The sequence below is a fragment of the Flagellimonas pelagia genome, from assembly GCF_003584135.1.
Classification (GTDB): Bacteria; Bacteroidota; Bacteroidia; order Flavobacteriales; family Flavobacteriaceae; genus Flagellimonas; species Flagellimonas pelagia.
The window spans coordinates 173,015-230,685 of record NZ_QXFI01000033.1; the positions used below are offsets into that span (position 1 = coordinate 173,015).

Annotated in this window: 52 protein-coding genes (1 of these 52 cut by a window edge); 29 read left to right on the forward strand and 23 right to left on the reverse strand. The window is 43.8% G+C overall.

What is annotated here, in order from left to right; translation table 11 throughout:
- Positions 1 to 321: 321 nt before the first annotated feature.
- Together D2V05_RS14890 and D2V05_RS14895 are read left to right on the forward strand one after the other, a co-directional pair.
- Positions 322 to 3,447 (forward strand): SusC/RagA family TonB-linked outer membrane protein, encoded by a 3,126-nt coding sequence (locus D2V05_RS14890; protein WP_119648391.1) that lies wholly within the window; start codon positions 322 to 324, stop codon positions 3,445 to 3,447.
- Between the two features lie 26 nt (positions 3,448 to 3,473).
- The gene (locus tag D2V05_RS14895) at positions 3,474 to 4,928 is read left to right on the forward strand and encodes a SusD/RagB family nutrient-binding outer membrane lipoprotein (protein WP_183114850.1); all 1,455 of its coding nucleotides are present in this window, start codon (positions 3,474 to 3,476) and stop codon (positions 4,926 to 4,928) included.
- A gap of 128 nt (positions 4,929 to 5,056) precedes the next feature.
- Here the strand turns inward: D2V05_RS14895 and D2V05_RS14900 are convergent, their stop codons facing one another.
- The 4 genes from D2V05_RS14900 to D2V05_RS14915 form a co-directional block, all read right to left on the reverse strand.
- Positions 5,057 to 7,453 carry a sodium-translocating pyrophosphatase gene (locus tag D2V05_RS14900; RefSeq protein ID WP_119648393.1) on the reverse strand — a complete coding sequence of 799 codons (2,397 nt, stop codon included), beginning with the start codon at positions 7,451 to 7,453 and terminating at the stop codon, positions 5,057 to 5,059.
- A gap of 111 nt (positions 7,454 to 7,564) precedes the next feature.
- Entirely contained in the window at positions 7,565 to 8,092 is a 528-nt protein-coding gene (locus D2V05_RS14905) for an inorganic diphosphatase (protein ID WP_119648394.1), read from the reverse strand.
- A 74-nt stretch (positions 8,093 to 8,166) separates the two neighbouring features.
- A complete protein-coding gene (locus D2V05_RS14910; protein WP_119648395.1) occupies positions 8,167 to 10,662 on the reverse strand; it encodes a DUF5686 family protein in 2,496 nt (831 codons plus the stop codon).
- A 156-nt stretch (positions 10,663 to 10,818) separates the two neighbouring features.
- Entirely contained in the window at positions 10,819 to 11,799 is a 981-nt protein-coding gene (locus D2V05_RS14915) for a pyruvate dehydrogenase complex E1 component subunit beta (RefSeq protein WP_119638685.1), read from the reverse strand.
- Positions 11,800 to 11,970: 171 nt separating this feature from the next.
- Between D2V05_RS14915 and D2V05_RS14920 the strand changes: the two genes are divergently transcribed.
- The 12 genes from D2V05_RS14920 (at position 11,971) to D2V05_RS14975 (ending at position 20,652) form a co-directional block, all read left to right on the forward strand.
- Positions 11,971 to 12,717 carry an electron transfer flavoprotein subunit beta/FixA family protein gene (locus tag D2V05_RS14920; RefSeq protein WP_119638684.1) on the forward strand — a complete coding sequence of 249 codons (747 nt, stop codon included), beginning with the start codon at positions 11,971 to 11,973 and terminating at the stop codon, positions 12,715 to 12,717.
- Between the two features lie 94 nt (positions 12,718 to 12,811).
- Entirely contained in the window at positions 12,812 to 13,780 is a 969-nt protein-coding gene (locus tag D2V05_RS14925; protein ID WP_119648396.1) for an electron transfer flavoprotein subunit alpha/FixB family protein, read from the forward strand.
- Between the two features lie 89 nt (positions 13,781 to 13,869).
- Positions 13,870 to 14,499 (forward strand): bifunctional nuclease family protein, encoded by a 630-nt coding sequence (locus D2V05_RS14930; RefSeq protein WP_119638682.1) that lies wholly within the window; start codon positions 13,870 to 13,872, stop codon positions 14,497 to 14,499.
- A 6-nt stretch (positions 14,500 to 14,505) separates the two neighbouring features.
- On the forward strand, positions 14,506 to 15,954 hold the full coding sequence (locus D2V05_RS14935; protein WP_119648397.1) for a NupC/NupG family nucleoside CNT transporter: 1,449 nt from the start codon (positions 14,506 to 14,508) through the stop codon (positions 15,952 to 15,954).
- Between the two features lie 101 nt (positions 15,955 to 16,055).
- The gene (locus D2V05_RS14940; RefSeq protein WP_119648398.1) at positions 16,056 to 16,418 is read left to right on the forward strand and encodes a four helix bundle protein; all 363 of its coding nucleotides are present in this window, start codon (positions 16,056 to 16,058) and stop codon (positions 16,416 to 16,418) included.
- Between the two features lie 144 nt (positions 16,419 to 16,562).
- Positions 16,563 to 17,387 (forward strand): thymidylate synthase, encoded by an 825-nt coding sequence (locus D2V05_RS14945; RefSeq protein WP_119648399.1) that lies wholly within the window; start codon positions 16,563 to 16,565, stop codon positions 17,385 to 17,387.
- A 61-nt stretch (positions 17,388 to 17,448) separates the two neighbouring features.
- A complete protein-coding gene (locus tag D2V05_RS14950) occupies positions 17,449 to 18,039 on the forward strand; it encodes a hypothetical protein (RefSeq protein ID WP_119648400.1) in 591 nt (196 codons plus the stop codon).
- The gene (locus D2V05_RS14955) at positions 18,039 to 18,533 is read left to right on the forward strand and encodes a DinB family protein (protein WP_119648401.1); all 495 of its coding nucleotides are present in this window, start codon (positions 18,039 to 18,041) and stop codon (positions 18,531 to 18,533) included. The genes D2V05_RS14950 and D2V05_RS14955 overlap by 1 nt, the downstream gene beginning before the upstream one ends.
- A 75-nt stretch (positions 18,534 to 18,608) precedes the next feature.
- Positions 18,609 to 19,007, forward strand: a complete 399-nt coding sequence (locus tag D2V05_RS14960; RefSeq protein ID WP_147378292.1) for a hypothetical protein — start codon at positions 18,609 to 18,611, stop codon at positions 19,005 to 19,007.
- Between the two features lie 101 nt (positions 19,008 to 19,108).
- On the forward strand, positions 19,109 to 19,459 hold the full coding sequence (locus D2V05_RS14965; RefSeq protein ID WP_119638674.1) for a DUF2200 domain-containing protein: 351 nt from the start codon (positions 19,109 to 19,111) through the stop codon (positions 19,457 to 19,459).
- Between the two features lie 130 nt (positions 19,460 to 19,589).
- Entirely contained in the window at positions 19,590 to 19,805 is a 216-nt protein-coding gene (locus D2V05_RS14970) for a putative signal transducing protein (RefSeq protein WP_119648403.1), read from the forward strand.
- Between the two features lie 13 nt (positions 19,806 to 19,818).
- Positions 19,819 to 20,652 carry an alpha/beta hydrolase gene (locus D2V05_RS14975; RefSeq protein WP_235855470.1) on the forward strand — a complete coding sequence of 278 codons (834 nt, stop codon included), beginning with the start codon at positions 19,819 to 19,821 and terminating at the stop codon, positions 20,650 to 20,652.
- A 127-nt stretch (positions 20,653 to 20,779) separates the two neighbouring features.
- Here D2V05_RS14975 and D2V05_RS14980 read toward each other — a convergent pair whose 3' ends face one another.
- A complete protein-coding gene (locus D2V05_RS14980; RefSeq protein WP_119638672.1) occupies positions 20,780 to 21,076 on the reverse strand; it encodes an isoamylase early set domain-containing protein in 297 nt (98 codons plus the stop codon).
- A gap of 144 nt (positions 21,077 to 21,220) precedes the next feature.
- Positions 21,221 to 22,312: an aminotransferase class V-fold PLP-dependent enzyme gene (locus D2V05_RS14985; protein ID WP_119648405.1), complete on the reverse strand. Its 1,092-nt coding sequence runs from the start codon at positions 22,310 to 22,312 to the stop codon at positions 21,221 to 21,223.
- A gap of 54 nt (positions 22,313 to 22,366) precedes the next feature.
- On the opposite strand from D2V05_RS14985, the gene D2V05_RS14990 reads away from it, so the two are divergent.
- Together D2V05_RS14990 and D2V05_RS14995 are read left to right on the forward strand one after the other, a co-directional pair.
- Positions 22,367 to 22,759 carry a 2TM domain-containing protein gene (locus D2V05_RS14990; protein WP_119638670.1) on the forward strand — a complete coding sequence of 131 codons (393 nt, stop codon included), beginning with the start codon at positions 22,367 to 22,369 and terminating at the stop codon, positions 22,757 to 22,759.
- Positions 22,756 to 23,247, forward strand: a complete 492-nt coding sequence (locus tag D2V05_RS14995; protein WP_119648406.1) for a dihydrofolate reductase — start codon at positions 22,756 to 22,758, stop codon at positions 23,245 to 23,247. The genes D2V05_RS14990 and D2V05_RS14995 overlap by 4 nt, the downstream gene beginning before the upstream one ends.
- A gap of 3 nt (positions 23,248 to 23,250) precedes the next feature.
- Here the strand turns inward: D2V05_RS14995 and murI are convergent, their stop codons facing one another.
- From murI to D2V05_RS15035, 8 genes are all read right to left on the reverse strand, one after another.
- Positions 23,251 to 24,030, reverse strand: coding sequence for a glutamate racemase (gene murI / locus D2V05_RS15000; protein WP_119648407.1), 780 nt, complete (start codon positions 24,028 to 24,030; stop codon positions 23,251 to 23,253).
- Positions 24,031 to 24,121: 91 nt separating this feature from the next.
- A complete protein-coding gene (locus tag D2V05_RS15005; protein WP_119648408.1) occupies positions 24,122 to 24,631 on the reverse strand; it encodes an OmpH/Skp family outer membrane protein in 510 nt (169 codons plus the stop codon).
- A 47-nt stretch (positions 24,632 to 24,678) separates the two neighbouring features.
- A complete protein-coding gene (locus D2V05_RS15010; RefSeq protein WP_119648409.1) occupies positions 24,679 to 25,521 on the reverse strand; it encodes an OmpH/Skp family outer membrane protein in 843 nt (280 codons plus the stop codon).
- A 98-nt stretch (positions 25,522 to 25,619) separates the two neighbouring features.
- Entirely contained in the window at positions 25,620 to 28,298 is a 2,679-nt protein-coding gene (locus D2V05_RS15015; RefSeq protein ID WP_119648410.1) for a BamA/OMP85 family outer membrane protein, read from the reverse strand.
- Positions 28,270 to 29,010, reverse strand: coding sequence for an isoprenyl transferase (locus D2V05_RS15020; protein ID WP_119648411.1), 741 nt, complete (start codon positions 29,008 to 29,010; stop codon positions 28,270 to 28,272). The genes D2V05_RS15015 and D2V05_RS15020 overlap by 29 nt, the downstream gene beginning before the upstream one ends.
- Before the next feature lie 3 nt (positions 29,011 to 29,013).
- A complete protein-coding gene (gene porG, locus D2V05_RS15025; protein ID WP_119648412.1) occupies positions 29,014 to 29,697 on the reverse strand; it encodes a type IX secretion system protein PorG in 684 nt (227 codons plus the stop codon).
- Positions 29,698 to 29,808: 111 nt separating this feature from the next.
- Positions 29,809 to 30,690 (reverse strand): NAD kinase, encoded by an 882-nt coding sequence (locus D2V05_RS15030; RefSeq protein ID WP_119648413.1) that lies wholly within the window; start codon positions 30,688 to 30,690, stop codon positions 29,809 to 29,811.
- A 1-nt stretch (position 30,691) separates the two neighbouring features.
- Positions 30,692 to 31,348: a CBS domain-containing protein gene (locus tag D2V05_RS15035; protein WP_119648414.1), complete on the reverse strand. Its 657-nt coding sequence runs from the start codon at positions 31,346 to 31,348 to the stop codon at positions 30,692 to 30,694.
- An 86-nt stretch (positions 31,349 to 31,434) separates the two neighbouring features.
- Between D2V05_RS15035 and D2V05_RS15040 the strand changes: the two genes are divergently transcribed.
- The 7 genes from D2V05_RS15040 (at position 31,435) to clpX (ending at position 38,491) form a co-directional block, all read left to right on the forward strand.
- Positions 31,435 to 32,151: a pyridoxine 5'-phosphate synthase gene (locus D2V05_RS15040; protein WP_119648415.1), complete on the forward strand. Its 717-nt coding sequence runs from the start codon at positions 31,435 to 31,437 to the stop codon at positions 32,149 to 32,151.
- On the forward strand, positions 32,151 to 32,921 hold the full coding sequence (locus D2V05_RS15045) for an alpha/beta fold hydrolase (RefSeq protein WP_119648416.1): 771 nt from the start codon (positions 32,151 to 32,153) through the stop codon (positions 32,919 to 32,921). Before D2V05_RS15040 ends, D2V05_RS15045 begins: the two co-directional genes overlap by 1 nt.
- Before the next feature lie 135 nt (positions 32,922 to 33,056).
- Positions 33,057 to 34,556, forward strand: a complete 1,500-nt coding sequence (locus tag D2V05_RS15050; protein WP_119648417.1) for an SGNH/GDSL hydrolase family protein — start codon at positions 33,057 to 33,059, stop codon at positions 34,554 to 34,556.
- Between the two features lie 78 nt (positions 34,557 to 34,634).
- Entirely contained in the window at positions 34,635 to 34,979 is a 345-nt protein-coding gene (locus D2V05_RS15055; protein WP_119648418.1) for a phage holin family protein, read from the forward strand.
- Positions 34,980 to 35,078: 99 nt separating this feature from the next.
- Positions 35,079 to 36,401 (forward strand): trigger factor, encoded by a 1,323-nt coding sequence (gene tig / locus D2V05_RS15060; protein ID WP_119648419.1) that lies wholly within the window; start codon positions 35,079 to 35,081, stop codon positions 36,399 to 36,401.
- 87 nt (positions 36,402 to 36,488) lie between these two features.
- Positions 36,489 to 37,169, forward strand: a complete 681-nt coding sequence (gene clpP, locus D2V05_RS15065; protein WP_119648420.1) for an ATP-dependent Clp endopeptidase proteolytic subunit ClpP — start codon at positions 36,489 to 36,491, stop codon at positions 37,167 to 37,169.
- Between the two features lie 86 nt (positions 37,170 to 37,255).
- Positions 37,256 to 38,491: an ATP-dependent Clp protease ATP-binding subunit ClpX gene (gene clpX / locus D2V05_RS15070; RefSeq protein WP_119638654.1), complete on the forward strand. Its 1,236-nt coding sequence runs from the start codon at positions 37,256 to 37,258 to the stop codon at positions 38,489 to 38,491.
- Here clpX and D2V05_RS15075 read toward each other — a convergent pair whose 3' ends face one another.
- The 4 genes from D2V05_RS15075 to D2V05_RS15090 all read right to left on the reverse strand — a co-directional run bounded on the left by D2V05_RS15075 (position 38,492) and on the right by D2V05_RS15090 (position 42,427).
- A complete protein-coding gene (locus D2V05_RS15075; protein ID WP_119648421.1) occupies positions 38,492 to 39,031 on the reverse strand; it encodes a hypothetical protein in 540 nt (179 codons plus the stop codon).
- 196 nt (positions 39,032 to 39,227) lie between these two features.
- Positions 39,228 to 39,680: a hypothetical protein gene (locus D2V05_RS15080; RefSeq protein WP_119648422.1), complete on the reverse strand. Its 453-nt coding sequence runs from the start codon at positions 39,678 to 39,680 to the stop codon at positions 39,228 to 39,230.
- A gap of 91 nt (positions 39,681 to 39,771) precedes the next feature.
- The gene (locus tag D2V05_RS15085; RefSeq protein ID WP_183114851.1) at positions 39,772 to 40,716 is read right to left on the reverse strand and encodes a helix-turn-helix domain-containing protein; all 945 of its coding nucleotides are present in this window, start codon (positions 40,714 to 40,716) and stop codon (positions 39,772 to 39,774) included.
- 202 nt (positions 40,717 to 40,918) lie between these two features.
- Positions 40,919 to 42,427 (reverse strand): GH3 auxin-responsive promoter family protein, encoded by a 1,509-nt coding sequence (locus tag D2V05_RS15090; RefSeq protein ID WP_119648424.1) that lies wholly within the window; start codon positions 42,425 to 42,427, stop codon positions 40,919 to 40,921.
- A 97-nt stretch (positions 42,428 to 42,524) separates the two neighbouring features.
- Between D2V05_RS15090 and D2V05_RS15095 the strand changes: the two genes are divergently transcribed.
- The 4 genes from D2V05_RS15095 (at position 42,525) to D2V05_RS15110 (ending at position 46,884) form a co-directional block, all read left to right on the forward strand.
- Positions 42,525 to 43,319 carry a DUF2797 domain-containing protein gene (locus D2V05_RS15095; protein WP_119648617.1) on the forward strand — a complete coding sequence of 265 codons (795 nt, stop codon included), beginning with the start codon at positions 42,525 to 42,527 and terminating at the stop codon, positions 43,317 to 43,319.
- Between the two features lie 27 nt (positions 43,320 to 43,346).
- On the forward strand, positions 43,347 to 44,627 hold the full coding sequence (locus tag D2V05_RS15100; RefSeq protein WP_119648425.1) for an APC family permease: 1,281 nt from the start codon (positions 43,347 to 43,349) through the stop codon (positions 44,625 to 44,627).
- Positions 44,628 to 44,749: 122 nt separating this feature from the next.
- A complete protein-coding gene (locus D2V05_RS15105; RefSeq protein WP_119648426.1) occupies positions 44,750 to 46,084 on the forward strand; it encodes a YfcC family protein in 1,335 nt (444 codons plus the stop codon).
- A gap of 32 nt (positions 46,085 to 46,116) precedes the next feature.
- On the forward strand, positions 46,117 to 46,884 hold the full coding sequence (locus D2V05_RS15110; protein WP_119638648.1) for a DUF6090 family protein: 768 nt from the start codon (positions 46,117 to 46,119) through the stop codon (positions 46,882 to 46,884).
- A 30-nt stretch (positions 46,885 to 46,914) separates the two neighbouring features.
- Here the strand turns inward: D2V05_RS15110 and D2V05_RS15115 are convergent, their stop codons facing one another.
- From D2V05_RS15115 to sppA, 3 genes are read right to left on the reverse strand one after another with little or no spacing between them, the layout of a single operon-like run.
- Positions 46,915 to 49,608, reverse strand: a complete 2,694-nt coding sequence (locus D2V05_RS15115) for an AsmA-like C-terminal region-containing protein (RefSeq protein WP_119648427.1) — start codon at positions 49,606 to 49,608, stop codon at positions 46,915 to 46,917.
- A 36-nt stretch (positions 49,609 to 49,644) separates the two neighbouring features.
- On the reverse strand, positions 49,645 to 50,352 hold the full coding sequence (locus D2V05_RS15120) for a queuosine precursor transporter (RefSeq protein ID WP_119648428.1): 708 nt from the start codon (positions 50,350 to 50,352) through the stop codon (positions 49,645 to 49,647).
- Between the two features lie 5 nt (positions 50,353 to 50,357).
- Entirely contained in the window at positions 50,358 to 52,118 is a 1,761-nt protein-coding gene (sppA, locus tag D2V05_RS15125; protein ID WP_119648429.1) for a signal peptide peptidase SppA, read from the reverse strand.
- Positions 52,119 to 52,187: 69 nt separating this feature from the next.
- On the opposite strand from sppA, the gene folK reads away from it, so the two are divergent.
- Positions 52,188 to 53,333 (forward strand): 2-amino-4-hydroxy-6-hydroxymethyldihydropteridine diphosphokinase, encoded by a 1,146-nt coding sequence (gene folK, locus D2V05_RS15130; RefSeq protein ID WP_119648430.1) that lies wholly within the window; start codon positions 52,188 to 52,190, stop codon positions 53,331 to 53,333.
- 115 nt (positions 53,334 to 53,448) lie between these two features.
- Here folK and D2V05_RS15135 read toward each other — a convergent pair whose 3' ends face one another.
- Positions 53,449 to 53,988, reverse strand: a complete 540-nt coding sequence (locus D2V05_RS15135) for an RNA methyltransferase (protein WP_119648431.1) — start codon at positions 53,986 to 53,988, stop codon at positions 53,449 to 53,451.
- A gap of 300 nt (positions 53,989 to 54,288) precedes the next feature.
- Between D2V05_RS15135 and mutS the strand changes: the two genes are divergently transcribed.
- Positions 54,289 to 56,871: a DNA mismatch repair protein MutS gene (gene mutS, locus D2V05_RS15140; protein ID WP_119648618.1), complete on the forward strand. Its 2,583-nt coding sequence runs from the start codon at positions 54,289 to 54,291 to the stop codon at positions 56,869 to 56,871.
- Here the strand turns inward: mutS and D2V05_RS15145 are convergent.
- On the reverse strand, positions 56,868 to 57,671 hold the 3' portion of the coding sequence (locus tag D2V05_RS15145; RefSeq protein ID WP_119648432.1) for an outer membrane beta-barrel family protein. Its footprint extends 1,653 nt past the window's final position; only the last 804 of its 2,457 coding nucleotides appear in the window; its start codon lies off the right edge, out of view; the stop codon is at positions 56,868 to 56,870. The genes mutS and D2V05_RS15145 overlap by 4 nt on opposite strands.

The window sequence follows — 57,671 nt, forward strand, 5'->3', positions numbered from 1 at the left end:
AACCAGTTTCAATTAAAAAATAATCAATTTAATACATGAAACAAGCATTTTTAAAATCATATATGTTGTTTTTATTTAAATTTTCATGATTTTATGTGTTAAATTTAACATTTTTAACATATTTTATTCAAAAATAACTCTCAACAGACCATTGGAGTCCATAAAAAAGTGACCTCAGAAACATCAAATTCCAAAAAAAATATACCTGAAATCCCCTATTTCACATTAAATCGGCAAATGCCAAAGTTTTCTTAAAACCAGCTTGTAACCCTTGTGATTATTGATGAGCTTTAAGACAGTAACTAGCTCAATTAAAGTCATATGAAAACAAAATTAAAAGGAATCTTAGCATTTCTTATGCTACTCGTCGTGCACTTGACCAGTGCGCAAGAAAAAACAATCACAGGTACGGTCACCGACCATACTGGAATCCCCCTGCCTGGAGTAAACATTTTAGTCGAAGGGACCGCAACGGGTACCCAAACCGATTTTGACGGTATCTACACCATCAGTGCAGCACCGGGACAAACCCTACTTTTTACCTATATAGGACAAAAGCCAACCTCTGTTATCGTAGGCGGAAGCAGCACCATCGACGTTCAAATGGAAGAAGATGCCCAAGCATTGGACGAAGTGGTGGTGACCGCGCTCGGTATCAAACGGGAAAAAAAGAGTCTGGGGTATGCCCAACAATCCATTGAAGGGGAATCGGTGGTCCTGGCCAAGGATACCGACATCAGTGATGGTCTTGCCGGGAAAATTTCCGGGGTGCAGTTGGTGGGATCCCCAAGTTCTACCTACGAATCCTCTAACATTAGGTTAAGGGGGAACGTAGGCGTACTTTACGTTGTGGATGGAATCAAGATCAATTCCCCTGGGGACATCAACATGCAGGATGTGGAGGATATCTCCGTTCTAAAAGGCTTGGCCGCTACAGCCCTGTACGGTACGGAAGCCAGGAACGGAGCTGTGATCATCACTACCAAGACCGCCAAGGATGGGGAAACCAAAGTCACTGTGGATATTGCTTCTTCCATATCTTCCCTTTACCTCTTACCCAAATATCAAAATGAATATGGTGGGGGTTATTCCCAAACATTTGCCCAAGTCGATGGACAGAATATCCCAAACTTTTCAGCCGATGAATCCTGGGGACCACGTCTGGACGGCACCTTGGTACGACAGTGGGACAGTTGGATCGTTGGCGACCCTGGGTACGGTGAACTACGCCCTTGGGTTCCTACTCCACACGGAATTGAAGATTTTTATGAGACAGGAGCCACTTCCAACATAACTGTTGGATTTTTGCAAGGAGGAGAAAAATATAACATCAAGACCACTGTGAACCATGTGGGCACTACACTGATCAACCCGAACAGTGACAGAAAGCAAACCACCATATCCTTTAAGGGGACCTATAATGTTTCCGAAAAACTGAAGTTCAATGGTGTTTTCAACTACCAGTACCGCTACACCTTCAATAACCCACAAGATCGTGGGTACGCGGGCAATTTCAACGAATGGTGGCAAAGACAGTTGGACATGACCCGATTGAGAAATTATAAAAGAAACGGGCAGATCGTTTCTTGGAACATGCGGGCCTATGACAACCCCACTCCATTGTATTGGGATTCTCCCTATTTTGAAGTTTATGAAAACCTGAACCACGAAACCAAAAATGCCATTTATGGAAGCTTAGGCCTGGAATATGAAATACTTCCGGAACTTGTGGCTACCGTTGACCTAAGAAGGACATTTGACCTTTATAATTTTGATGACCGCAACGCTTGGGGTGGTTTGGCTACACCAAGATACTTAGAGAAAACCACCCAAAATGAGTTTACCGAGGCCTACACACAATTAAGCTACAACAAAAAAATTGGCGATTTTGATTTGGTAGCGAGCGCCGGCGCACAGTTCAACCAAAGAAAATACAAATTGATTCAGGCACAAACTGTTGGTGGTCTCCAGATTCCCAACTATTACAGCATTGATACCTCCGTGGACAAACCCAATTATGTTAGGGATAGCAGACATCAAAAATTGAATTCGACCTTTGCAACCGCCTCTGTAGGATATAAAAATTTTCTTTATCTCGATGGTTCCTACAGGATAGACTGGGGTTCCACCGCGGCAAGCGACAATAACTCGGTGGACACTTATGGGGTATCTGCCAGTTTTATCTTTTCTGAGTTCATCAACGATGGCAGCTTTTTGAGTTTTGGAAAGATCAGGGCCGGCTTTGCACAAGCCCCCTCCTTTCCGGATGTATACCGTTTGCAGAGCACTTACGACATCCAAAACCCCTATGGCTCCAACGTGGCCCTCTCCGTACCTGACATCCTGAACAATCCTGGACTTATAGGAGGTGTAAGGGAAGAAATTGAGATAGGAACCGAGCTATCCTTCCTGAACAACAGGCTTGGATTGGATTTTACCTATTTTGACCGTACGGACAAAGAACTTCCCACTGAGTTGAGTCTAACCGGTGCAACGGGATATGAAAGCACCTATGGCAATGGATCTATTATAGATACCAAGGGTTGGGAAGTAGCCCTAACTGCAACCCCCTTTAGAAACGAAAACTTCTCATGGGATGTCAATTTCAACATTTCGGGGTACAACAAAAAAGTAGTAAAGATCAACGATTTGGTTACCTATGATGAAGTGGAAACCGGACGTACGGCCAGCTTGGCACATACTGCAGGAGATGATTGGGGCAACATTTATGGATACGATGTTGTCCGTAACGATGACGGCGTACCAGTGATCAACAGCAACGGATTGCGTGTTTACACCAATAACTATGTGAAAGTGGCCAATGTTCAGCCCGATTTTAATGGTGGTTTCATAAACACCTTCCGCTACAAGAATTTTGACCTAGGGTTCTCCGTGGATTTTCAGGGAGGTGGAAACTTTTTCTCTGTTACCCGATCATTGCTGGCCTATTCTGGTCTAGGAGATTTTACCGTTGGGGACAACGAATTGGGCAATCCTAAAAGGGACCCTGTCTTGGATAGTTCCGGGAACGAGGTAAATACCGTATTGGCCCAAAATGTAGGGGCAAATTCTGGTGGTGTGCTTGTGGAAGGTGTCAGTGAGGAAACAGGGGAGCCTATTGCATACTACACCAGTGCCTATAGCTATTACAAGAGCATGAACCGAAAGGTTGGTGAATGGATCTATGATGCCAGCTATGTAAAACTGCGCCAATTGAAAATAGGCTACCACATTCCCAGATCCATTTTGGGCAACCTCCCCGTGGACGATGTTTCTGTTAGCCTATATGCCAACAACCTTTGGTTGATCTATTCTTCCATTGATGGCATTGACCCTTCAGAAATAGAAGCATATAACAGTACCGATCCCGATGATATCCGTTGGACCGAAGCCGCTCAAGATCCAAACCAGAGAACCTTTGGACTTAACTTAAAATTCTCCTTCTAATGATACCACAAAAAGAAAAAAGCATCATGAAACGATATACAAAAATATACTGTTCACTCCTCCTGATAGGGCTTATTGGATGTGACAATGTTGATTTTGGGGAAACCAATGTGGATCCAGATGCCCCAACCACTGTGGTAAGCAGTGGCCTATTGACCAATGCGGAGAAAACCATATCAAGCTTGGTCACCGATGAAATAGGAGATCTTTATACCCAGCACATCTCCCAGATCACCTATACTGACGGCTCCCGTTATGTAACCCAAAACTGGGACTCGGATTATCTGTACAAGGGCGCCTTGACCGATCTTCAGACCATCATTAATGTGAATTCGGACGAGAACATGGCAGTTGGCCAAACCGTGTATGGATCCAATGCTAACCAGATAGCGGTGGCAAGGCTTATCAAAGCCTACATTTTTCAATACATGACCGACACTTGGGGGATGATGCCCTATAGTGAGGCGTTGCAGGGATTGGACAATCCTTATCCCGTTTTCGATACCCAAGAGGCCATCTACGACTCTCTCTTCACTGAAATCGATGAGGCCATTGCCCAAATGGACGGTGGAACCGGACCCGTTGGCGACCAATTGTTCGGCGGTGATATGGAGCGTTGGAAGCAATTTGGCAACACCATGAAATTGATCATGGCATTAAGGCTCTCCAACGTTTATCCTTCTCCCACCGGCTATGCCGCCACCAAATTCAAGGAAGCCATGTCGGGAGCCATTACATCGAGTGATGAAAACATCCTGTATCCCTTTCTTGCGGACGACAACAACGACAACCCATGGCAGGATAACTTCCAGACCAGGGAAGATTATGCGGTCAGCGATGTGTTGATTGATAGACTGATTGCGGATAGTGACCCCCGGTTATCGGTTTATGCGGAATACACGAGAACTTCTGTTTCCAACGGAACGCCAGAATATGTAGGCATGCCCTACGGACTTCCCAATTCGGAAATATTGGCAAGTGACGTGTCCTTTATATCAAGTAACGTTATCTACAACGGAGAGTTCCCTGGGATGATATACATGTATTACCAAGTTGCCTTTTCCTATGCCGAGGCCGTGGAACTCGGATGGATTGCTGGTAGTGCAAGCGATTATTACGAAGCGGGCATAACCGCTTCATTTGAATATTGGGGAGCTGAGGGACTGTCGGAGTATTTGGCGGCCTACCCATTGAGTACAGATTCCGCTACAGCCATGCAACAAATAGCCGAGGAAAAATGGAAGGCCCTGTACCTTCAAGGATGGGAATCTTGGATGGAATGGAAAAGGATCGGTTACCCTGTACTGGAGCCTGCCACCATGCCCCTGAATGGCGATGATGTCCCGGTAAGACACGGATATGACAATGACTATCCTTCCAACAACACGGAGAACTACAATGCGGCGGTGAGTGCACAAGGTCCAGATAACCTGGGAACACATGTTTGGTGGGATACAACACACCCAATAACAAACCAATAAAATTCTTTGAATTGGTGCGGTAGGGTTGCACCGACCTATCGTCGGTGTGACTTTACTTCCACTACTTGAACCAAAATAAAAGGGGCTTGAAAATTCAAGCCCCTTTCCTTTATCTGATTGGCATTATCCTATTCCAAGGTATTCTTATAGGCCTCTATTTTCTTTTCAAGAGCTTCCTTGGTGTCAGCTGTAAACTCTTCCGTTTCTTCAACCGTTTCCCCATTTACACTGGTGCTGGTCGTCACAATGGCCTTATAAGCACCATCCTCTGTATTGCTTACCTCTACTCGGATCTGCTTTTCAATTGCTTTGGTTTCCTTCATTCCCTCCTCGGTAATCGTAATCATGGTTCCATCCTCTTTGACGATGGCAACATCATCAGGAGAAGATAGACTTACCAAACTCGGGGCAATCACCAAAGCAACAACGGACATTAATTTCAACAGAATGTTCAAAGATGGACCAGAAGTATCCTTAAAAGGATCACCCACGGTATCCCCAACCACTGCTGCCTTGTGGGCATCACTACCTTTACGACCTTCGCTCTCAATGGTTTTTTTGGCATTGTCCCAAGCACCACCTGCGTTGGACTGGAAAATGGCCATCAAAACACCTGCTGTGGTCACACCTGCCAAAAGGCCTCCCAACATTTCAGCACCGCCAATAAAGCCAACCGCTACCGGAACGGCAATGGCCAATAATCCTGGCAACAACATTTCCTTAATGGAAGCTTGGGTGGAAATGGCCACACATTTTTCATATTCGGCCAAACCATCGGCGGCCTCAAAAACTTCAATATCTTCTTTACTTGCCTTGGAAAGGTCGGAATCGTACTTCCTCATGACCTCCAATGCCGCTTTCAATTGAGGGATATCACTGAACTGGCGACGCACCTCCTCGATCATGGACATAGCAGCCCTACCTACCGCGTTCATGGAAAGGGCAGAGAAAACGAAGGGCAACATACCACCGATCAAAAGTCCGGCCATGATATCAGGCTGGGACACGTCAATGGATTTTACACCAGCGGTCTTCATAAAGGCCGCGAACAAGGCCAAGGCGGTCAACGCTGCAGAAGCAATGGCAAAACCTTTACCAATGGCTGCTGTAGTATTTCCTACGGCATCCAACTTATCGGTACGCTCACGCACTTCTTTTGGCAATTCGGCCATTTCGGCAATACCACCTGCGTTATCAGAAATAGGTCCATAGGCATCAACAGCCAATTGAATACCTGTATTGGCCAACATTCCCACCGCGGCAATGGCAATTCCATATAAACCGGCAAAGTAATGCGAAACCAAAATGGCAGCTGCAATCAAAATAATTGGAATGGCAGTGGACATCATACCCACACCCAAACCTGCAATGATATTGGTAGCGGAACCCGTTTCGGACTGACGAACAATAGAGTTCACTGGTTTTGTACCCGTTCCAGTATAATATTCGGTAACCTTACCCACCAATAATCCGGCAACCAGACCGGCAATGGTGGCCAAAAACACACCAAAAGAGGAATATTCCTTTCCACCTTCTACCCAAGATTCAGGCAACATGCCATCAATCAAAAAATAAGACGCCACCAACATCAATCCAGCGGACCCAAATTCCCCAATGTTCAAGGCAGTCTGTGGATTTCCACCATCCTTCACTTTCACAAAGAAAGTACCGATAATGGACATCACAATCCCCACTGCAGCCAAAGCCAAGGGCAAATACACTGCTCCCAATCCGTCAAAAGCAGATTGGAATTCTGGCAAGGTGGCAAAAATAGCGCCCAATACCATGGTACCGATGATGGAACCTACATACGATTCAAAAAGGTCAGCGCCCATACCGGCCACATCCCCTACGTTGTCCCCTACGTTATCGGCAATGGTTGCTGGGTTCAAAGGGTGATCTTCCGGGATTCCTGCTTCCACTTTACCTACCAAGTCCGCACCTACGTCGGCAGCTTTGGTGTAAATACCACCACCCACACGGGCAAACAATGCTATGGAAGAAGCTCCAAGGGAGAAACCGGAAAGTACGTTCAACACTTCACCTATTTCCCAACCCTGACCGCTATAGATCATGAAAAGTCCGCTCAATCCCAAAACACCAAGACCAACAACACCTAGTCCCATAACGGCACCACCCGCAAAGGCTACCTCTAAGGCCTTGCCCAATGAGGTTCTTGCCGCATGGGTGGTCCTAACATTGGCTTTTGTGGCCACCTTCATCCCGATGAAACCGGCCAAGGCGGAACAAATGGCCCCTACCACAAAGGAAACGGCCACCATTCCATTGGAGCCCGCTTCATTGCTTCCCTTGAAGAAAAGCAACACGGCCACAGCCACCACAAAAATGCTGAGTATTTTATATTCTGCCTTTAGGAAGGACATTGCACCATCGGCAATGTTCTTGGCAATCCTTGCCATTTTTTCGTCCCCAACTTCCTGTTTGGAGATCCATACGTTCTTAATGAACACGTACAATAGGCCCAGGATACCAAAAACGGGCAAAAACTTTACGATTAAATCCATAGATTGAGTTGTTTAGAATTTTTTAATGGCAGCTAATGTAGTAAAATACGAAGTAATAAAAAAAATGCGCTTTTTATAATGAAAAGCGCATTTTTTTAAAGTTATTATTACCTATATGGTGTAGGTTCGTTTCTTTTTGTGTTCGCTCTCTTCATAGCGTTGCACACACTCGTGATAAATCTTGATGGCTTCGTTCACATCGCCCCATCCACCGGTATCTACTTTCTTTTCCTCCAAATCCTTGTACACCTGGAAAAAGTGTTCGATTTCTTTCAATCGATGTGGATTAAGTTCGCTGATATCGTCCCTCTGGCTCCAGATCGGATCGGACACGGGAACACAGATCAATTTTTCATCGGGACCCTTTTCATCGGTCATATGGAAAACACCTACCGGTTTCACTTCCATAACCACCATGGGGTAGCTTGGCTCCGTGGCCAATACCAATACATCCAGCGGGTCTTTGTCCAACGCCAAGGTCTCTGGAACAAAACCGTAATCGCCAGGGTACATCATGGAAGAAAACAATGTTCTATCAAATCGGATCTTGTTCAGGGTGAAGTCGTATTCGTACTTATTTCTACTACCTTTTGGGATCTCTATGAGCACATCAAAGGTAACTTGTGGTTTTTTAGACATTTCAGAGATTTATTTATTGCAAAAATAACCAGTACAACTGGATTTGAGCGCATAAATTGCCTTATTCGTATTAATTAAAAATTAAATCCGAAGGTTCCTGTAATGCCAAAAGGTCTTGCATCGGGATTATCGAGATAATCACCTCTAAAATTGAAGTCGATCCGTAGGATTTTGAAGATATTCCCAACTCCGAAAGAATATTCCCAATAGATCTGATCGGTTGGTGCCGACAGCGGAATATTGGTTGGGGCACTCAAGGCGATATTCTCATCCGAAAGTTGACCCCAAGCTCCTCTCAACCCCACAATTTCACGTAGGTTGAACTTGCGCAAAAACGGTATCCTAGAGAACAAGCGTCCATTAAAGTTATGTTCCAAGTGAACGGTAGCATAGGTATCCGTTACAAATTCGTAAAAATCGAGGTTTGGAAACACATTGTACAAGGAGAACAGCGTCTGGTTACCGGGAATCACACTTAGCAACCCCAAAGGAACGGCACCAAAGGTCTTACCGAGTTCCACGCTACTGGTCAACCTGCCCAAGCCACCAATTTGCCAAGGTTGTCTATAGGAAAACTGAATCTTTTCATAATCGAAATCACTTTCCAAAAAGCCACTTACCCCTTTGGTATAATTCAAGACCAACGTACTGTAATCATCATTCACATTAACGCGTTCCACCCCATAACCAATGGTTCGTTTTCCCGGGGTATAGACGACCGTGGTATTCAAATCGAACTGTTTGATCTCTGACGAAATACCATTAGGAGAGGTGGGGTCCACATAATCCAGACTGAAGGCATCGGGCAGGGCCGAACTCAACGTCCGGAACGAACTGCCCACACTAATCCTCAAATTCTTCACCGGTTCCATCTCCACATTAAAAGTGGATAGGTTGATATTGGTAAGCCTGTTGTTGGAGCCAACCGTCACCAAAGACGATGAGGCAATGCTCCTACCCATCACATCGTTGGTACTCGTAAGGCTTAGGCCCAACTGTTCAATATCCCTTCGGTTACCCCCGGATAGGATGAGTCTATTCTTCCGATCCAGCAAAAACTTGCCCGAAAAACCATGCTTGAACTTTCTGTCATCAAAACCATAGGCCATATAACCCTCCAATCGCCACGTATCATTCTGCCCAAAATAGGTCCTCGCTCCGCCCCTTAGACGGATGCCTTCGGCATCATTGTAGCCAAAGGTGCTGTAGATATCGCCAATGTCTATGTTCCATTTGTCAATTTCAACATAACCGGACCCCAAAATACTCACAATATCGTAGTAGGTCCGGAACTTGGGAACTGTCTTGAGGGTATCCAATAATTTGAAGATGCCCGATTCATCCGAATTCAGGTTCTCCAGTCGAGCGTTTTTCCAAAAAACACTGTCCTGTGCAAACACCCGAGGGTCATAAGGATCGGAAACGGCCTTATAAAATTCTTGGGAGCGGTTAGTATCAAAAACATAGTTATCGAATACCGTGGTACGCTTACCGTACACTCCCCTCGACTTTTCTTTCTTTGAAAAACTGAAATCGCTCAGCATGTAATCCCGCTTCAACAGAAAGACAGAATCGCTCACCACATCAAACTCCTGTTCAATATAAATTTCCTTTACCCAGTTGATGTTGGCACTCTTGGTTACCTGCATATTGATTTTCTTGACGGCAAAGGTGGTATCGTTCACCCAAAAATCACCTTTAAAGGTAAGCTCGTTTTTCCGTCTCGGATAATAAATGATATTATAGCACCATTTATTATCAATGAAGGTACTGTCAGACAGCACGTAGTTGTACACATCCACCCCTGTTTTGGACAAGGGACTAGTAAAGCTCTTGTCGAAAAACTTCAGGTAATTATCGTAAATATCGTAATCGGAATACAGGTCCTCCACAAAGGCGGCAATGGCCTGATTGCCGCTAAAACCTGAGTTTTTGTTCCCCAGCACATCCTCTTTTTCCTTATCGATGACATTGTCCCCATACACTTTGGAGAACGTTTCGTTCAAGAAAATGGGCAAATAGGTCTTTCCTGTGATGCGGGAGGTGTCCAAATCCTCGAACATAAATTCCAGCCCTTTGAACAGTTTACTCTTGATCAAAGCACTGTCTATGGTATTGAGGTCGAACTCTATTTTCTCGTACTTATCGTACTGGTATTGTTTGAACATCCGGACCCCGTTCTGTCTCTTTTTCGCCCAGATCTTTCGCAGGATGTCGATGGCCGGATTGTTCTTTTTGGATTGCTTGCCGGTGTACACCACCACCTCTTTCAGTTCTTCCGCGGATTCGGCCAGAACAATCTCAAGGCCGTAGTTCACTTTTTGGGGAAGGGGTATCTCCTTGGTCTCATATCCAATGAAAGATACAATGATGGCCTTATAGGTATTGTCCGATTCAAAATAAAAACGGCCATTGTCATTGGTGATGGTTCCTTCGGAAGAATCTTTAAAAATGATATTGGCAAAAGAAATGGGATCACCGAATTCATCCAGCACTACACCTTCTATTTTGGTCTGCGCGGATACCAATAAAATGGAGAGAAAGAAAAAAACGGAAAGGATTCTTTTCATGTTCAGATATATGGGACACAAAGAAAGACAACAAAGGCTTTCCTTTGATAAACTTAGGTCAAATTTGGTTCAAAGTATTTTCTTATCAAAAACTGTTCCCTAAAAAAAGCCCCATCAACTAGGTTGACGGGGCTAATATACCTTACAAATATGATTCTATAGCTTATATAACACTTTCTTAACAGCCTTGATCACGTCCTCGTGGTTAGGCAACCATTCCGCCAAAAGCACGGGGGAATAAGGTGCTGGGGTGTCAGCAGTGTTCAATTTTACGATAGGGGCATCCAAATAATCGAATGCTTTGTCCTGAACGTGATAGATAATTTCGGTAGCCACGTTACCAAATGGCCAAGCTTCTTCCAAAATCACCATTCTGTTGGTTTTCTTAACGGAAGTGATGATGGCATTAATATCCATTGGACGAACGGTACGCAAATCGATGATCTCGCAGCTGATACCTTCTTTTTCCAACTCTTCGGCAGCTTTGTAGGCTTCTTTGATGATTTTTCCAAAGGAAACAATGGTCACATCGGTACCTTCGCGCTTAATGTCGGCCACACCCAATGGAATGGTATACTCACCTTCTGGCACCTCACCTTTGTCACCATACATTTGCTCAGACTCCATAAAAATTACAGGGTCGTTATCGCGGATGGCACTTTTCAACAAACCTTTGGCATCGGCCGGGTTCGATGGAACCACCACTTTTAGACCTGGACAGTTGGCGTACCAACTTTCAAAAGCCTGTGAGTGCGTAGCGGCCAACTGACCTGCAGAAGCAGTAGGACCCCTAAAAACGATTGGGCAGTTGAACTGTCCGGCAGACATCTGGCGGATTTTTGCCGCGTTATTGATAATCTGGTCAATTCCCACCAAGGAGAAGTTGAAGGTCATGAATTCGATGATAGGTCGGTTGCCGTTCATGGTAGAACCTACGCCTACACCGGCAAAGCCCAACTCGGAAATTGGGGTATCCAAAACCCTTTCAGGTCCAAATTCATCCAACATTCCTTTTGAAGCTTTGTAGGCACCGTTGTATTCGGCTACCTCCTCACCCATCAAATAAATGGAATCATCCCTTCGCATTTCTTCGGACATGGCCTCCGCAATGGCTTCCCTAAACTGTAGTGTTTTCATTAAATCGTGCTAAAAAATTTAACTGGTGTGCTTAAAAACGCAAGCAAAAATAGCAAAAACTCGACGAACATTGCCTGACCATACACCAAAAAAAAGAACAAAATTTATTATGCATGCATAATAAATTTCATAATTATTAGCTATATTTGAAACCATAAACCTTAAGTATATATGAAGATTTTAGTTTGCATAAGCAACGTACCGGATACTACTTCCAAAATCAATTTTACGGAAGGCGACACCAAGTTTGACACAAACGGGGTTCAATTTGTGATTAATCCCAACGATGAGTTCGGATTGACCCGAGCCATGTGGTTCAAGGAAAAACAAGGCGCAACCGTGCATGTGGCAACCGTTGGAGGTGCCCAAACGGAACCCACCATTAGAAAGGCACTTGCCATTGGGGCCGATGAGGCCATCAGGGTAAATGCCGAACCTAAGGATGGTTTTTTCGTGGCCAAACAATTGGCCGAAGTGGTCAAAAATGGCGGTTATGATCTTGTCATTGCCGGTAGGGAATCCATCGACTATAACGGAGGTATGGTTCCTGGCATGTTGGCCACTTTGTTGGACATGAACTTTGTAAATACCTGTATTGGGTTGGAAATTGACGGAACGCAAGCTACCGCACTGCGAGAAATCGACGGAGGAAAGGAAAAATTGAGCACTTCCCTGCCCTTGGTGATCGGTGGTCAAAAAGGTTTGGTAGAGGAAAGTGACCTGCGCATCCCCAATATGAGAGGAATTATGATGGCCAGACAGAAAGCCCTCAATGTAGTGGAGCCCGTGGATGCACCGCAGTTGACCAAGGATGAAAAATTTGACAAACCTGCTCCAAAAGGAGCCGTTAAACTGGTAAGTCCCGATAATGTTGGGGAACTGGTAGACCTATTGCACAACGAAGCGAAAGTGATTTAAGGCGTAGCCAAATCATTCCGAACTAGTTTCGGAATCTATTATAAAGTCATAAAGTTCCTGAATCAAGTTCAGGAAAAAATTTAAAGAAATTTTTATGTCAGTATTAGTATATACCGAATCCCTTAAGGGAAAGTTTAAAAAGAATGCCTTTGAAGTGGCTTCCTATGCCTATAAAGTGGCCCAGGATCTGGGCACCACCGTTACGGCTGTAACGTTCAATGCACAGGACGATGCCTCCCTAGGGACTTATGGCGTTTCCAAAGTTTTGAAAGTCACCAATGATAAACTGGATACCTTCAATGCCAAAGCTTATGCTGATGCATTGGCCCAAGCTGCAAAAGCGGAAGGAGCCAAAGTGATTGTTTTAAGTTCAAGTGCCGACACCAAATTTTTGGCGCCAATCCTTGCCGCCAAAATGGATGCGGGATATGTTCCCAATGTGGTTGCCGCTCCTGATAGCACTTCCCCATTCGTAGTAAAAAGAACGGCTTTCAGTAATAAGGGCTTTGCCCATACCGAAATCACTTCTGAGATCAAGGTGATCGGGGTTTCCAATAATGCCTATGGAGTGGTTGAAAACAGTGTTTCGGCCGCAGTGGAAGATTTCAATCCTTCTTTGACGGATGGTGACTTTGCCGTTAAATCCGTTGAAGTGGATAGGGTAACCGGAAAAGTAACCATCGCCGATGCCGACATTGTGGTTTCTGGTGGTCGCGGTTTGAAAGGTCCGGAAAATTGGGGCATGATCGAAGAATTGGCCCAAGTTTTAGGTGCTGCCACAGCCTGTTCCAAACCGGTTTCCGATTTGGGCTGGCGTCCTCATGGAGAACACGTGGGGCAAACCGGTAAGCCTGTGGCCAGTAATCTTTATATCGCCGTGGGTATTTCCGGAGCCATTCAACATTTGGCCGGAGTAAGTGCCTCCAAAGTAAAAGTGGTCATCAACAACGACCCCGAGGCTCCTTTCTTTAAGGCCGCGGATTACGGAATTGTTGGGGATGCCTTCGAGGTAGTGCCCAAACTCATCGAAAAATTAAAGGAATTTAAAGCCCAAAACGCTTAAATTTTGTTAATTTGCCCATTGCAAGGGGCTGTTCAGATAACTGGTAAAGCCACTTATTTGAACAGCCTTTTTTGCTTTAGGAGGAGATTATGAGTTTAGTACGATTAAAAATAAAGGGAATATCATACAGTCAAACACAGAATGGCGCATATGCCCTTATTTTGAATGAAGTGGAGGGAGACCGGAAACTACCCATTGTCATTGGGGCATTTGAGGCACAATCCATTGCCATTGCCCTGGAAAAGGACATTAAACCTCCCAGACCCCTTACCCATGACCTTTTTAAGAATTTCGCCGATCGATTTGAAATTGTGGTGAAACAGGTCATCATTCACAAATTGGTCGATGGAGTGTTCTATTCCAGTATCATCTGTGAACGCGACAAAGTGGAGGAGATTATCGATGCCCGCACCAGTGATGCGATTGCCTTGGCCCTTCGGTTTGATGCACCCATTTTTACCTATAAGACCATTTTGGACAAAGCGGGAATCTTCTTGAAATTTTCATCCAAAGAAGAAGAAAAAGAGGAAGATGACAGCATTGTGGTGGACGAGATCCTTCAAGAAGGGGAAACCGTGGAGATAGAATCCGGTGCCGGTTCCCATGGGTATCGTGAAATGTCCCTGGAAGAACTCCACAAAGAATTGGAAAAGGCAGTGACCAATGAAGACTACGAAAAAGCTGCCAAGTTAAGGGACGAAATTTCCAAGCGCAAATAAACGTACATGGCCAAAAAGATCCAGAGTTTCCTGATCCTTCTATTCATTTGTTCGGTCGCTTTAGGCCAAAATTCTTTACCAACCGATTCCCTCAACGTTGCAACGGCCACCAACCTCGTGACCCAAGCTTCTCCAGAAATCATTCCAAACCAAGGGTTTACCCTGACCACCTTGTTAAGGGGTGCATTGGGTATGGCGGTGTTGATCTTGATTTCCTTTCTTTTCAGTGCCAACCGTAAGGCCATCAATTGGAAAACAGTGGGCATCGGGCTCTCGCTTCAAGTACTGATCGCCATTGGCGTGCTCAAAGTTCCCTTTGTCCAATATGTTTTTGAACAAGTTGGTAGCATTTTTGTCAATATTCTGGAGTTTACAAGGGCTGGTAGTCAGTTTTTGTTTGAAGGATTGGTCGTGGATATGGACACCTTTGGATACATTTTTGCCTTTCAGGTGCTCCCCACCATTGTATTTTTCTCTGCCTTGACCTCCGTGCTCTACTATTTAGGTGTGATCCAATGGGTGGTAAAAGGAATGGCGTGGTTGCTCTCCAAAAGTTTGGGCATCTCGGGAGCGGAAAGTCTATCCGTGGCCGGAAATATCTTTTTGGGCCAAACGGAAGCCCCGCTATTGATCAAAGCCTATTTGGAAAAAATGAACCGATCCGAAATCCTTTTGGTCATGATCGGCGGAATGGCTACGGTTGCTGGAGCTGTGCTCGCGGCCTACATTGGATTTTTGGGTGGGGATGACCCTGTGCTTCGATTGGTATTTGCCAAACACCTCTTGGCCGCCTCCGTTATGGCAGCACCGGGTGCCATTGTTATTTCAAAAATATTATATCCCCAGACCGAAGCGGTGAATACCGATGTAAAGGTTTCTGCGGAGAAAATAGGTTCCAACATTTTGGATGCCATTGCCAACGGCACCACCGAAGGTTTGAAATTGGCCCTTAATGTGGGTGCCATGCTCTTGGTCTTTGTGGCCTTTATCGCCATGATCAATGGTATCTTGGGTTGGGTGGGCGATGTTACTACCTTTAACGGTTGGATCGCTGCCAATTCCCCGTATGAAAGTTTTTCCCTCGAAGCCATTCTGGGAACCGTCTTTGCCCCTCTCATGTGGCTCATCGGTGTGGCCAATGAAGATGTAATGCTCATGGGACAGTTGCTGGGCATCAAACTGGCAGCCAGTGAATTTATTGGCTACATTCAGTTGGCCGACCTGAAAGATGTGGCGAACGGCGTGCATTTTACCTATAACAAATCCGTAATCATGGCCACGTACATGCTTTGTGGCTTTGCCAACTTTGCTTCCATCGGCATCCAAATTGGAGGTATCGGTTCCTTGGCACCAGGACAGCGCAAGAACTTATCCGAATTCGGCATGAAGGCCGTTTTGGGTGGATCTTTGGCTTCCTTGCTTTCTGCTACCATTGCAGGGATGATTTTGGGGTAACTTAAAAAGGTGAAGGGAACTGGGTGAAAGGTTAAGAAATCAAGATTCAGGAAACTTTTTCAATAATCATATCAACCTCGACAGTTTAACGCAATTGTATTATGCGAAATTTTCGAGAATTGGAGGTTTGGAAAGACTCCCGAATACTGGCAAAGGAAATCTACACCATGACCAAATGTTTACCTGACTCTGAAAAATACGGCCTTGTATCCCAAATGAATAGGTGCTCGGTATCCATTCCAGCCAATATTGCTGAAGGATGCAGTAAGTATTCCCAAAAAGACTTTGTTCGTTTCTTGCAAATTAGCTTAGGTTCGGCTTTCGAATTAGAGACCCATCTCATTCTTTGTCAAGATTTGAACTTCCTTCCTTCAGAAGAAACTTCATCAATCATTAAAAACATCCAACGCCTACAAAAAAAGATTGCATCCCTAATTAAATATAACAAGTCTAACCATCATTAACCCTTTACCTAGTACCCTTTACCTTTCACCCTTCACCTTTTACCCTTTTACCCTTGTCCCAATCACACCCGTTAATAAAGTTTTCATAAATCAGGCAGTAGACCTATTGCCCTTTCGTACGCAACCATTTACCTTTAACCCATTATGAAACAATACCACGACCTCCTCAAACATGTATTGGAACACGGGAACCAAAAAGGGGACCGTACAGGAACAGGAACCTTGAGCGTTTTTGGCTATCAGATGCGGTTCGATCTTTCGGAAGGCTTCCCCATGGTGACCACCAAAAAACTGCATTTAAAGTCCATTATTTATGAACTGTTGTGGTTTTTGAAAGGGGACACCAACATAGAATACCTGCAAGAGAACGGGGTACGCATTTGGAACGAATGGGCCGATGAAAACGGAGACCTCGGTCCCGTATACGGACACCAATGGCGCAATTGGAACAGTGAGGAAATCGACCAGATACAGGAAGTGGTGGATACGTTGAAGAACAATCCCAACAGTCGCCGCATGTTGGTCTCTGCTTGGAACCCCAGCGTGTTGCCCAATACTTCGGTTTCTTTTGCGGAAAATGTGGCCAATGGAAAGGCCGCCCTCCCTCCCTGTCATGCATTTTTCCAGTTTTATGTAGCGGATGGGAAACTGTCCTGTCAATTGTACCAACGCAGTGCCGATATCTTTTTGGGGGTACCGTTCAACATTGCTTCGTATGCCTTGTTCACGATGATGATGGCCCAAGTATGCGGCTACCAGCCAGGGGAATTCATCCACACCTTTGGTGATGCGCATATCTACAACAACCATTTGGAGCAGGTGGAACTGCAATTGAGCCGTGACCCTCGCCCCTTGCCCACCATGAAGATCAACCCAAATGTAAAGGACATCTTTGCCTTTACCTTTGATGATTTTGAATTGCTCAATTACGATCCACATCCGCATATTAAAGGCGTGGTTGCGGTGTAGTTTTTAGTTGAATTTTCTAATTTAGGGTGATATTAGGCTTTCCCTTTCTTCAAAATCAATTATGAAAATTCAAAAAATAATTCGATTTCTAACTTCATTGATAATACTCACATTAATTTCATGCTCTACCGGTTCGAAAATAAACAAGCCTGAAACCAAACCTGAGATTCCTACCCCCATATTAAAGGATAATGGAATTGTTACCATTATTCCAAATTATAAAAGTCGATATTTCAGATCAATGCCATATCTACTAAAGAATAAGCATGGTATTTACAACCAAATTCAGGGTGATTTTTACAATGTAAAGTTCAATACTAATTCAAATCTCAATATATCTGCAGGGTATTGGAACCGTTATGGTCCCCACAAAAATTCGTTGACCGTATTAATTGCCATGACAGGTACCTCTACAATACCGATAAAAAACATTCCTATAGTGGTGAAATCTAACAAACATGGAATTTTTGAAAAAACAACTACAATAACTAACAGTGATATTGATAGAATTCAACAACGCGTTTTATTCGTAAAACCGTTGGAGTTGGAAAATCCATATGATATCCTAAACAAGATACATGACGATGTAATTACGGTTACCATAGGAGGACAAGTATATGAATTTATAAACCCTGAATTGGAACTACATTGATGAATTCAGTTATCCAATACACCATCGCGCAATTTGAAGAAATCCAAGAGGGTTACCCTTGGGTAGGTAGTTCGTACGCCAGCAAATTGGCAAAAGTGGATGAGCGTCTTGTGTTTGAGAGACCTTTGGAAGGTTTGCACAGCATTGCCGAGACCATTTCGCATCTCACTTTTTGGCGAAAAGAGGCCTTGCTAAAAATCAAAACGGGCAAGGGCAGCAAAACGGATGACTGTCCGGAAAATTGGTTGCCCAACGACATCCTAAAACAAAAAGGCTGGGAGCAAATCCAAAAGGAATACGATGGTACCCTCGCGGAACTCATCACCTTACTCCAAGACAAGGAAGATGCATTTCTTTCCGAAACCTATTACGATACCGACTTTAAGGGCTACTACCCATATAGCTTTCTCATCAATGGCATGTTGCATCATGATGTGTACCATTTGGGGCAGTTGGGGATTATCATCAAATTTCTTAATTTAAAAACGCAATAACCCATATCATCCAAACTTTAATCCACTCGAAGACAACCTTTTGACGGAACAACCATCTAAATTAAAATGGGGACCATGAAAAATACAGTATTCCTTGCTCTATTTGCTATTCTGATTTTGGGTTGTTCCAATGATGATGTCAGTCCAACTCAAATTATAGGCAACTGGAAATTGATGGAAGCCAAATTTTATAGTCCTGAAGGAGAGAGTTCCACAGATTATTCAAACTCAAATATTATTTACAATTTTAAAGCCAATGGCACGCTGGTCGTATCTGGCGAGGAACATCCAGGGTACACGGACGGAACATATGAATATTTTTTTGGAAATGACTTTCTAGGAGGTGAAACTGACCCGAAAGTTCTGCTAGTGAAAATAAATGGTTCCAAATGGACCTATGATTTGACCCAAGGAAAAATGACATTGGGAAAATCATATGTTGATGGACCTAACCTGATTTTCAAAAGAAATTGACATTTTAAAAGAAATTCGTACAATCCCCTATCTTTGGATAAAAGAGGAGAACATCAGTTTTGTTCAGATTTTTTCTGAACGATTACGACAATTAAATTCTCATGGACAAACACAGAATCTTTACCACTTCAGTTGCCAGCGTATATCCGCATTATATCACCAAAGCGGAGAAAAAAGGCCGTACCAAGGAAGATGTGGATACCATCATCCAATGGTTGACCGGCTACGACCAAAAGGCCTTGCAACAGATCATCGACAACCGAACGGATTTTGAAACCTTCTTTGGGGAAGCTCCCCAATTAAACCCCAATGTTTCCAAAATAACAGGGGTAATCTGTGGGTATCGGGTTGAAGAGATGGAAGACGGACTCATGAAAAAAATTCGATATCTGGACAAGCTGGTGGACGAACTTGCCAAAGGAAAGGCCATGGAGAAAATTTTAAGGAAGTAGCGTTCCGTTTTCCCATTACAATGACAAGACCTTGGAACCGATTGCAAGTAAATCCTTGTACCACATCTTTATATCAACTATCTTTAGTACATAAGAACCTTGGCAATAAAGGCCGTAAAAATTGTGCATTATGAGTTGGGTCACCATTAAAAGTTCGCACTATGAAACCGATTTGCTCCCCTTGAAGAGCAGGTTGGAAGCCGAAGGCATCCAATGCTTTTTACGCAACGAACACACCTCACAGATTATGAGCCACATGGCCACCTTTGTTACGGAACTTCAAGTTGCCGAAGAGGATATGGAGAAAGTGAGGGAAATTATGACGGAAATAGAAAATGCTCCTTAAATCAAGAGTTCTCTTGAAGAAAAAATTCCTTATCCCGCTGTTTTTCCTTCTCCTTTTCAGCAGACAAATGGTTGTGGGTCAAGATAGGAATACCATAGAACTGGGGCATTTCATTTCCGTACACTCCACCATCCTCAATGAGGAAAGGTCCATTTTGGTAAGTCTTCCAGATTCCTACAACGACCCATCTAAAACGGACCAGTTGTATCCTATTATTATTTTATTGGACGGGTATGTCCACTTTAAAACCACATTGGCCATTGTCCATTTTTTGGGTTCCCGTACCAACCGAAACTACCTGATGCCGGAAACCATTGTGGTGGCCATAGAAAATGTGGATCGTGAACGGGATTTCACCATTACCAAATTGCAGACCAAGCGTGCCAACACCATGGGTGGGGGCAAAAAATTTCTGGATTTTATTGAAACGGAATTAATCCCTTATGTGGACAACCATTATCGCGCAGCCCCACACCGTACCTTGATAGGGCATTCCCTTGGTGGCTTGTTGACCGTAAATGCCTATTTGGATCCCAACAGCCTGTTTGATGCCTATTTGGCCATTGATCCAAGTATTTGGTGGGACGAAACCACCATGGAAAGTAAATTAGCTTCAATGACCCTGACCTCCATCAACAAAAAATTATACTGGGCCACTGCCAACCAAGGAGAGACCAATTACGAAAAGAACAAAAAACGACACGACCGATTTGTAGCCATGATGGGGGAACGCTGGGATGACAAACTTCAAGTAAAACACGACTATTTTGAAAAGGAAAATCATCGGTCGGTGCCACTACCGGCACTTTACGAAGGCCTAAAGTATCTCAACGAGACCCATGAGTAAAAAACGTTTTTTTGAAGGGTAAAAATGGGAAGGTGGTGAGACCCTGAATCAAGTTCAGGGTAAAAAAAACCGCCATCAGCTTGGGGAAACTGATGACGGTACATTAAAATTACACGTTCTGTAACGGTTATACTTCCAATACGGCGTTCTCCGTACCGGCATACTCGTTCCATTGGTAACGATCTGCCTCTTCATCGTTGGTATAACTGCCATCTATCAGATATCTGAACTCGTAGCTGTTCTCCACTGGAAGCTCAAAAGTTCCCTTGAAGGTTCCGTTCTTCAATTTTTTCAATCCGCTGCCCTTGGGATTCCATTTGTTGAAATCGCCAACAACCGCAACGGCCTTGGCCTCATCCGCAGGAACACTGAAAGTGACCTTGCAAACCGGCTTGCTCTTTAGGTATTGTTTCTTAATTGCCATGGTACCAAAAAATTTAATTCTGGTACAAAACAATACATAAAACTACTTATTTACAATTAGTTACCATCGATTTATCAAATTGATAAAATGCAGCTAACAATAGGATTACTTTTATCAAATAAGATTATGGATTTTTACCAATTATTATTTTGATGTCCAGCGTTTTAGAAGTGTAGCAATGACATCTACTTCCTCCTCGGTATTGTAAAAATGGAAGCTCAATCGCACTCTCCCGCCACGCAGGGAGGCCACTATATTTTTCTCCGAAAGTTTATTAAAAAGTTTCTCATCTCCCTTTATGCTGAAGATGGTACTATGCTGATTTCTTTGGCTCACAAAGGGTTGAAGCAGTCCCAATTCAGAGAATGACGTCATGGCTTTTTTGGATAACTTTTGAAGTTGTGCCTGAACGTTTTCCTGACCGATCTCGTCCAAAAAATTAAGGGCAAACTCCAAGCTTCCAAAATTGAAGGAATCCAAATGACCGGGCTCCAAATACTTGCAGAAAGGAATACTGTCCCTTTTAGAGGCATCATTGTTCACGGAGCCGTTGCCGATTCCCTTCAGTTCAAATTGATCCTTGATGCCATCCTTCACTAAGAAAAAACCGTTGCCATAACCTGCCAAAAGCCATTTATAGGAACTGGCGCCAAGAATATCCACACCCGATTCCTCAAAATGGAAGGGTTCCATGCCACAAAACTGCGTTCCATCCGCAATGACCATCAAATCGGGAAAGTCCTTTTTCAACTGTTTTAAAAAGTCAAAATCGATTCGCACCCCATTTACCCATTGCACCAAGCTCAGTGCCAGCACATCGATGTTTCCGCTTTTTACCTTCTCGTAAATCCGCTCCTCCATATGCCCATCAATGTCCACATACTCCCGTTTAAAGTTACGGGTCTCGAATGGCCAGTTTACCGATGGATAATCATTGTGGAGCAACAATACCGTTTTGTCCTTGGACAAACCTTCCAGCAACAGATTGAGGCCCAAGCTAAAATTGGGCACCAAGGCCACGTTCTCGGGTTTACAGTAAAAAAACCTTCCAACCGTTTTTTTGATCTCGGGCATATGCGCAAATCCCTTGTTCTTCATCTCACTGCCCCCAATAAGAAAATCGAGGTCATGGCCTTGCCGCCATTCCATCAGATCTTCACTCAACAGTCCGGCAGAGGCCGTGTTTGCATAGATACATTGGTTTAAGACAGGGAATTTTTTTCTGAGGTTCTGCATTACCGGGTATTTGGATACAATTCAATTATATTTGTTGTTAAAGATAGCCATTCCATGTTGTCATTTGGAAAAAAGAAAAAAACGGAATTGGACCTGGAGCAGCACGAGCTTTTGGAAAATGCCCATAAACGCATCAAACAAAAGAAACGACTGTTCTCCCACTTTGTGATTTTTTTGATCGGCAGTGTTTTTTTGATCCTGATCAACAAGATCCTGAAGTATGGGGAAGCGTATGATTGGTTTATTTGGGCCATTACCTTTTGGGCCTTTTTGTTCGTGATCCACGCCTTCAATGTGTTTGTGACGCACAAGTTCATGGGGCAGGATTGGGAACGCCAACAACGGGAAAAATTGGTGGCCTTGCAGAAGAAACGCATTGCCGAAATCCAAAAAGAAATCGAAACCGAATTTCCACTTTCCAACATCAATAAAAAAAAAGATCAATGAAGCGATTGATCATTATCGCCGCGGCCGCGGAGAACAATGCCCTGGGAAAGGACAACGACCTCGTATGGCACCTTCCAGACGATTTTAAACGATTCAAGGCCCTAACCTCTGGCCATAAGATCATTATGGGCCGAAAAACGTTGGAAAGCTTTCCAAAGCCGCTCCCCAACCGTGAACATATTGCCATTACGCGTGATAAGGACTACGAACCCAAATTTCCATGTACCATCGTCCATTCCCTGCAACAAGCTATGGACATGGTACATGATGGGGAAACAGCCTTCATTATCGGTGGCGGTGAAATCTACAAACAGTCCATGGAAATTGCCACGGACATTGAACTTACCCGCGTCCACGAAACGTTCGAGGCGGATGCTTTTTTTCCTGAGATTGATGAAAAGGAATGGAAATTGGTCAACGAGGAGCATCATCCAAAGGATGATAGGCACCCATATAGTTTTACCTACCTGACCTATAAACGGAAATAGCACTCAAAACTCAAGATGGGACACTTCAATATTTGGGCCATCCACAAAACTTTTCAATATGTCCACATTCTTGTTGGTGTACAAGGTATGCTTCAGATGGTTTGTTTCCGGAGCCAATAACCCGTTTTTTTCCAAGATGGTCTTGGTCTGTCTGGCAACAGCTTCCCCAGAATCGATGATGGTAATATCATCGGGCAACATTTCTTTCAGCACAGGAATCAAATAGGGATAATGGGTACATCCCAAAACGAGGCAATCGATTTGTTGGTCCAACATGGGATTTAAAAAGGTGGTCAACAGCTCCCTCATTTCGGTGGAATACACTTTATTGGCCTCGATCAATTCCACCAGCCCTTTTCCCTCTTGTTCCAAAACGGTAATCCCTTCTGCGAACAGTTTGGACGTATTATGGAACAAACTGCTGGACAACGTCCCTTTGGTGGCCAAAACGCCCACTTTTTTTGTCTTGGTATGCAGTGCTGCGGGTTTTATGGCCGGTTCTATCCCTATGAAGGGCACAGGGTAATGCTCCCGTAAATAATCGATGGCATTGGTGGTGGCCGTGTTACAGGCCACAATGATGATCTTACACCCTCTATTTAAAAGTAGCTCGGTGTTCTTGATACTTAGTTGGAGGATCTCTTCCTTGGATTTTTCACCATAGGGTGCATTGGCACTATCGGCAAGGTATAGGGTGCTTTCATGGGGAAGCATTTTTACCACTTCTTTCCAAATGGAGGTTCCCCCTACCCCTGAATCAAAAATACCGATGGGACTATGCATACTTAAAAATAGAGACAAAAAATTTCATGGAACAAAAAAACCGCTTTATCTGTGGAAAAGCGGTTTTTGAATTTTGTAAAAAGTATGGGGCTTAGAATCCCAGTTCTTTCTTCACATCTGGCAAAAGGTCTTTTCCCTTGGCCACGATCAAGCTCAAACCTGGGCTGGCATCGATCACGTAATCAAAACCTTGGGCCGCGGCCACTTTTTCGATGGCTGCTTTTGCCTTTTCAGAAATGGGTGCAAACAATTCCTGTTGTTTTTGTTGCATGGCCTGCATGGCCTTATTTCTGGCATCGTCAATATTTTTTTCAAAACCTTGAAGCTCCTGGGCCCTCTTTTGGTTTTCTTCCTCTGTTTTGGATGTGGCCTCGTTGGAGTACTGGGTATATTTGTTCTGAAGTTCTGTTAGGGAACCTTGGATATCCGCTGAGTAGGTTTCCTGCAATTTTTTCAATTCGGCCTGCGCAGCCTTCATCTCCGGCATTTCAGACAACAACTGTTGTACATTGATGTGTGCAATCTTGCTCTGCGCATTTACAAAACCCGTAGCCGCGACAAACAACACTAGGGCTACAGCAATCCTTTTAACATTTTTCATGATTCTCTTAGTTACTTATTTTGATTTTAAATTTAGTGCTTCAATATTTAATTCTGTATTGAATCCTTTTCTTGTTCCTGCGTGCTTTTTCGCTCTTCCAACTTGGCTTGGCGTTTGGCCTCGCGCTCTTCCAATAATTTTTGTCTCCGTGCCTCGTAGGCTTTCTTGCGTTCCTCCCTTAGTTTCAACTGTTCTGTCCGCCGGTCCTCAGCTGCCTTGGTATTGGCCTGCTGTATGGAATCGGTTCGTTCCTGTCTTTCCTGGAGGGCCGCACTTATTTCCTCGTCGGCTTCTTCCTCATCGGCCTTGAACTGCTCCAAACGGTTTTTTTGGTCCTGTTTTTTATTGGAGGCACTCACCTTTCGGGTCCGTGCTATTTCCCTTAAAACCAAGTCACTGATATCATGCCGTTTTTCGGAGTACAACATTACAACATCTGCCGATTTATCAAAAATAAAATCGTATCTTTTATTGGCACCGATTTTTTGTACCTCATTGAAAACTTGGTCCTGAATCGGCTGTACCAATAGTTGTTTCTGCAACACTAAATCTCCCTGTGGCCCAAAACGGTCCTGCTGGTAATCCAACATTTCCTTCTCCAAGATCTGGATTTCCTCTTCACGCTCGGCAATGAGTTCATCCGTCAAGAGCACTTTTTCGGCCATCAAATCCTTTTTCATCTGCTCAATGGCACTTTGTTTGAGCTCTATCTCCTGTTTCCATTTCAGGGCCTTTATGTTCAATTGCTCCGTTGCATCCCTATACTCCTCCACATTCTCCAGGATATATTCCATGTCCACATATCCTATGCGCACCCCTCTTGATGTTTGGGAAAACCCATAAAAGGACGTCATCAAAACAGCTAATGACAAAAGAACTTTAGTATTCATCTTTGATTCCGCATTTTATATAGAAAATATCGTGCCAAAATAACTAAATTATTTAAAATGAGTTATTTATAAATCACTAAGACGCTATTTTCTTTTGATTAAAACTGCTGCCCGATGATGAAGTGCGTTTGCCATCCACTTGGTCCTGTAGATCCTGGTCTGGCATCACTATCAAAACCATAACCAAAATCAATCCCCAAGAGTCCGAATGCCGGCATAAAAATACGTAGCCCCACTCCGGCAGATCTTTTTAATTCAAACGGATTATAGTCATTAAAATTGTTGAAGGCATTACCAGCCTCTAAAAATGATAGGGCATAAATGGAAGCCGAGGGTTTTAGCGTAAGTGGATAACGAAGTTCCATGGAGAATTTATTGTATATCGTTCCCCCATCCTGCTGAAGGTTTCCGGTAATGGCATTCGTAATATAAGGTGTCAAAGATTGGTTTTGATAGCCGCGCAACTGGATTACGTCCCTACCATCCAATGTAAAGTTTCCTAGGCCATCACCTCCCACATAAAAACGCTCAAAAGGAACATCCCCGATATCGTGGTTATAGGCCCCTAGGAAACCAAATTCGGCATTGGTTCGCAGCACCAGTTTATCCACCAATGTGGTATACCAATCTCCTTTGAACTTGATTTTGTAGTACTCCAACAACTTAAAGCGTTCCTCTTCCATGCTCTCCAAATCATCACTCAATTGGGCATATTCCAATTGTTCCTCGACCGTATCAGGGCTGGATCCAATTTCATAAAGCCTTTCGGTAGCGGAATTGATATCTTCCTTCAACTGCTTGTAATCCTTTGAACTGAACAGGGAATACGGTGGTGTAAACTTGGCCGTGAGTTCAAAATTGGAGCCTGTCATAGGGAATATCCTGCTCGGACCTTGGGAACTTCTAGAAATCCCGAGGGTGTAGCTTAAAGAGTTAGAACTACCATTACCAAAATTGAACAAACCGCTGTTATAGTTGTTAAAATCATACAACTGGTAGCTCGCCGCATGGGAAATGGTGAAGAAATCATCGGGCCATTGTACTCTTTTGGCCAATCCTGCAGAAACCCCAGTGATGGCAAATCCCCTAGATTTGTCCACATCGAGTCTACCATTGCTATCATATCCTGTAGCAAATTGTTGCGTTCTTGAGAGAGACAGGTTGAATCTTACCGGTTTCTTACCTCCCAACCATGGTTCGGAGAAATTGAGACTGTATACCCTAAAGGTTCTACTGGCCTGTAAACGAAGGGCAAATGTCTGCCCATCTCCCATAGGGACCGGCTTGTAGGCCTCTCCATTAAAAATATTCTTCAAAGAGAAATTACTAAAGGAAAGTCCCAAAGTACCGATGAAACCACCCCCACCAAAACCACCTTGCAATTCTATCTGGCTGGAGCCCGATTCCACAAGACTGTATTCAATGTCCACAGTTCCTGCATTTGGATCAGGGTTCTGGATATCCGGCACAATCTGTTCGGCATCAAAAAACCCAAGTTGCCCCAATTCCCTGATGGTCCTTACAATATTTTCCTTGCTATATTTTTGGCCAGGACGCGTTCTCAATTCCCTAAAGATTACGTGGTCATTGGTCTTGTCGTTTCCTTTTACGGTAACGTGGTCCAAGTAGGTTTCCTTACCTTCAATGATCCTGATTTCAAAATCAATGGTATCGTTCACCGCAGAAACTTCAACAGGGTTAATGCTGGAAAATAGGTAACCATTGTTCTGATAGAGGTTCGTCAAGTCCACAGCATCCGGCTTGGAGTCGTCCGCCACGCGTTCTTTCAATAACACCCCATTATAGGTATCTCCTTTTTTGATGCCCAATACTTGGCTCAACTGTCTATCAGTGTAAACGGAATTCCCAACAAAATCTATGTTACCAAAGTAGTATTTGTCCCCTTCTTCCACCTTTATGGTTAGGTCGATGTTGTGCTCGTCCACTTTTACGAAGGTATCGGAAAGCACCCTGGCATCCCTATAGCCCCTTTCGGCATAGGTGTCCACCAAATTGGATAGATCTTCTTCGAAATCGGCCGCAATGTATTTTGATTTTTTCCAGAAACGGAACAATTTTTTCTTCTTGGTATTCTTAAGGGATTTGCGCAGTCTTTTATTGGAAAGTTGCTCATTCCCTTCAAAGGTGATCTTTCTGATCTTTACCTTATCCCCCTTGTTCACATTGATCACCATGTTCTGGACATTGGTTCCAGAAGTATCGGCTGCCGTGGCAATATTGACCTTGGCATTGAGGTATCCTTGTTTTTTGTACTTGTTCTGAAGGTAGTTTTTGGTGTTGGCGATCAAGCTTTCGGTAATCTTCTTACCTTTTTTAAGGTCGGTATCGTTGATGATATCCTCTACCTTTCGTTTTTTTATACCATAAACAGTGACCTTGTTCAAGGTGGGACGTTCCAAAATGTGAAGTTCCAAATAGATTTGGTCACCCTCGATCTTGGTATAATACATCTCTACGTTACTAAAGAGTTCCAAGCTCCACAACTTTTTTATGACAGCACTGATTTCGTCACCGGGTACTTTAATAGGTTGACCAACCCTTAGACCAGTATAGGTCTTAACGGTCTGCTCGTTGTAACTTTGCAATCCGGTGACGGTCAATCCGCCCAAAATATATTCCTTACCATCCTCAAAGGTGGTTTCTTGGGCAAATCCTGTTCCGGACAAGAGTAAAAATGTTGCGGAAAGAAAAATTCTGAGATAAACCGGTATCAGGTTATCAATACCTTTAGTTAAGTTGTTCGCTAGTTTTTCCAAATCGTCGTTCTCTATTTTGGTAACTTAATATGGCCTCTACCAAATGCTGCTCGTTAAAATCGGGCCAAAATACATCAATAAAATATAATTCGGCGTATGCAATCTGCCAGAGTAAAAAATTGCTGATCCTACATTCGCCACTAGTGCGTATAAGTAGGTCAACATCAGGCAAAAAGTGCGCGTAAAGATGTGTATTTATAACTTGTTCGTCAATATTTTCGGGCGAAATTATGTTATTTTTAACTTTGACCGCAATCTCCCGAACCGCCGATGTTATCTCTTCCCGAGAGCCATAACTCAATGCCAGGGTAACGGTCATCCCCGTATTTTTTGATGTTTTCGCAATGACTTCGGCAAGTTCTTTGTGGACCTTTTCGGGCAGGGTTTCCATTCTACCGATGGCCTTTAACCTTATATTGTTCTTTTTCAGGTTTTTGAGCTCCTTTTTCAGAGCGGTCACCAGAAGTTTCATCAAAGTATCCACTTCAATTTTGGGTCTGTTCCAATTTTCTGTGGAGAATGCATAGAGGGTAAGATATTGTATTTGAAGCTTCACACAGGCTTCCACAGTACGTTTTACCGCCTCGGCACCATTTTCATGGCCGAACACACGAAGCTTGCCCCGTTGTTTGGCCCACCTACCATTACCGTCCATGATAATGGCCAAATGTTTTGGAAGTTTGTCCTTGTTTAGGTCCTCTAGCGTATGCATTATTTATTGAAAACAATCCTGGCAGGGCTTGCGTCCAAAGGTATACGTCAGCGTAAAACCTGTAAACACATACCAGTCATTGCTCAATATGTTCCCAAACCTGAACTGCTCATAATTGGAACCTTCTGGGTTACTTGCGTCCAAATTGTCCGTAAAAGTATACCTGGCCCCAATTTCGGCCCCCAAGATGAGGAACTGACTTAACCGGCATTTTGCCCCAACCGTCATTGGAATTGCAAAACTACCGTCTTTTTGGTTAATATCCTGCACTTGGAGGGCATCAAAATAATTAAAATCGTACCTAAAGTAGGTCAAACCCGTGTATAGATAGGGCGTAAAGGCAGGTCCGAGCTTGTGAAGATTGTATTCCACGAAGTTGATTTCGAGTCCAGCGGAGAACTCCAATATCGAATTGTCCATCACATAGGCCCGCTGCTGGCGCGATTGCATGCTGGATTTGGTATCGTCTGCGGTAAATTGCCCATAGAGCACACTGCCTCTCCAAGCGTACCGTTTTCCCTTGTTCCATTTAAAGATGCCTCCAAAGGCAGGGCCCGATGGCAAAATGTAATTGGTCCTTCCCACATCGCCCACCATATTGGCACCTCCGGCAAACAAACCAATTTCATAGGTCTGTGCACTGACCTTGATCACACAGCATAGAAATACAGCCAAAACTATCCGCATACTAACCAAAAAATTCAAGTTTTAAGAGTAAAGGAAGGTCAATAGATACAATGTTAGATTTGTTCTCCCTTGTAAAACAGTTTTTCTCTCCATTTATTGTTCGCCCCAAGTTCAATTGCGTTTATCCTCCCCCCAAAGCAATTTATTGCGAAGTGTTTTTAAGAAGCTTTCCGATTTGTATTCGATCATCTTGATAGTGAAATCCGATTTTTTGATTCGGATTTCCTTGCCGTTCGGGATATCGGCAATCCTGGAATCCAAAGAGACCAAATGGGTCTTTTCCCTACCTGAAACCTTTAACCTAATCTGGGTGTCATCCGAAATGACCAAGGGACGTGCATTCAGGTTGTGCGGTGCAATGGGCGTAAGTACGAGGGATTTCGCTGTGGGTGCAATCACCGGTCCCCCGCAACTGAGCGAGTATCCAGTAGAACCTGTGGGTGTGGACACGATAAGACCGTCGGACCAATAAGAGGTCAAGTATTCATCGTTCAGCCAGGTTTCTACCGTAATCATGGAAGTGGTATCCTTGCGGCTTACAGTGACCTCGTTCAATGCAAAATTGAGTCCTTTGAATTCATCCAGATCGGAATTTAGTTCCACCTCTACCAAGGTGCGCTCCTCAATAGTATAGTGCCCGGCCACAAATTCTGTGACCAGCTTGCGTACATTTTCCTTTTTAAAGGTGGACAAAAAGCCCAATCGGCCCGTGTTGACCCCAACAATCGGGATTCCATAATCCTTAATATAGGTCACCGCACGTAACATGGTACCATCGCCACCAAAACTCACGAACATATCAAAACTGGAGTCCAGTCCTTTTGATGACGTAAATACTCCTTCAATATGGTCTTTTGTGACTTCCGATACGAGTGCGTTGAAATTTTCCTCAACATAAATGGTCGCATCCAACTTTTCGAGTTCCTCCAAAAGCTCCTGCACACAACACTTGTCCTCTTCCTGAAAAGATTGACCGTAAATGGCTACCTTCATGCTATACGTTGAGATATTTTTCCAGATAGTCCGATCGTTGTTTCAAATCTTCTAGGAACTGATCGTCACTGTTTCCAAAAACTATAGTGTAGTTATACCTTCTAAAGGTTTGGGCCACCTCATTCATACTCTGGGTACCGATCTTAAGGGTAATCTGTACCACATCATTTTCAGAATCGGTGATGAAGGCCCCTAACAGCCGGGCATTGTTGCTTTCCACAATTTGGGCAATCTCACTGAACGAATAATCCTTGATTCCCGTGGAAATGACCAAAATGGTCCCTGGTTCCTTAAAAAAAGGTGTGTCGATAAAAACACTTACAATATCCTCCAGATCATAATATCCCAAAATCAATTGGTCTTCGTCAACAACGGGCAAAATATTGGCCTCGTTCCTGGAGAACATCTCCAGTACATCCAACCAGGCTGTTTCCTTGGTCACAAAGAAATTATCCAATTCGTACCGGAAGTCCTCTATGGATTTTTCTGGCTCGAAACAGGGCAGATCATTCTCCGACAAAAGTCCAAGGTAAACCCCGCTTTCGGTAACGGCCACATGGGAGTATGTGGTCTCCTCAAAAAATTTGATCACCTCCTTCAAGGTTTCGGAAACCTCAAAAACAGGCACTGTGGTTATAATTTGGTCTTGGATGTGCATAACGCTGTTATTAGGTGCAAAATACTAATTTTAAATGGCAAAAGGCGTGCCTAATTCCTATTTTTGCCAATCTAAAAAAGAACTTCATGACAAAGTTGAGCGTCAACATAAATAAACTGGCAACATTACGGAATTCTCGTGGCGGCAACGTGCCCAACCTCATCACATCCACCCAGGACATTGAATCTTTCGGAGCTGAGGGCATCACCGTTCACCCAAGACCTGATGAGCGACACATTCGTTACCAAGATGCCAGGGACCTCAAAAAAATCGTCACCACGGAATTCAACATTGAAGGGAACCCAGTACCCAAATTCATCGATTTGGTCCTCGAGGTAAAACCTACTCAGGTCACCTTGGTGCCTGATGCAGAGGATGCCATCACCTCCAATGCAGGATGGGACACTATTAAACACAAGACCTTTTTGGTAGATGTGATCAACACCTTCAAGGAAAATGGCATACGGACTTCCATTTTTGTAGATCCGGACCCCAAAATGGTAGAAGCTGCCGCCTTGACCGGTACCGATCGGGTCGAGTTATATACCGAAAGCTACGCGCACGAGTTTGCCATAGGTAACAAGGAAGCAGCGGTAGAACCCTTTGTAAAAGCTGCCGAAGCGGCCAACAAATTTGGACTTGGCCTTAACGCTGGACATGATCTGAGTTTGGACAACATCCAATTTTTCAAGCAACACATCCCCAACCTGCTGGAGGTCTCCATTGGCCATGCACTCATCTGCGAGTCCCTTTATTTGGGACTGGAAAACGTCATCAACATGTACTTACATAGATTGAAATAATGGAAATATTACATTCAAAAATATTGGGCGAAGAACAACCTTTTATCATCCTACATGGTTTTTTGGGCATGTCGGACAACTGGAAAACCCTTGGCACCCAATACGCCGAAAACGGATTTCAGGTACATTTGATTGACCAACGGAACCATGGCAAAAGTTTCCATTCCCCAGATTTTGATTACGAACTGCTTTCCCAAGATATCGTCGACTATATGGACCACCACCACTTGGATTCAGCAATTGTGCTTGGGCATTCCATGGGTGGAAAAACGGCCATGCATTTGGCCACCTCCCATCCGGAAAGGGTCACTAAACTCATCGTCGCCGATATTGCACCCAAGTTTTATCCACCCCATCATCAGGATATCGTTAATGCGCTCGACAAATTGGATTTTGAACATATTTCGAGCAGAACGGAAGCGGACGAACAACTCTCCCAGTACCTAAGAAGTTTTAGCATACGTCAGTTTTTGCTCAAAAATCTATACTGGGTGGAACAGGGCAAATTAGGGTTCCGTTTTAATTTTGACGTCCTCAAGAATAAAATGGAAGAAATTGGCGACAATATTGGCCCTTTGGCCATTTACGATGGCCCTACCCTATTTTTAAGAGGAGATCGGTCCGAATATATCATGCCTAACGATTATCCGGAAATCAAAAAACACTTCCCCAATGCACAGATTGAAACCATTGACAATGCTGGGCATTGGTTACACGCCGAAAACCCCAAGCAGTTTTTTGAAAAGAGCTTCGCTTTTCTAAATTCTTAAAATTTTACCCTTTTTATTATGCATGCATAATTTTTTTGTCCATTTAATTGCCTGTATAACAAATTTGATATAGATTTGGTTTATTGTGATTTTACCATAAAAGTTAACATAAACTAACTCTAACAGATTTTCGATATGAAAAAGTTTTATGCCTTGCTCCCTTTCTTAGGCTTATTCTTGATTGCATGTGAAGACGATACCACCCCAATTGACAACACAACAGAGCCCGTTGAATATACTTCCGGAACCGCAGATTTTTCCAATTACGTAGCGGTAGGAAACTCCCTTACGGCAGGATTTTCGGACAATGCACTTTTCGTAGCCGGCCAGGAAGCCTCTTTTCCCAATATGTTGGCCACCAATTTTGCGTTGGCAGGAGGCGGTTCTTTCAGTATCCCCTTTATGGCGGATAATTTGGGAGGGATGACCCTGCAAGGCACACCTATCGCCGGAAACAGGCTTATTTTGGCCTTCACCACGGATGGCCCCGCACCCGTTGCAGTATCGGGCCAGGGGTCTACCGAGGTATCCAGCAAATTGTCCGGATCTTTCAACAACATGGGAGTACCAGGGGCGAAGAGTTATGAATTATTGGCTCCAGGTTATGGTAGCGTGGCCGGAGTGGCCATGGGCACTGCAAATCCATATTTCGCAAGATTCTCTTCTTCCGAATCGGCCACCGTAATTGGTGATGCCGCTGCCCAAGGGGCAACTTTCTTTACGTTATGGGCTGGATCCAATGATGTTCTATTGTATGCCACAGGTGGAGGAGCAGGAACTGACCAAACCGGAAATTTGGACCCCAGCACGTATTCAAGGGCCGATATTACTGATCCAAATGTGTATGCAAGTGTAATGAGCGGTATTGTGCAGACCTTGACGGCCAATGGCGCAAATGGTGCCATTGCCAACATCCCATATGTAACCGACCTTCCCTATTTTTCCACTGTACCATACAATCCCATTCCATTGGATGCTGAAACCGCTGCTTACCTGAACAGTATGGCTGCTTACGGAGCCTATAATGCAGGGTTGGCACAATTACAGGCGTTGAATATCATAACTGCTGAAGAATTGGCTAAAAGAACCATTTCCTTTTCTGCTGGTGAAGGTAATGCCGTGGTCATCATGGATGAGGATCTTACTGACCTTACTGGCTATAACCCAGCCTTGATCAATATGAGACAGGCGACGGCCGATGACCTTTTGGTGCTTACCTCGAGTTCCTTTATCGGTACCTTGGCCGATCCGAACAATCCTACATCCATCAACGGCGTGGCAGTTCCATTGGCAGACAAATGGGTATTGACCCCTGAAGAACAGTTGATGGTTAAAACGGCAACAGATGCTTACAACGTAACCATTTCCGCCCTAGCATCTGCTTATGACCTTGCTTTTGTCGATGTCAACACGCTCTTGGGCACCATCAATTCCTCCGGTGTCCAATTAACCGATGGCAGTGTAGTGACCAGTGATTTTGCCACAGGTGGAGGATTTTCATTGGACGGTGTTCACCCAGCTCCTAGGGGTTATGCAATTGTCGCCAATGCATTTACCACTGCGATCAATACAAAATTTGGGTCCAACTTACCGATGGTCAATCCATTGGATTATACCGGACTCTATATTAACTAGACAAACATTATTTCATTATCTTAAGGGCACCGTAGGCACGGTGCCTTTTTTTATTCTATCAACCCTAAAAACAGGATTATGAAACTTATAATACGATTATTGTTGAATGCCCTCGCCGTCGTTATTTTATCCTATGTGCTCCCAGGAGTAGGTGTAGATTCCATGGTCACGGCCATTATCGTTGCCGTGGTATTGAGTTTGCTCAATTTTTTGGTAAAACCCATACTGGTCATTTTAACGCTACCGATCACCATACTTACCTTGGGACTTTTTCTACTGGTGATCAATGCCATCATCATCCTATTTGCCGCAAAATTGATTGATGGCTTCCAGGTCGTCAACTTCTGGTGGGCCATTATTTTCAGTTTGTTGTTGTCCATTTTACAGGCCATTTTGCATTCTATTTTGAAGGAAGACCAATAGAATTCGTTTGGTTTGAAATTCAAGGGTTTAAAAAGTTGCTGTCAAACCAAAAATGCATTACTTTTGCATCCCATTTTTGAACAGCAAATTAGGTAGGAGATGAACATTACTAAAGAGCAGATTGACGATCTTAATGCAGTTGTAAAAGTCGCCATAAGCAAAGAAGACTACCAGGACAAGGTAGAGAAAATCCTTAATGATTACAGAAAGCAGGCCAATATCCCTGGTTTTAGAAAAGGTCAGGTTCCCATGGGACTGATCAAAAAACAGTATGGAAAGGCCGTATTGGTAGATGAGGTGAACAAACTGCTTCAGGACAATCTGAACAAATACCTTACCGAGGAAAAATTGGATGTTTTGGGCAACCCACTTCCCAAACAACCTGAAAATTTTGATTGGGACAACGATAATCTCGATTTCGAATTTGAATTGGGATTGGCCCCCAACTTTGAGGTACAATTGAAAACCAAAAAAGCCGTGACCCACTACAAGATCGTGGCCGATAAAAAAATGATCGACGATCAGGTGGAACGTATCCAAAAGCAATATGGTAAGTTGGTATCCAAAACCGAAGTGGGCAAAGCTGACGAGGTTACCGGAACTTTTGTGAACGAGGCCGAGGACATCAACAACAAGACTACCATTGAAGTAGATAAAGTAAAAGCCAAAAAAGCTGTGGATGCCTTGGCAGGAAAAAAAGTGGGCGACACCGTTACCCTTTCCACCAAAGGACTTTTTAAGGAAGATTACCTTTTGTCCAGTGCGTTGGGCATCAGCCGGGACAAGGCGGATAACCTAAACACTGAGGTTACCTTCACTATTGAGGAAATCAACGAAAGACAACCAGCCCCATTGGATCAAGAGTTGTTCGATAAATTGTTCGGCAAGGACAACGTAAAATCGGCCAAAGAGTTGAAAGACCGTATCAAGGAAGATTCCGAGAAACAGTTCGAGCAGCAATCCGATCAAAAGTTATTGAATGACATCACAGAGAGATTGATCGACGATACCAAGTTTGAACTCCCGGCAGAGTTTTTGAAAAAATGGATCCAAGTGAGTGGGGAGCAAATGCTTTCTGATGATGAGGCCAATGAAGAATTCGAAAGGTCGGAAAAAGGTCTTCGTTATCAATTGATCGAAGGTAAGATCATTCAAGAGAACAACCTTCAAGTACAGTTTGATGAGCTTAAGGAATTCGCCAAAGGGTTCATCAAGTCCCAAATGGCACAGTACGGCCATATGGACCCCAAGGAAGAGGAATTGGAGAACATTGCCGTTCGGGTGATGAGCAACCAAGATGAGGTAAAACGACTTTCAGAACAGTTGATGAGCCAAAAATTGTTGGACCTTTACAAAGAGAAGGCCAACCTTAAGGTGAAGGAAGTATCTTATGACGACTTCATCAAGGAGGCATACAGCTAGTCTGCTAAAAGAAAAATAAGTATCTTTACGGTGCCGAAAAGCTATTTTTTCGGCACCTTTTTTTTAAGATAAATCGAGTAATATCCTATGGATTACGGAAAAGAATTTAGAAAATATGCTACCCAGCATCACGGTATAAACAGCATGCACTATGACCAGATCATGAGCAGCATGTACCCTATGAACATGACCCCAAACATCATTGAGGAAAGACAGTTAAACGTTGCCACGATGGATGTTTTCTCCAGATTGATGATGGACCGTATCATTTTCATGGGAATGGGAATCAACGATCAAGTGGCCAACATTGTACAGGCACAGTTGCTCTTTTTGGAAAGCGCAGATGCCTCCAAGGACATCCAGATTTACATCAATTCCCCTGGCGGAAGTGTGTATGCCGGATTGGGCATTTACGATACCATGCAATTCATCAAGCCCGATGTGGCCACCATTTGTACTGGTATAGCCGCCTCCATGGCTGCCGTACTGCTCTGCGCGGGACAAAAAGGCAAAAGAAGTGGATTGCCCCACTCCAGGGTGATGATCCACCAACCGCTTTCAGGTGCCCAAGGCCAGGCCAGTGATATTGAAATCGCAGCCAAAGAGGTATTGAAGATCAAAGACGAATTGTATGAGATCATCTCCAAACATTCTGGCCAGACTTTTGAGAAAGTCTATGACGACAGTGACCGTGATTATTGGATGAAGGCGGAAGAGGCCAAGAAATACGGGATGATCGATGAAATTTTGATAAGAGAAAAATCTTAATTCACAGCAATTAATTAAGAAACAACCACTTATCGCAGAACAAATCCAAAATTTTTGCGTTAATAGTGGTTGAATAGTTGAGAAATATGGCAAAGGAAAACTTGGAATGTTCTTTTTGTGGTAGAAAAAAGCCGGAAACCAATTTATTGATTGCCGGCCTTGATGCGCATATTTGCGACAGATGTATAGAACAGGCCCATAGCATAGTAGCGGAAGAATCCAAACAATCCAAAAACCACGATCTGTCTTCAGAACTGGAGCTCAAAAAACCTGTGGAGATCCGTGATTTCTTGGACACGTTTGTTATTGGTCAGGAAAGGACCAAAAAAGTAATGTCGGTAGCGGTGTACAACCACTACAAAAGACTTTTACAGCCTAAGGGCAAGGATGACGAAGTAGAGATCCAGAAGAGTAACATCATCATGGTGGGACAGACCGGTACGGGTAAGACCCTTATCGCCAAGACCATCGCCAGGATGCTCAACGTACCCTTGGCCATTGTAGATGCCACCGTACTTACCGAAGCCGGTTATGTTGGTGAAGATGTGGAAAGCATCCTCACACGTTTGTTACAGGCTGCTGATTACAACTTGGAGAAGGCCGAAAGAGGTATTGTGTTCATTGATGAGATAGACAAGATTGCCCGCAAGAGCGATAACCCATCCATCACCCGAGATGTTTCAGGTGAAGGGGTGCAGCAAGGGTTGTTGAAACTTTTGGAAGGTACCGTAGTGAACGTTCCACCTAAAGGTGGCCGTAAGCACCCCGATCAAAAATTCATCGAGGTGAATACCGAAAATATTCTTTTTGTGGCCGGTGGTGCCTTTGATGGTATTGAGCGCATCATTACCAAGCGCTTGAACATGCAAGCCGTTGGTTATAGTGCGTCCAAAGCGGAGGACAAGTTGGACAATGACAATATTTTGCAGTACATCATCCCAAAAGACCTTAAGGAATTTGGATTGATACCTGAAATCATTGGGCGACTTCCTGTACTCACCCACATGAATCCTTTGGATGCAAAAACGTTACGCGCCATCTTGACCGAACCCAAGAACGCCATCATCAAACAATATGAAAAACTTTTTGCCATGGATGGTATCACATTCACCATCACAGAACAGGCACTGAGCTATATTGTGGATAAGGCCGTGGAATACAAACTTGGCGCCCGGGGACTGCGTTCCCTTTGCGAAGCCGTTTTCACGGATGCGATGTTCACACTACCTAGTAGCGATGAAACCGAATTCAAGGTTACAAAGGCCTACGCAGAGGAAAAGTTGTCCTACGAAACGATAAAAAAACTAAAAGTGGTCTCTTAATTAGACCACTTTTTTTGTGACTTGCTCCAAAAGTTCCAAACAGACTTCGGAAATTATTTTTTCATCGGTATAGAGCATATGCCCAAAGCCGGGTACTGTTCTAAAATCCACACTGACTTGTTGGGACCACTTTATGTCCGGCTTGTTGGCATCACATTCCCCGTAGAGTAGATTGAGGCGGGTATCCGGCCTTTGTTCCTCCAATCGAATACGCGTGGCCGAAATAGCCGTCAATGATTTCACTGACAAACCTTTCAAGGCAGCCTTATAGGCAATGGTACCACCTGTACTGAAAGCCAGATAATGTGCCGGCTTGGTTTCCTTTTTGAGCAAATTGGTAACTGCAGTATCAATACCACCTTCCACAAAGGCGCGGTGAACATTTTCTTCTGAAGAAATGGGAACATCAACATTGCCCAATTGCTGGCAATCATGGAAAACAATGTCATAGTATTGTTGGAGATATCCAAAATAGGATGCTATCCAAAGTCCTTTTTTTGCTCCCCACATGTCGGAGACAACAACAAGTTTTTCTGCCATAATCTTAATGGTTTAGTGTTTAAAAGATTAGTGAGGGGGAATTTCAACATTAAACGGGGGAAAACCGCTTTTATTTGTTCAAAAGAAGGCTTTGCACGATAAAGGGTCAATTTCAACGAAAACGTTTTCGTTGAAAATTACAAATCAAAATCTTTTTAAGTTGAATGACACAAATTAACATTATGGCATTGAATTTCTACAATCTTATCCCAAATGAAATCCCACCCCACGGTAAAAAGTTCAAAGAATCATTATTATCAAAAAAGATGGGATTGAACGTAATCTTGAAAAAACTTTTCCTCTTAAGGGAATATTTCCGATAGCCTATGGCCGGTAGAATAAAACCTCCTGGTTCATTGTCTTCCCATCCAGTAAGCAACAGGGTGTATGTCATACCCAACTCCAAATAGTTGCCTTTCTTAAAATCTTGCAAATAATAGACTCCAAGAGGAGCACTTAAACCAGCATACCAACCAGTGTAAAATCCCAATCCTGCCCTAAAGTTCAAATGGGATTCTTGAAATAATTGTCGTTCGTAGTTTACAGAAATAATAGGCCCTGCCCCACCTAATTCCGCATAAACCAAATTTTGCTGGGCAAACAAACTTGTACCGAAAACAAGGAAAGCAATAGTGATGAACTTTATCATGTCCAGTTTACTTTGATTACTGAACACAATTTATAGGCATATTTATTTTTGACAGTCCGAAATAATCCAAGATGGATAAATCGGGACAACTTCAAAGTTTGCCTTTTCTGAAACCCAACGGAGACATACCCGTTATTTTTTTGAACGAGGCATAAAACGCAGATTTGGAGTTGAATCCGCATTCCAAACCTATAGAAACGATGGTATAGTAATTATATTCTGGATTTCGTAATATCTTCTTAGCCACATCAACCCTCATCTTATTTACATAGTCCGAAAAATTATCACCTGCATGATCATTAATGATTTTGGAAAGCTTGCTTGTCCCCATGTGTAATTCATCAGCCAATCCATTTAAACTCAGCATTGGGTCAAGATATCTTTCATTATCCCTAATATATTGGGCTATCGATTCAAAATCGCCCTTGTATCTTTTTTCTAAATCTATATCACCTAATCTTCTGTTAATAATGGTATTTTTTGCCAAATGTGCCCTTAAGCCAATCCTGTCTTTCAAAACAACATATTGGAAGAATCCCTGATAGCCTACCCAGTATATAAGAACAGATGAGAAAAAACGTAAAGGATAATAACTGTAAAATGGGTTTTGCTCCACCGCCAAGGTATTCACTATGACCGCAAAAACCCAAAAAAGAAACACTGCCCCTCCCAACTTCAAAAACCACTTGATCCAATTTAAGTTATCCATTTTTAAAATTTCAGGATATAGGCTCTGATACCTGAACACGAGTTTGATAGATTTTACATATAAAAAAATGGAGTATATCAATGCAACAATATCTTCGAACAAGTCATAATTTCTTATTAGAGATTCAGGAAAGGATTTGATTTTGACCAAATAGATTGCCAAGAGCCTCGTTAAAATGGCTACCGCGAAAAGGGCCAATGATATTCTCACGAAGGGCCATCGCTCCCTTTCAATTTGCAGGTAATAGACCAAAAAAGCATAGAATGAAGGAACAATGAGCAAGTACCATGGGAAAATAAAGTATCCGCCCAGAAAATCTTGGTACACTAGCCTTTTTTGTATTAACCACGTTTGAAAATTGTTTAGAGATAGAAATAAAACAAACAAATTCAAAAAGATAACCTGTAGCTCAACTTTCCTGCGCAACAAAAAAGTACCTATAACAAACAGAAAGCCATGAATAGACCCTAAAAGAAGAAAAAAATCAAAGATTACGCGAAATTTCATACATTCTCGCTTTGAACATAACTTAATTCATTCTCAGTAATTCTTCAATATACTCACGATTATTTGATAATCTCGGAATTTTGTGTTGGCCACCCAATTTGTTCTTGGATTTGAGCCAGTCATGGAACAAATTTTTACGGGCGACATGCACTTTTGGCATTTTTAAAGTGATATTGTTATACCGCTTGGCCTCGTAGTCAGAATTGAGGGATTTTAAGGCATTGTCCAGCACTTCGGTAAAATAGGCCACATCCTCCGGTGGCTTTCTAAACTCGATGATCCATTCATGTGCCCCTTTCTCTTTGCCCGTCATAAAAATGGGTGCCGCAGTATAGTCCATGATTTCCGCATCGGTCTTCTGACATATTTGCCGGAGGGCTTCCTCTGCATTCTCAATAATAAGCTCTTCCCCAAAAACATTGATGTGGTGCTTGGTCCTACCAGTAATCCTGATCCGATAGGGATTTTTGGAGGTAAACCGAACGGTGTCCCCAATTTTGTACCGCCATAATCCGGCATTGGTGGTAATCACCATGGCATAGTTGACCCCAAGTTCCACTTCCCATAATGGGATGGCCCTTTCCTCTCCCCCATGGGGGTCCAAGGGGATGAACTCATAAAAAATACCGTAGTCCAACATCAACAAAAGTTCATCTGAGTTGTTACGGTCCTGAATCCCAAAAAATCCTTCCGATGCATTATAGGTCTCATAAAAATTGAACCTTTTTCTGGGGAGCAGTTTCTTGTATTGGTTTTTGTACGGGGTAAAACTGACCCCTCCATGAAAATACACCTCCAAATTTTCCCAAACTTCGAACAAATGGTTCTTGCCCGTTTTCTCCAAAACTTGGTTGAGCAAAACCAACATCCAAGATGGAACACCTGCCAAGCTCGTCACATTCTCCCGAATGCTCTCCTCTATAATGGCCTCCAGTTTCGATTCCCATTCAGTCATAAGGGAAACCTTGTTGCTGGGTGTACTGCTATATTCAGCCCAAAGGGGCATGTTATCAATCAAAATGGCGGACAAATCGCCAAAAAAGGTACCGTTGTCCTCATAGAGCTCCTTACTCCCGCCCAACCTCAAACTCTTTCCTGTGAACAGTTGGGAGTTTTCATTGTTGTTCAAGTACAAACACAACAGATCCTTACTGGATTTGTAATGGCAATCCTCCAAAGCTTCGTTGCTTACCGGAATAAACTTGCTCTTGGCATTGGTGGTACCACTGCTTTTGGCAAACCATTTTATGGTCGTGGGCCAAAACAGATTTTGTTCCCCGCGACGGGTCCTCTCGATCATGGGAGCTACATCTTCGTATCCCACAATGGGGACACGGTTCCGGAATTCCTCGTATTTGGGAAGGTCTTTGAACCCATATTGCTTCCCTATCATGGTTTCTTGGGAAAAATCGAGCAAATGCCTTAGTACCTCATCCTGAACGTCCAAGGGATATTTTAGAAAAAGCTCTATCTGATGGTAGCGCTTTCTCAATAACCAAGAAGCGATGGAGTTGAATAATGGTATTGGCATTTTAGGTATATTTAACCAAGAAATTCAGTTGGGTGCAACAGCTAAAATAGCTTTTCTGGCATTCATTTTCAAATTAGAAACAAACAATCATTCCAACATGTTGTACGAAGGAGTCCTCCGCAAAATGCAAACTGAAAACGGCCATCCCATCCAATACTTTCTGACCTTGGGAAGCGACTTTTTGAACCTCAACCAGATGCTGGATAGGGAACTCCATATCGATTTCATCAAATTCCAATGTCTCAATTGCGGGGAGGACAAGCCTATCTACAGACAAGGATTCTGCAAATCATGCTTCTATGAAACACCCTTGGCAGGGGATTGGATCATGAAACCGGAACTGAGTACGGCCCATCTGGACCAGGAAGACCGTAACCTGGAGTATGAGAAAAAAATGCAACTGCAGCCCCATATCGTATATCTGGCCAATTCCAGCAACATAAAAGTAGGTGTGACAAGAAAATCTCAGGTACCTACTCGTTGGATCGACCAAGGTGCCCATGAAGCGATAGAAATTGTGGAAGTGCCCAACCGTTATTTAGCAGGCATTACCGAAGTAGCCTTAAAAGACCATGTGAGCGATAAAACAAGTTGGCAAAAAATGCTCACCAATCGCATTGAGGATGTAGATCTAGTGGAATGGCGTGACAGACTGAAACCATTCATCCCCGATGAAGTGGCCGATTATTTTATTGAAAACAATGGGGAGACGCATTTGGAATTTCCCGTACATCAATATCCTGAAAAAGTAAAAAGCCTCAATCTGGACAAAACCCCTAGTTATAAAGGAGTGCTAAAGGGCATTAAAGGGCAATATCTTATTTTTGAAGATAGCACGGTCTTTAATGTTCGTGGCAATGAGGGCTATTATGTGGGAATTGATTTTAACTAAAGACTGTTCGTAAAGAATTAGGTATATATGAGCAAAACAATCGGACTTAGGGAAGCTATTTCCATCGGCATTGGTGGTATGGTGGGTGGCGGTATTTTCGCGGTCCTTGGGTTGGCGGTTTCCCTGGCCAAGGGAGGCACACCGATCGCTTTTCTCTTTGCAGGGATCATTGCTTTGCTCACTTCGTACAGCTATGTAAAACTCTCCTTGGCCTATCCCGATCGTGGAGGTACCGTAAAGTTCATCAACCAAGGTTTTGGCCAGACCATTTTTAGCGGTGGCATCAATAATCTGCTCTGGCTGAGTTATATCATCATGTTGTCCCTATACGCCTCGGCATTTGGTTCCTATGCACCCAACCTGTACGCCATCACTGGTGGACCAATGGACTTTCATATCTATGCTACCTTTATCATTCTATTGGCATCGGGCATCAACTATTACAGCATCAAAGTGGTTGGGGCCATAGAGTCGTACGCTGTTATCATCAAGCTGATTATTTTGATTGCCTTTATTGGTGTCGGCATTTATGGGTTGATAGGCAATGCAAATCTGGAACAACTCTCACCTGCCAATTGGGAAACACCCATCAAACTTTTGACCGGGGGAATGGTCATTTTTGTGGCTTATGAAGGTTTTGAGCTCATTGCCAATGCGGCACCCGATATGGAAGACCCAGAAAAGAACATTCCGCGTGCCTATTACATTTCCATCATTTTTGTGATTTTACTCTACATCATCATCGCAGTGGTTACCGTAGGATCACTTCCCTTTAAAGAAATTGCCACTGCCCAGGATTATGTGTTGGCCGAAGCGGCCAAACCCATGTTGGGACAAGTGGGCTTTACCATCATTACCATTGCGGCCCTTATCTCAACGTTTTCGGCCATCAATGCCTCCCTCTATGGCGGGAGCCGTGTAAGCTATGAAATTGCTGAGGACGATGAATTGCCCAATGAATTCACCTCTCAACTCTGGAACCAACCCATTGGACTTTTGATCACCACCATCCTTACCTTGACTTTGACCAATACCTTGGAACTGGAAAGTATTTCCACCGCAGGTAGCGTTGGATTCCTTTTGATCTTTGCCATCGTAAATCTTGTGGGATTCAAATTGTCCAAGGAAACCAAAAGTAACAGGACCATTGCCTTGGCAGGATTTATCCTCTGCTCCATTGCCATGCTAGCATTGTTACAACAACAATTCGGTTCCAATATCATGGGGGTAATCGTGGCTGTATCCTTAATTGGCTTTTGTTTTGCCGTGGAGGCCATCTACAAATGGATGGAACGACGTAAGAAATAGATTCCGCTACCCTTTGATTTTCAGTAACTTTTTGTGAAAATTTGCTCAAAATAGCTTTATTTTAAGGAAGTTATCTTTCCAAATTATGGAATTTGATAACCTGCCAAACCAAAACCGACCGCATGAAAAACTTTCCCAATGCCTTTGTCATTCTTCTTGGGGTGATTTTCTTTTCCTGGTTGTTCACCTATGTTGTTCCACAGGGCAGTTATGAAAGATTTTTGGAGGAGGAAACCGGAATTACACGGGTAGTTAACAATTCCTATCATTCTGTTGATGCGGAAAGACCCGGGTTTTTTGATCTTTTGGTCTCCATTCCCGAAGGACTGGAAAAAGGGGCTGACCTAATCGTCCTGATTTTTTTGATCGGTGGTTGTTTCTACATTATTGAAAAAACAGGTGCCCTCAATGAAGGACTTGCCAAATTGGTGGTATTGCTTAATGGCAAGGAATCCTATGCCCTCATTATTATAACCACATTGTTTACCGCTGGGGGCGTCTCCATTGGTATGCAAGAAGAAGTGGTCGCCTTGGCCCCTGTATTGATTTTGTTCGGAAAAAGTTTGGGCTATAATACCCTCACCATGCTCTTTGCAAGTTATGGCTCCACGGTGGTGGGCAGTTCGTTCAGTCCTTCCAATCCTTTTGCGGTTCTTATTGCGCAGAAAGAAGCAGCAATCCCTTTATTGTCCGGGGGAACCTTTCGTATGGCCGTACTTTTAGTGGCATTTTTAGTATGGTTGGTCTATCTTTTGCGTTATGCCCAAAAAAACCGGATTGAGAAAATCTCGATGAATCCCACACATCAAAAAATGGGGGTTCGGCATAGCATCATATTGTGGTTGCTTTGCCTGACCTTTGTAATCGTAATTCTAGGAATCCTTTATTTGGAATGGGGCTTTAATGAAATGTCGGCCTGCTTCTTTGCCTTGGGCATTCTAGCGGCACTGCTTGCCAAAATGAATCTGAACAAAACCACTGAAACCTATATTGACGGTATGAAGGAAATGCTTTTTGCAGCCCTCATCATGGGATTGGCAAACAGCATTTCCATTATTTTGACAGATGGCATGATCATGGATACCATTGTATATGGGTTGTTCGGGCCTTTGCAAAACTTTTCCCCGGCAACCTCGGGTATTCTAATGATGGTCTCCCATTCACTGCTCCACTTTCCGGTGCCCAGTTATTCAGGGCAAGCGGTTCTTACCATGCCCATTTTGGTGCCCTTGTCCGATTTAATAGGTCTCTCGCGACAGACTTGTGTCTTGGCCTACCAATACGGTGCTGTGATGGCCGATATGATCGTTCCCACCAACGGTGCCCTCATGGCTGTTTTGGCCATCGGCAATGTTCCTTATAACAAATGGTTTAAATTTGCCATCATACCAACCTCGCTCATGCTTTTGATCGGTGCCATTGCCATAATCATAGCGGTTGTCATCGGCTATCGATAAAAACAAATGCGAATGCTACCAAAGAATTGAACATGCTTAAATTTTTTAGGAAAATAAGAAAAGGTCTTGTTGAAGAAAGAAAGATCAGCAACTATATCCTTTATGCCATTGGTGAAATAGTGCTAGTGGTCATCGGTATTTTGATTGCCCTTGCCATAGACAACGCCAACGAACAACACATCAAAAGGGAAAAAGAACAGGTATATCTGGTCGGACTGAAAAAGGAATTCGAGACGAGCCAGACCAAACTCAAGAATCTTATTGCCGTCAACAAAAAAAGCTATGAAGATTCCAAAAAAATCATTGGCTTCATGCAAGATCAGGAGAATCTTCCCAATGAAGAGGAGCTGTCCAACTTGTTGTACAATGCCCTCGCTTTTGATATTTCCTATAACCCCAACAATTCGTTGTTGGAAGAGATGATCAATTCGGGTAGTTTAAAGGATCTGTCGAACCCAAATCTCCGGGTTTTGCTCACCAATTGGATTTCCAACATTGAGGATATTACCAAACAAGAAGCAATGCTGGATCATGAACGAGATCAGATCATCACTATGTTCCGAAGGAACGGGAACAGCATCAAGACCATTTATGACCTTACAGGGGTTTCGGGTGACTTGGGACTGCCCGTCGGCAAGGAACAACTGAGCAACCTTCACCTTTTGCAATCCACTGAATTCGAGAACAATCTATTAATGTTCATCCTCACCAGTATTACAACCGAGACCTTGCATTACACCCCATTGATGCAGAGCATGAATGAAATCCTAGCCACTATCAACGGCGAAATCAAGGAATAAAAAAGGGCGATGTTTATCGCCCTTTTAATTTTAGTTCACGGTATCCTTTTTCTTTTTCCCCAGCAAACCGCCCAAAACGGATTTTGCTGTATTCTTTACGTCTTCTTCCTTGGTCGTGGTTTTGGTAGTATCGGTTTTGGTTTCCTTTTGACCCCCCAGCAAATTACCCAAGGCTTCTTTTACCCCAGAAGATTTGGTAGTCGTGGTATCACCCTCATCCTTTTTGAACACATCGGACAAAAGGTCCTTGGCCGTATCCTTGCCCTTGTTCACCAATTTTTGCTTTTGGATTTCCACCAATTTGGTGGTCAAGGTCTTCACACTAGAGGTAAGGTCGGTACTCACCGTGGGATTGGTAAAACTGCCACCAATGTTTGCCGTTACCGGAACGGTCACCTCTTGCAGGCTTTGATCGTTCATTTGGGCAATCAGCTTGTTTACTTCCGTGCCCAAATATTTGGCTGGAACATCCAAGGTTGCCGTGTACTGCATTTGTTTATCAAAGGTATGGCTACCCGCTACGTTGATGCCGATGTCCTTATATTTTAGCGTAAACGGTTTCACCTTCACGGAACCATTGTCAAAACTCAAGGCGGTCTTAAGTCCGTTCAAATCGATTTCCTTGGTGTCCAAGAAATTGAGTTTGCTGTCCAAGGCCGAAACCAATGGTGCTTTTTCGGTATCCAATTTTGGTGAAAGCAGTTCCGCCAATAAATTCCCTGAAATGGTAGCCAAATTAGGTGTAAAGTCGTCTTTCAGGTTACCCGCAATTTTAATATCGGAATTCAACTTACCCTGCAACGCACTGGCTAATGGTGTCAATACCTTAAAAAGTTCAAGTCCTGCAAAGGATTCACCTATGTTGAAATTGCTCATCCCCAGATCCACATCAAAAGTGGAATTAGCCTCCTTGGTAGAAACCGAACCGTTCAGACCTAAGGTTCCTCCAAACAAATCTGAAGTTAAATTTTTTACTGTGGCAGTTTCATCCTTGATCACTAAAGTACCCTTCACATTTTTCAGCTTTAGGTCATCATACAACACTGTATTGGCGGCAGCCTCCACCGTACAATCCAAAAAGGATGGAATCTTGATGCGTTCCTCGCCCGTGGTAGTGGTTTCGGTCTGGGTCTGGCCCTCCGCTACCGTATCTTCCATCATAAAATCGTTCAGGGCAAATTGGTTGGAAGTCAGTTTGAAATTCCCCTCCACATTTTCATTGTTGAACATAAAGCCCAACAAGTTGGTCAGGGTTCCCGTGGCATTGAAATCTGTACTGCCCGTTTTCCCCTCAAAAGAATTCAGGGTAACGGTCTGTGGATTAAAGGTCATGGCCGCATTGCTAATCGCCACTGGGTTCTTCATCTCTTCGGAAGTGTACTCAAACCCGGTCAATTGCATGGTCCCTGCGGTCTTGGTATTCTGGTACTGTTTTTTCTCCAACGATGCCATATCAAAACTGGTGGTCACATCCGCATCCAAAATACCCTTCAAATTGAAATCTTCGGGCATTGGATAGGCGCTGGAGATATTGGCTAAATTGATCTTACCATCCATGTGCGCATTCACTGTGGTGTTGCCCATCAGTTCCCTGATCTTGGCATTCATGTTGAACTTGTCCTGATCAATGGTGAAAGACAATTTATTGATGTTCACATAGGTATCCTCGGTGATGCCCGTATCGTTGTTGATCTCGGTATCGATATACACATTGCGAACCGCTTTGGGCAAATCCGGATATTTGAACGAGGCATTGTCCGAATTGATGGCAATTTTGAAAGTAGGGATATGTTCATCGTCAACGATGCCCTTGAATTGACCGTTCACCTCAAAATTTCCGGTAGTTTCAACGGTTTCAATGTTTTTGGAATACGCTTCGGGAATCACGGCCAAAAAGTTTTTGAAATCCGAAGACGGTGTCTTGAAGGTGATATCCACTTCTTGGTTATCATCATTTAGTTTTATGAAGCCATCAAAAACCAAAGGCAATTGGTTCACCATGGCCTTGTTCTCCAAAAAGGAATATTTGCTTTCGGCCAGATCAATATCGATCAAGGCATCCAAGTTGATCTTGTTCTTGTTCAGATACAAAGTGCTGTCCATCTCAAAGGAAACCAAGGCATCGGTCATGGTCTTTAATTGGGATTTTTCGAGTGACAGATCTCCGGTACCGGAGTGGTTCATTTCGGAAATGGCCAAACGCATTCCACTGGAAAGATCATGGTACACAATCTCAGAATTGGTGATGCTATAGGAATCCATGGCCAAGGTGAAATTGTCATCGGATGCATCTGCGGTTTCTGTTGTAGCACTTTCATCCTCCTTGGCGATGTCATAATTGGCATTTTCATTGGCATCCACCTTGATGTTCACTTTAGCATGATCCACATTCAATTTTTGAAGGACGATGGGCTCCTCCGCTGATTTGAACAATTCCTTGATGGACATGGTGAGTTCTATATCGCCTGCATAAAACAACGTGTCCCCTTCAAAAGGTGCTTTGTTGACTAGGGAAAGATTAGTAAGTTCCAGATTGGCATTCGGGAAGCTTTTGAGTAAGCTCAAATTGGCATCTTCAAAATCGAAGGTGGCGTTGATGCTATTGTTGACTTTGTCCTTGATAATCTGTTCGATCTTCCCTTGAAGGAACAATGGAAGTGCAATGATCAGGACGAGTAGGATAAGTAGGGTTATACCGGCAATCTTTAGGACTTTTTTCTTCATACTTCGATGTTTTACAACAAATTAAAGGAGAAGTTGTCAATCCAAAGAAATTTCCTCCCCTATTTTTAAGTTAAATCTTTTACGCATGAGATATACGAAAAAATAGAGGAAAGGGGTGTCCAATACGGCAATTATGATCTTAAAAATGACCCCGCTGACCAACAAACCATAAAATTTGTCCCAAGGCAAAACACCAAAAAGACACAATAGGGTAATCACGGTTAGGGTATCTATAAACTGGGAAGAAAAGGTGGAAAAGTTGTTCCGAAGCCACAGCATCCGGCCATCTGTAACCTTTTTCCAATAATGATAGATTTTTATATCGATATACTGTGCGGCCAAATAGGCCAGCATAGAGGCCAAAACGCCCAATGGGGACAAGCCGAATACCTTGGTGAAGGTGACATCATCCACTGGGGAACTGGGAATAGCTTCCGAAAAATTGGCCAACAAAATGATACCCATGGAGAAAAAAGAGGCAAAAATACCCGCCGTGACCACCTGATTGGCTTTTTTTTGTCCGTACACCTCGGAGACTAAATCCGTGATCAGGAAAGTAACCGGATAAGGTAAAATCCCCACCGAAAGCTCAAACAACGGCGCACCAAAAATGGTGACTTCCCCAAAGGGGTTCCAGTGAAAAAACTTCTGGAAAATAAGGTTGGACACCACTAACGAAGTAATGAACAGGGCCCCTAGGTAGAGGTAAATGGAAAACGCAACTCTTTTGTCCCTTTGCGTCATCCTTTCTATTTAATATTCAAACTAAATGGCATTTTGGCCTGTATTCCTTCCTGTTTGCTCAAATCCTTAAACTCCTTCAACATTTTGTACGCCTCTGTGCCAATTTCTTCTTGGATAAGTTCCTGTCCTATTTTGGCTTTCACCCCACCTAAATTTTCCATAAAGCGCTCAAAATCGGTTTTGTACTTGGGATATTGCCGTATGCTATAGGATTCCAGTCCGGCCATTTCAGCTGCAGCGGCAATGGCATCGTCCAAATTCCCCAGTTCATCCACCAAACCATTGGCCTTGGCGTCCACACCACTCCACACCCTACCTTGGGCCAGTGAATCTACTTGGGCAACGGTCATGTTACGGCCTTGGGCCACACGCTCCAAAAAGGTGCCGTACGTTTCCTCGATGCTTTCCAAGACCACCTTCCGGAACGAATCGCTCATGGGTTCAAAAAGGGAATAGTCCACAGAGTTTTTGTTGGTCCCCACTTGCTCCGCGTTGATGCCTACATTCTTGGCCAGTTCGTTTATGTTGGGAATGGTTCCGAACACTCCAATGGAGCCGGTTATGGTGGTGGGTTCCGCAAAGATTTTATCACCTCCCACCCCAATATAATAGCCTCCCGATGCGGCCACGTTACCAAAGGAAACGACCACAGGTTTTACCGCCTTGGCCAGTTGCATTTCCCTCCAAATGATATCGGACACCAACGCACTGCCCCCGGGGGAATCCACACGGAACACAATGGCTTTTACATTTTCGTTCTTGGTTGCCTTTTTTAGGGCATCCACAATAAGTCCTTGGCCTATTTGATCTTTTCCGCCTTCCCCGAAAAATATTTCTCCCTGTGCATAGATTACGGCCACTTTATCGGTACCGGTCTGTATTTTTTGCCTATTGGACTTTTGAACATAATCCGTTAGCGACACATAGTTCAACTCTTCGTCTTCCCCAACCCCTACTTTTTCCTTGAGCAATCCTTCGTACTGGTCAAAGTGCAAGGTGCCATCCAGCAATCCCGATGCCACGGCCAGCTTAGGGGTCCTTCCGCCCAATGTATCGGCTATGATATTCAAATCTGTTTTGGCAATGTTCCTTGATGCCGATAAGTCGTCCAACATCACATCCCAAATGGAGGTGAGCAGTTCCTTGAGTTGGGTGCGGTTCTCCTCGCTCATGGTATTGGACAAAAAGGGCTCCACGGCACTCTTGTATTTTCCATGGCGGATGACTTCCATCTTTATACCCGTTTTTTCCTGAAGGTCTTTATAATACAACACTTCAGTGGCCAAACCTTTAAAATCCAACGCCCCGACGGGGTTCATATAGACCTCATCTGCCACACTGGCCAAGTAGTAATCCTTTTGGGAATAAAAATCGGAATGGGCCATGATAAACTTCCCGGATGCCTTAAAGTCGAGCAAAGCCTCCCTGATTTCCCTGGTCTGTGCCATCCCGGCCTGTAAAAAACTGGTGGTGATGCTGATTCCCTCGATATCATCATCTTCCTTGGCCACCTTTATGGCGTGTATGATCTCGTCCAAACCAATCTCCGCTGCCCAAAGGGCGGCAAAAGGGTCGGCCTCGTCCTTTCCCGTATAATCCAAAATGGGCATCATCAATCCGATTTCCAAAATGGAATTCTTTTTCACCACCACACCGTCATCGGAATTGCCCATCAAAATCAAAAAGATAAAGAACATTCCCATGATAATCGCAAATGCCACCAAACTTCCCAAAATGGAAGCCAACAGGTTTCTCAAAAAGTTCATCCAACAAAATTTATTACGTTCCAAATATAACCATTGTAGTATTGTTTTGTTTACTTTGTTCCTTCGATTATGGGCAAAAAGCACAAGGTATATTTATCACTCGGAAGCAATTTGGGCAATCGGCTTGCCAACCTGCAAAAAGCAATATTCCAGATACAACGGCAGGTTGGAAAAGTGTTGGATATTTCCTCGGTGTATGAAAACCCCGCCGTTGGTTTTGAGGGTGATGAATTCCTAAACATTTGTGTTTCTGTGCTGACGCCGTTAGATCCAAAAGCACTGCTCGACAACCTGTTGGGCATAGAACAAGATTTTGGACGTGTACGTTCCCAAGGTGATGGTTACAGTTCCCGCACCTTAGATATCGATATCATTTACTACGGTCAAGAGGTAATCAACACGGGAGACTTGGTGATTCCGCATCCGCAGATGCAAAACCGGAATTTTGTACTGAAACCGCTATCGGATATTGCCCCCCAGTTTTACCATCCCATTTTTGAGAAAGACACCCGAAATCTGCTCCAGGAATGCAGGGACAAAAGCAAATTGACCAAAACAAAACACAAACTTTTCAAGGACCGAATCGGGCTTTTTTCACAGCTGCAATTGATTTCCATTGAAGGGAACATCGGTGCCGGAAAAACCACCCTTTCTACCATGATCGCCAACGATTTCAATGCCAAATTGATCTTGGAGCGATTTGCGGACAACCCTTTTTTGCCCAAATTCTATGAGGATCAGTCGCGCTACGCCTTTCCTTTGGAAATGTCCTTTCTGGCCGATCGCTACCAACAGTTTATGGACGATACCTCCCAATTTGACTTGTTTAAGAATTTTATGGTGAGCGATTATGACATCTTCAAATCGTTGATCTTTGCCAAGGTGACCTTGCAACGTGAGGAGTACAACCTGTACCGAAAAGTCTTCAACTTTATGTACAAGGAAGTGAAAAAGCCGGAAATCTATCTATACCTCTACCAGAACACGGAACGCTTGTTAGCTAACATTAAAAAACGGGGAAGGGATTACGAGCAGAACATTGATCCTGAGTACCTGGAAAAAATCAATAGGGGTTATTTGGATTTTATCAAAAGTCACCAAGACCAGAATAGCCTCATCATTGACATTAGCGAAATGGATTTTGTACACCATCCCGTCGACTACGAATCTATTTTGGAAAAGTTGGAGGACAACATTCTTTCCTCAAACTTTTAAGAGAATTTTCACAAAATATTTGGATATAACGATTGGTTTTATTTTCTTAGAGCCCTCAAAATACGAGACTAACTAACTCAAACTTTATATAGAGCCCTGTACATCAGGGCTTTTTTCATTTTTGGGCATGGAGTTTCGACCACACATCCCACACAACTATCCCTGCACTTACCGAAATATTGAGGGAATGCTTGGTCCCCAACTGCGGAATTTCCAAAACAGCATCACTGGCCGATACCACCTCTTGGGATACCCCCTTGACCTCATTTCCGAAGATCAAGGCCACCGTTGTGTTGGCGTCCGCATGAAAATCGTTCAGCATGATGGCATTCTCCGCTTGCTCAACCGAAATAGTCTTTATCCCCGCTTGTTTCAATTCCTGTACCAGTTCCAAGGTATCCTTTCGGTATTCCCAATCCACACTTTCCGTAGCGCCAAGGGCCGTTTTCCGGATATCTTTATGGGGAGGGGTGGCCGTGATGCCACAGAGATAGATCTTTTGCACCAAAAAGGCATCTGCGGTTCGAAACACCGAACCAATATTGTTCAGGCTGCGGATGTTGTCCAAGATTACAATGATGGGGGTCTTTTCCGCTTCTTTGAAACCGGCCACGTCCAACCGCTCCAACTCACTATTTTCAAGTTTTCGATTCATTTTTTTAACCATTGGGGCCAAAATATCAACAAAAATTTTGGGAACCTGATGAAAGCGATATATTCGTCTTCCACCCTATTTTGGGACAAAAGTAAAAGAATAAAATCGCCTACAAATTGTCATTCCTGTGAAAACAGGAATCCACTCAGGCAAGATTGAATGGATTCCGCATCAAGTGTGGAATGACAAACTGTTCTAAAATTTTGTTTGAACACAACTATGTAGTTGATTATGGAGCCTATAATTTTCAAATAAATCGCTTTGGCAGCCAATAAAAAGACAAAGAAGGTAACCCCGTTGATGCAACAGTACAATACCATCAAGACCAAACATCCTGATGCGTTGCTGCTCTTTCGTGTGGGAGATTTTTATGAAACCTTCGGGGACGATGCCATAAAGGCCGCCAAAATCCTGCGAATTATCCTGACCCATCGGAACAATGGTGGCGATAAAACGGAATTGGCCGGATTTCCCCACCATTCCCTCAACACCTATTTGCCGAAACTTGTAAAGGCCGGGCAACGGGTGGCCATCTGCGACCAGTTGGAAGACCCCAAGATGACCAAGAGCATCGTAAAACGTGGGGTGACAGAATTGGTAACTCCCGGTGTGGCCCTTAACGACGACATCCTGACTGCCAAAAGCAATAATTTTTTAAGTGCCGTGCATTTTGGAAGGAACAAATTGGGCATCTCCTTTTTGGACATTTCCACAGGGGAGTTTTTGACTTCGGAAGGATCTGTGGAACAAGTGGACAAACTCCTTCAAAATTTTGCACCCAATGAAGTGCTGGTCTCCAAAAACCATAAAAAGGAATTTTCAGCATATTTTGGTAACCAATATCACAGCTTCTTTACAGAAGATTGGATCTTTCAAGAAGATTATGCGCTGGAAAGCCTGAACAACCATTTCGGCACCAAAACCCTTAAGGGTTTTGGCATAGACCATCTTAACCATGGCATCATCGCCTCCGGGGCCGTATTGCATTACCTGTCGGAAACCCAACATAGCCGCCTGCAACACATCAACCAGATCCAACGTATTGCCGAGGAGGAATATGTGTGGATGGACCGGTTCACTATCCGAAACTTGGAACTGTACCATTCCCCCCATCAAAATGCGGTGACCTTGTTGGACATTATCGACAACACGCTATCGCCCATGGGTGGGCGATTGTTGAAACGATGGTTGGCCCTTCCTTTGAAAAATCTGGAGAAAATTCAGCAGCGTCATCAAGTGGTGGCCCATTTGAAGGAACATGGCGATCAATTGGATAAGATGCAACATTGGATCAAGCAAATGGGCGATCTGGAACGTCTCATTTCCAAATTGGCGACCGGAAAAATCAACCCGAAGGAAGTCATCCAACTCAAAAATTCCCTTGAAGCCATCGTGCCTATAAAATTAGCGGCACAGGACAGCACCAACCCCTCGCTGCAAAATATTGGGGATCGCTTGGATGCCTGTGAAGCCCTTCGCTCCAAGATCAAAGAAGTTTTGAACGAGGAAGCTCCCGTGAATATTGCCAAGGGCAACACCATTGCCCAAGGCTATTCCGAGGAATTGGACGAATTGCGCAACCTAGCTTTTTCAGGAAAGGATTACCTGGACAAAATGTTGGAGCGTGAAACCGAACTTACAGGAATCACTTCGCTCAAAATCGATTCCAACAATGTGTTCGGTTACTATATTGAGGTGCGAAACACCCATAAGGACAAGGTGCCTGAAAGTTGGATCCGCAAACAGACTTTGGTGAACGCGGAACGCTATATTACCGAGGAACTGAAGGAATATGAAGCCAAGATCTTGGGGGCCGAAGAGCGCATCCTGCATTTGGAACAACAACTGTTCGAACGTCTTTTGGTGTGGATGCAGGAATTCATCACCCCGGTACAACAGAATGCCCATTTGATCGCGCAGTTGGATTGCCTTTGCGGATTTGCGCAATTGGCCAGCGAGAATAATTATGTGCAACCGGTCATGGATGAGTCCACCGAACTGGACATCACGGAAGGCAGGCACCCTGTTATTGAAAAACAGTTGCCCTTGGGCGAGCAGTACGTGACCAATGATGTATTGCTTAACCGTGAAGACCAACAAATCATCATGATCACGGGGCCGAACATGAGTGGTAAATCGGCCTTGTTGCGGCAAACGGCATTGATCGTGCTCTTGGCCCAGATGGGAAGTTTTGTACCTGCCTCCGAGGCCAAAATTGGCGTCATCGACAAGATTTTTACCCGTGTGGGCGCCAGCGATAACATTTCCATGGGCGAATCGACCTTTATGGTGGAAATGAACGAGACGGCTTCCATTCTCAACAACCTTTCCGAACGCAGTTTGGTGTTGTTGGATGAAATTGGTCGCGGTACCAGCACCTACGATGGCATTTCCATTGCTTGGGCCATTTCCGAGTACTTGCACGAACACCCAGCCAGGGCCAAAACGCTTTTTGCGACGCATTACCATGAACTGAATGAAATGACCACCACCTTTACCCGGATCAAGAACTACAATGTTTCGGTGAAGGAATTGGAAGACAATGTGCTTTTCCTTCGGAAATTGGTACCGGGGGGCAGCGAGCACAGTTTTGGGATCCATGTGGCCAAAATGGCGGGCATGCCCCAACAGGTTATCCAAAAGGCGAACAAAATCCTGAAAAAACTGGAAAAATCACATTCCAGTGAAGAGATTTCGGATAAACTACAAGCTTCCCAAAACGAAATGCAACTAAGCTTTTTCAACTTGGACGATCCCTTGTTGGAAGAAATCAAGGAAGAAATCCTGCATTTGGACATCGACACCCTTACCCCTGTGGAAGCCTTGATGAAACTCAACGAAATCAAAAGGCTGTTGAGCAAAAAGAAGAAGGCAACTTCCTAATTTACCCGATTGAATTCCTCTTTTCCCAGATTGCGTGATTTTTTGTTCGCATTTCCTCCAAAACTTCTGGAATAGGTCAAACGAAAAATACGGGTAAAGGCTGATTCATCCCGATACCGCGACCGTGTATCAATATCAAAAACAATGGGGGTCATTCCACTGATATGGGTATGGATATCCAAACTTCGGAACACATCGGAAACACTGAACTGCAAGGTTCCCCAATCGTTCTTGAACTGTTTTGAAATGCCAAAATTCATCACCCCAAAACCTTCCGTGGAATTGGTGCCATTATAATGGTCAAAATTGTACCAACCAGACAATTCTGCATCCATCTGCCAAGGCAATTTGATGGTTTGGTTAAAGTTGAGACTCTGGTAGAAATAGGTCTTTGAGGCAGGATTGGGACTGTACGAAATCTTATAATCCCGAAGGGCTGAAGTGGAGGACATATTGAGTCTGGCCCAAGACGCCCATTGCACGGGAATGTTCAAAAAGAGACCTATACTTTTTTGATAATCCGCATTTTGCGGTGAAATGACCAAAATATCATTCTGGGGTGTGGACGTCAACTGGTACCGGATGATGGGGTCAATTTCCTTTTGAAACGAAAGCCCCATGGAAAACCCGTTTTTCACATATTCCAGTTGCAACGTATTGGTGATACCGGGCCGTAACATGGGATTGCCCGTAAAAATGGCCGTGGGATCGTTGTAGTACAGACTCGTGACCAAATCGGAATAGGCAGGCCTACTGATACGACGATGGTAATTCAGGTTGAGTTGCCGATTTTCAGAAAG

Excerpts from the sequence above, each read along its gene's own strand:
- D2V05_RS14905 (WP_119648394.1), bottom strand. The coding sequence starts at position 8,092 with ATGTCTAAAAAACCACAAGTTACCTTTGATGTGCTCATAGAGATCCCA.
- D2V05_RS15105 (WP_119648426.1), top strand. The coding sequence starts at position 44,750 with ATGAAAAACTTTCCCAATGCCTTTGTCATTCTTCTTGGGGTGATTTTC.
- clpP (WP_119648420.1), top strand. The coding sequence starts at position 36,489 with ATGGATTACGGAAAAGAATTTAGAAAATATGCTACCCAGCATCACGGT.
- D2V05_RS15135 (WP_119648431.1), bottom strand. The coding sequence starts at position 53,988 with ATGAATCGAAAACTTGAAAATAGTGAGTTGGAGCGGTTGGACGTGGCC.
- D2V05_RS14990 (WP_119638670.1), top strand. The coding sequence starts at position 22,367 with ATGTTGTCATTTGGAAAAAAGAAAAAAACGGAATTGGACCTGGAGCAG.
- D2V05_RS15090 (WP_119648424.1), bottom strand. The coding sequence starts at position 42,427 with ATGCCAATACCATTATTCAACTCCATCGCTTCTTGGTTATTGAGAAAG.
- D2V05_RS14960 (WP_147378292.1), top strand. The coding sequence starts at position 18,609 with ATGAAAAATACAGTATTCCTTGCTCTATTTGCTATTCTGATTTTGGGT.
- D2V05_RS15055 (WP_119648418.1), top strand. The coding sequence starts at position 34,635 with ATGAAACTTATAATACGATTATTGTTGAATGCCCTCGCCGTCGTTATT.
- D2V05_RS14985 (WP_119648405.1), bottom strand. The coding sequence starts at position 22,312 with ATGCAGAACCTCAGAAAAAAATTCCCTGTCTTAAACCAATGTATCTAT.
- D2V05_RS15115 (WP_119648427.1), bottom strand. The coding sequence starts at position 49,608 with ATGAAGAAAAAAGTCCTAAAGATTGCCGGTATAACCCTACTTATCCTA.
- D2V05_RS14955 (WP_119648401.1), top strand. The coding sequence starts at position 18,039 with ATGAATTCAGTTATCCAATACACCATCGCGCAATTTGAAGAAATCCAA.
- D2V05_RS14895 (WP_183114850.1), top strand. The coding sequence starts at position 3,474 with ATGAAACGATATACAAAAATATACTGTTCACTCCTCCTGATAGGGCTT.
- D2V05_RS14945 (WP_119648399.1), top strand. The coding sequence starts at position 16,563 with ATGAAACAATACCACGACCTCCTCAAACATGTATTGGAACACGGGAAC.
- D2V05_RS15075 (WP_119648421.1), bottom strand. The coding sequence starts at position 39,031 with ATGGCAGAAAAACTTGTTGTTGTCTCCGACATGTGGGGAGCAAAAAAA.
- D2V05_RS15005 (WP_119648408.1), bottom strand. The coding sequence starts at position 24,631 with ATGAAAAATGTTAAAAGGATTGCTGTAGCCCTAGTGTTGTTTGTCGCG.
- D2V05_RS15035 (WP_119648414.1), bottom strand. The coding sequence starts at position 31,348 with ATGCACATCCAAGACCAAATTATAACCACAGTGCCTGTTTTTGAGGTT.
- D2V05_RS15030 (WP_119648413.1), bottom strand. The coding sequence starts at position 30,690 with ATGAAGGTAGCCATTTACGGTCAATCTTTTCAGGAAGAGGACAAGTGT.
- D2V05_RS15100 (WP_119648425.1), top strand. The coding sequence starts at position 43,347 with ATGAGCAAAACAATCGGACTTAGGGAAGCTATTTCCATCGGCATTGGT.
- sppA (WP_119648429.1), bottom strand. The coding sequence starts at position 52,118 with ATGAACTTTTTGAGAAACCTGTTGGCTTCCATTTTGGGAAGTTTGGTG.
- D2V05_RS15120 (WP_119648428.1), bottom strand. The coding sequence starts at position 50,352 with ATGACGCAAAGGGACAAAAGAGTTGCGTTTTCCATTTACCTCTACCTA.
- D2V05_RS15095 (WP_119648617.1), top strand. The coding sequence starts at position 42,525 with ATGTTGTACGAAGGAGTCCTCCGCAAAATGCAAACTGAAAACGGCCAT.
- tig (WP_119648419.1), top strand. The coding sequence starts at position 35,079 with ATGAACATTACTAAAGAGCAGATTGACGATCTTAATGCAGTTGTAAAA.
- D2V05_RS14935 (WP_119648397.1), top strand. The coding sequence starts at position 14,506 with ATGGCCAAAAAGATCCAGAGTTTCCTGATCCTTCTATTCATTTGTTCG.
- folK (WP_119648430.1), top strand. The coding sequence starts at position 52,188 with ATGGGCAAAAAGCACAAGGTATATTTATCACTCGGAAGCAATTTGGGC.
- D2V05_RS15045 (WP_119648416.1), top strand. The coding sequence starts at position 32,151 with ATGGAAATATTACATTCAAAAATATTGGGCGAAGAACAACCTTTTATC.
- mutS (WP_119648618.1), top strand. The coding sequence starts at position 54,289 with ATGCAACAGTACAATACCATCAAGACCAAACATCCTGATGCGTTGCTG.
- D2V05_RS14930 (WP_119638682.1), top strand. The coding sequence starts at position 13,870 with ATGAGTTTAGTACGATTAAAAATAAAGGGAATATCATACAGTCAAACA.
- D2V05_RS14970 (WP_119648403.1), top strand. The coding sequence starts at position 19,590 with ATGAGTTGGGTCACCATTAAAAGTTCGCACTATGAAACCGATTTGCTC.
- D2V05_RS15010 (WP_119648409.1), bottom strand. The coding sequence starts at position 25,521 with ATGAATACTAAAGTTCTTTTGTCATTAGCTGTTTTGATGACGTCCTTT.
- D2V05_RS14950 (WP_119648400.1), top strand. The coding sequence starts at position 17,449 with ATGAAAATTCAAAAAATAATTCGATTTCTAACTTCATTGATAATACTC.
- D2V05_RS14920 (WP_119638684.1), top strand. The coding sequence starts at position 11,971 with ATGAAGATTTTAGTTTGCATAAGCAACGTACCGGATACTACTTCCAAA.
- D2V05_RS15110 (WP_119638648.1), top strand. The coding sequence starts at position 46,117 with ATGCTTAAATTTTTTAGGAAAATAAGAAAAGGTCTTGTTGAAGAAAGA.
- murI (WP_119648407.1), bottom strand. The coding sequence starts at position 24,030 with ATGCATAGTCCCATCGGTATTTTTGATTCAGGGGTAGGGGGAACCTCC.
- D2V05_RS14900 (WP_119648393.1), bottom strand. The coding sequence starts at position 7,453 with ATGGATTTAATCGTAAAGTTTTTGCCCGTTTTTGGTATCCTGGGCCTA.
- D2V05_RS14925 (WP_119648396.1), top strand. The coding sequence starts at position 12,812 with ATGTCAGTATTAGTATATACCGAATCCCTTAAGGGAAAGTTTAAAAAG.
- D2V05_RS14980 (WP_119638672.1), bottom strand. The coding sequence starts at position 21,076 with ATGGCAATTAAGAAACAATACCTAAAGAGCAAGCCGGTTTGCAAGGTC.
- porG (WP_119648412.1), bottom strand. The coding sequence starts at position 29,697 with ATGCGGATAGTTTTGGCTGTATTTCTATGCTGTGTGATCAAGGTCAGT.
- D2V05_RS14915 (WP_119638685.1), bottom strand. The coding sequence starts at position 11,799 with ATGAAAACACTACAGTTTAGGGAAGCCATTGCGGAGGCCATGTCCGAA.
- D2V05_RS14940 (WP_119648398.1), top strand. The coding sequence starts at position 16,056 with ATGCGAAATTTTCGAGAATTGGAGGTTTGGAAAGACTCCCGAATACTG.
- D2V05_RS15040 (WP_119648415.1), top strand. The coding sequence starts at position 31,435 with ATGACAAAGTTGAGCGTCAACATAAATAAACTGGCAACATTACGGAAT.
- D2V05_RS14995 (WP_119648406.1), top strand. The coding sequence starts at position 22,756 with ATGAAGCGATTGATCATTATCGCCGCGGCCGCGGAGAACAATGCCCTG.
- D2V05_RS15020 (WP_119648411.1), bottom strand. The coding sequence starts at position 29,010 with ATGCATACGCTAGAGGACCTAAACAAGGACAAACTTCCAAAACATTTG.
- D2V05_RS14910 (WP_119648395.1), bottom strand. The coding sequence starts at position 10,662 with ATGAAAAGAATCCTTTCCGTTTTTTTCTTTCTCTCCATTTTATTGGTA.
- D2V05_RS15080 (WP_119648422.1), bottom strand. The coding sequence starts at position 39,680 with ATGATAAAGTTCATCACTATTGCTTTCCTTGTTTTCGGTACAAGTTTG.
- clpX (WP_119638654.1), top strand. The coding sequence starts at position 37,256 with ATGGCAAAGGAAAACTTGGAATGTTCTTTTTGTGGTAGAAAAAAGCCG.
- D2V05_RS14890 (WP_119648391.1), top strand. The coding sequence starts at position 322 with ATGAAAACAAAATTAAAAGGAATCTTAGCATTTCTTATGCTACTCGTC.
- D2V05_RS14965 (WP_119638674.1), top strand. The coding sequence starts at position 19,109 with ATGGACAAACACAGAATCTTTACCACTTCAGTTGCCAGCGTATATCCG.
- D2V05_RS15050 (WP_119648417.1), top strand. The coding sequence starts at position 33,057 with ATGAAAAAGTTTTATGCCTTGCTCCCTTTCTTAGGCTTATTCTTGATT.